This is a genomic window from Roseibium sp. (genome assembly GCF_048261595.1).
Lineage (GTDB): Bacteria > Pseudomonadota > Alphaproteobacteria > Rhizobiales > Stappiaceae > Roseibium.
Map to the genome: position 1 here is coordinate 1 of NZ_JBLXFW010000005.1, position 53,061 is coordinate 53,061.

The following is a 53,061-nucleotide window of genomic DNA, read 5'->3' on the forward strand; positions in this document are numbered from 1 at the left end:
TGGTGATGCCGGGCGACAACGTGTCGGTTGAAGTCGAACTGATCGTGCCGATCGCCATGGAAGAAGGCCTGCGCTTCGCTATCCGCGAAGGTGGCCGTACCGTCGGCGCCGGCGTCGTCGCTTCCATCATCGCATAATTGACGGCAAGGCCTGCCGTTTTCGAATAACTCGGCAGGCCAGCCTGTCTTATCGGGAACTCTGAAATGAACGGTCAGAATATCCGGATCCGCCTCAAGGCATTTGATCACCGTATTCTCGATGCTTCCACCAAGGAGATCGTGAACACGGCGAAGCGGACCGGTGCGCAGGTACGGGGTCCCGTACCGCTGCCGACGCGGATCGAGAAGTACACCGTGCTTCGCGGCCCGCACATCGACAAGAAAAGCCGCGATCAGTTCGAGATGCGCACGCACAAGCGTCTGCTCGACATCGTTGATCCGACGCCCCAGACGGTTGACGCTCTTATGAAGCTCGACCTTGCAGCTGGTGTCGACGTCGAGATCAAGCTCTGAGGCGGACCGAAGGGGACACATCCATGCGTTCTGGAGTGATCGCTCAGAAAGTGGGCATGACTCGTATCTACAACGATGCGGGCGAGCATGTTCCGGTCACGGTTCTGCGACTGGAAAACTGCCAGGTGGTTGCCCACCGTACTGAAGAAAAGAATGGCTACACCGCGCTGCAGGTCGGCGCAGGTCTCGCCAAAGTCAAGAACACGCCGAAGGCGCTCCGTGGTCACTTTGCAGTGGCCAAGGTTGAGCCGAAGCGGACCCTGGTGGAATTCCGGGTTTCGTCCGACAACCTGATCGACGTTGGCGCGGAAATCACCGCCGACCATTACGTCGAAGGTCAGTTCGTCGACGTTACCGGCACCTCCATCGGTAAGGGTTTTGCCGGTGTCATGAAGCGTCACAACTTCGGTGGTGGCCGCGCATCGCACGGTAACTCGATCTCGCACCGTTCGCACGGTTCGACCGGTCAGTGTCAGGACCCGGGCCGCGTGTTCAAGGGCAAGAAGATGGCCGGTCACATGGGCGATGTCCGCGTGACCACGCAGAACCTCAAGGTTGTGCGTACCGATGTTGAACGCGGCCTGATCATGGTCGAAGGCTCTGTTCCGGGCGCCAAGGGCGGCTGGATCCTGGTCCGCGACGCGATCAAGAAGGCGCTGCCGGAAGGTGTTCCGGTTCCGGGTGCATACCGTGCGCCTGCAGCTGCTGAAGCCGCCGGGAAGGAGAGCGAGTGATGGAACTCCAGGTCAAGACCCTCGAAGGCGGGGCGGCCGGTTCGATCACGGTGTCTGACGAGATCTTTGGTCTCGAGCCGCGCACCGATCTGATCCACCGCGTGGTGCGTTGGCAGCTTGCCAAGCGCCAGGCTGGCACGCACAAGTCCCTGGGACGCTCCGAAGTTTCTGGCACCACGAAGAAGTTCGTGCGCCAAAAAGGCTCCGGCGGCGCTCGTCACGGCAACCGCAAGGCTCCGCAGTTCCGCGGCGGTGGTAAGGCATTCGGCCCGGTCGTTCGCGACCATGCCCATGACCTGCCGAAGAAGGTTCGTGTTCTCGGTCTGAAGCACGTTCTGTCTGCCAAGGCAAAGGGCGATGCCATTGTCGTTGTTGAAGATGCCAAGGCAGCTGAAGCAAAGACCAAGGCTCTGAAGGCTCAGTTCGCAAAGCTCGGTCTGAGCAGCGCACTCATCATCGATGGTGCTGAGCTCGACAAGAACTTTTCCCTCGCGGCCCGGAACATCCCGAATGTGGACGTTCTGCCGGTTCAGGGGATCAACGTCTACGACATCATGCGCGCCAACACCCTGGTGTTGACGAAGGCAGCGGTGTCCGCACTTGAGGAGCGCTTCAAATGAGCAATCTTCCTCACTACGACAAGATCGTCGGCCCGGTAATCACCGAAAAGGCGACCATGGCTTCCGAAGAGAACAAGGTTGTCTTCAAGGTTGCCAACGACGCGACCAAGCCGGAAATCAAGGCTGCCATCGAAGCGCTGTTCGGCGTCAAGGTGACTGCAGTCAACACCCTGGTCCGCAAGGGCAAGGTGAAGCGTTTCCGCGGTCGTATCGGTCGCCAGTCCGACTTCAAGAAGGCCGTCATCACGCTCGCAGAAGGTCACGCCATTGACGTGACCACCGGGCTCTAAGGGCGGGGACAGGTAAATGGCACTCAAGACATTCAACCCGACTTCGCCCGGCCGGCGCCAGCTGGTTCAGGTGGATCGCTCCGACCTTTGGAAAGGCAAGCCGGTCAAGACCCTGACCGAAGGTCTTTCCAAGAGCGGTGGCCGTAACAACACCGGCCGTCTGACCTCGCCGAACCGCGGTGGCGGTCACAAGCGCTCCTACCGTCTTGTCGACTTCAAGCGTCGCAAGTGGGACGTGCCGGCAACGGTCGAGCGTCTGGAATACGATCCGAACCGGACCGCATTCATCGCGCTGATCCGTTATGAAGACGGTGAGCTGAGCTATATCCTTGCTCCGCAGCGTCTGGCTGTCGGCGACACCGTTGTTGCCGGTCAGAGCGTTGACGTGAAGCCGGGCAATGCCGCTCCGCTGGCCTCCATTCCGGTCGGCACGATCGTGCACAACATCGAACTCAAGCCGGGCAAGGGTGCGCAGGTCGCACGTTCCGCCGGTGCTTTTGTTCAGATCGTCGGTCGCGACCAGGGCTACACCACGCTTCGCCTGATGTCCGGCGAGCAGCGCCGCGTACTGGGAACCTGCATGGCTTCCATCGGTGCTGTTTCCAACCCGGACCACGGCAACGTGAACCTGGGCAAGGCTGGTCGTTCCCGCTGGCTCGGTATTCGCCCGCATACGCGCGGTGTTGCCATGAACCCGGTTGACCACCCGCACGGCGGTGGTGAAGGCCGGACCTCTGGCGGTCGTCATCCGGTTACCCCTTGGGGTAAGCCGACCAAGGGCAAGAAGACGCGCAGCAACAAGTCTACGGATAAGTACATTGTCCGCAGCCGCCACGCGCGTAAGAAGTAAGGGACAGGATCGTGGCACGTTCGATCTGGAAAGGTCCGTTTGTCGACGGGTATTTGCTGAAGAAAGCGGACAAGGTTCGTGAATCCGGCCGCAACGAGGTCATCAAGACCTGGAGCCGCCGTTCGACGATCCTCCCGCAGTTCGTCGGTCTTACCTTCGGCGTCTACAACGGACAGAAGCACGTTCCGGTGCAGGTATCTGAAGAGATGATTGGTCACAAGTTCGGCGAGTTCTCGCCGAGCCGGACCTACTACGGACACGGCGCCGACAAGAAGGCGAAGAGGAAGTAACGATGGGCAAGCCGAAGCGTGAGCGGACGCTCGCTGACAACGAGGCCCGGGCAATGACGCGGATGATCCGCGTCTCTCCCCGTAAGCTGAATCTCGTTGCGGCTGCTATCCGCGGCAAGAAGGTCGGTTCTGCACTCGCGGACCTGACGTTCTCTCGCAAGCGTATCGCACAGGACGTCAAGAAGACCTTGATGTCGGCGATTGCGAATGCGGAAAACAACCACGACCTGGATATCGACAACCTGGTGGTTGCCGAGGCACATGTTGGCAAGGCATTTGTCATCAAGCGTTTCCAGGCTCGTGCACGTGGCCGTGTTGGCCGGATCGAGAAGCCGTTCTCGAACCTGACCATCGTCGTGCGTGAAGTCGAGGAGAGTGCCTGATGGGTCACAAAGTAAACCCGATCGGCATGCGCCTCGGGATCAACCGCACCTGGGATTCCCGTTGGTTCGCCAACAAGGGTGACTACGGCAATCTTCTTCATGAAGATTTCCGCATCCGCGAATTCCTGATGAACGAACTGAAGCAGGCTGCTGTTTCCAAGATCGTCATCGAGCGCCCGCACAAGAAGTGCCGCGTGACCATTCACTCCGGTCGTCCGGGTGTTGTCATCGGCAAGAAGGGTGCGGACATCGAGCGTCTTCGCAAGAAGATCGCCGAGATCACGAACTCGGAAGTTCACATCAACATCGTTGAAGTGCGCAAGCCGGAAATCGATGCGACGCTCGTAGCCGCCTCGATTGCTCAGCAGCTGGAACGCCGTGTTGCATTCCGCCGCGCCATGAAGCGTGCCGTTCAGTCGGCCATGCGTCTGGGCGCACAGGGCATCAAGATCACCTGTGGTGGTCGTCTTGGCGGAGCGGAAATCGCTCGCGTCGAGTGGTACCGTGAAGGCCGCGTGCCGCTGCACACCCTGCGTGCCGACATCGACTACGGTGTCGCCTCCGCTCACACCGCTTACGGCGTGTGCGGCGTGAAGGTCTGGATCTTCAAGGGTGAAATCCTCGAGCATGACCCGATGGCGTCTGAGCGCCGTGCGACGTCCGGCTCGGATTCTAACCAGGGTGATCGCGGCGGACGCCGGGATCGGGGCCGTGAGCGCGCAGCCTAATTGGCTGCCTGCTGCTCGCGTAACACGAAGGACGAGAGAAAACGATGCTGCAACCGAAGCGAACTAAGTTCCGCAAGCAGCACAAGGGCCGCATTCACGGTCTGTCGAAGGGGGGGACCGACCTCAACTTCGGCGCCTACGGTCTGAAGGCTGTTGAGCCTGAGCGCGTGACCGCTCGCCAGATCGAAGCTGCCCGTCGTGCCATGACCCGCCACATGAAGCGTGCTGGTCGTGTATGGATCCGCATCTTCCCGGACCTCCCGGTTTCCTCCAAGCCGGCCGAAGTCCGCATGGGTAAGGGTAAGGGTTCTCCGGATTACTGGGCTTGCCGCGTCAAGCCGGGCCGGATCATGTTCGAAATCGACGGTGTGCCGGAAGACGTTGCGCGTGAAGCGATGCGTCTTGCTGCTGCCAAGCTGCCGATCAAATGCCGTTTCGTTCAGCGAATCGGCGAGTAAGGCGGTCGAGGAGAAAAAGCCATGAAGGCTAATGACGTAAGAGCTAAGACCCTCGACGAGCTCCGCACGGAGCTCGAAGGTCTCAAGAAGGAGCAGTTCAACCTGCGCTTCCAGAGAGCCACCGGTCAGCTTGAAAACACTGGGCGCGTCCGGCAGATCCGCCGCGACATCGCTCGCATTCAGACGATCATGCGCGAAAAGCGCGTGTCGGCAAGCGCTTAAGGAGAACACCATGCCGAAGCGCATTCTGCAGGGCACCGTTGTCAGTAACGCAAATGACAAGACGGTGACGGTGAAGGTGGAGCGTCGCTTCACGCACCCGCTGCTGAAGAAGACCGTGCGTCGTACGAAGAAGTATCGTGCGCATGACGCAGAGAACAAGTACCAGGTTGGCGACATCGTTCAGATCGAAGAGTGCTCGCCGATTTCGAAAAACAAACGTTGGACCGTGGTCAACTGACCACGCTCCTGGTTGAGCATCAGGCGCCCTTGGCAGGTGCGCCAGGCAGAGAATAAGGCAGCCAGTCATGATTCAGATGCAAACAAACCTCGACGTGGCGGATAATTCCGGCGCCCGTCGTGTCATGTGCATCAAAGTGCTCGGCGGCTCCAAGCGTAAATATGCCCAGGTTGGCGACATCATCGTCGTCTCCGTCAAAGAGGCTATTCCGCGGGGCCGCGTCAAGAAGGGCGACGTGATGAAGGCAGTCGTCGTGCGTACGGCGAAAGACATTCGTCGTCCCGACGGCAGCGTGATCCGGTTCGACCGCAACGCGGCCGTTCTGGTCAACAACAACAAGGAGCCTGTCGGTACCCGTATCTTTGGTCCGGTGCCGCGTGAACTCCGCGCAAAGAACCACATGAAGATCATTTCGCTCGCGCCGGAGGTGCTCTGATGGCTGCGAAAATTAAAAAAGGCGACACGGTCGTCGTGCTTACCGGTCGTGACAAGGGCAAGACCGGTGAAGTGCTCCAGATCCTGCCGTCCGACAACAAGGCGCTGGTCCGTGGCGTGAACATCGTTCGCCGCCACCAGAAGCAGACCCAGACGCAGGAAGCTGGCATCGTTGCTAAGGAAGCAGCGATCCACCTGTCGAACATTGCTCTGGCCGATCCGAAGGACGGCAAGGCAACGCGCGTCGGTTTCAAGGTGCAGGAAGACGGCACCAAGGTCCGCGTGGCCAAGCGTTCGGGAGACCTGATCGATGGCTGAGACCAACTACGTGCCGCGTCTTAAGACGCATTACGACGAAGTCGTGCGCAAGCAGCTTCAGGACAAGTTCGAGTACAAGAACCCGATGCAGGTTCCGGCGCTCGAGAAGATCGTTCTGAACATTGGCGTCGGCGAAGCGGTTGCCGACTCCAAGAAGGCCCGCATTGCTGCAGAAGACCTTGCTCTGATCGCCGGCCAGAAGCCGGTCATCACGAAGGCCAAGAAGTCCATCGCAACCTTCAAGGTTCGCGAAGAGATGCCGCTTGGTACCAAGGTGACACTGCGCCGCCAGCAGATGTTCGAATTCCTGGATCGCCTGATCACCATCGCGCTGCCGCGTGTTCGTGACTTCCGCGGTCTGAACCCGAAGTCCTTTGACGGTCGTGGCAACTATGCCATGGGCATCAAGGAACACATCGTGTTCCCGGAAATCGAGTACGACAAGGTCGACCAGATCTGGGGTATGGACGTGATCGTCTGCACCACGGCAAAGACCGATGACGAAGCGCGTGAACTGCTGCGCGCGTTCAACTTCCCGTTCAGCAAGTAAGCTGAGATACGGGAAAGGAACGAGGAACGACGATGGCTAAAAAGAGCGCAGTCGAAAAGAACGAGCGTCGCAAGAAGCTCGTCAAGAAGTACGCCGAGAAGCGCGCTGCCCTCAAGGCAATGGCTAAGGATGAAAGCCTGTCGCCTGAAGAGCAGTTCAATGCACGTCTCAAGCTGGCAAAGCTGCCGCGCAATTCCGCACCGAATCGTGTTCGCAACCGTTGCGAAGTGACCGGTCGTCCGCGCGCTTTCTACCGCAAGCTTAAGATGTCACGTATTGCTCTTCGTGAACTGGGTTCCCTGGGCAAGATCCCGGGCCTGGTCAAGTCGAGCTGGTAAGGAGAAACTCCGATGGCAATTTCTGATCCGTTGGGGGATTTGCTCACCCGTATCCGCAATGCGCAGATGCGTCGCAAGAGCAAAGTCAGTTCGCCGAATTCCAAATTGCGTGCACACGTACTTGATGTGTTGGCCAAAGAAGGGTACATCCGCGGCTACACCACGGTCGAATTCGAGGGCGGCAAGTCCGAGTTGGAGATCGAACTCAAGTATTTTGACGGCGAACCGGTTATCCGCACCATTGAGCGTGTGTCCAAGCCGGGCCGCCGCGTGTACTCGTCGGTGAAGAACATCCCGCATGTGTCCAATGGCCTGGGCGTGTCGATTCTGTCGACTCCGCGCGGCGTCATGAGCGATCATCAGGCGCGGGAAGAAAACGTAGGTGGTGAGGTTCTTTGCCGCGTCTTCTGATGCGGCTTGGACCTTGCTTTAACTAAGACAACAAGGTTGGTCAGATGTCTCGTATTGGCAAAAAGCCAGTCCCCGTGCCTAGCGGGGTAACGGCAACGATCAACGGTCAGACGGTTTCGGTCAAGGGCCCGAAGGGGGAACTCTCCTTCGTGCTCAACGACCTCGTTCTGGCCGAAATGACGGACGATGGGATCAAGGTTGATCCGCGCGGCACCTCCAAGTCGGCACGCTCCATGTGGGGTATGAGCCGTACGATGGTGCAGAATATCATCACCGGCGTGAGCGCCGGCTTCGAAAAGAAGCTGGAAATCACGGGTGTTGGTTACCGTGCACAGATGCAGGGCAGCAATCTTCAGCTCGCTCTGGGTTTCTCGCACGATGTGATTTACGAAGTACCGGCAGGCATTGAAATCAAGTGCCCGAAGCCGACCGAGATCATCATCACTGGCATCGACAAGCAGTCGGTTGGCCAGGTTGCGGCTGAAATCCGCGAGTTCCGTCCGCCGGAGCCCTACAAGGGCAAGGGCGTTCGGCATGCAGGCGAGTTTATCGTCCGCAAAGAAGGCAAGAAGAAGTAACGGACCTGCATCATGGCGAACAGCAAAATTGCTTTCGAACGCCGCCGCGATCGCGTGCGCCGTTCTCTCAAGAAGGTGGCGAACGGACGTCCGCGGCTTTCTGTGTTCCGCTCGTCGAAGCAGATCTATGCCCAGATCATCGACGACGCCAAGGGTCACACCATTGCATCGGCTTCTACCATTGAAGCCGACATCAAGGGTGGCCTGAAGACGGGCGCCGACACCGCTGCTGCAGCGGCTGTTGGCAAGCTTGTCGCCGAGCGCGCTCTTGCCGCCGGCGTCAAGCAGGTCGTGTTCGACCGTGGTGGGTACATGTATCATGGGCGCGTTAAGGCGCTTGCTGATGCAGCCCGCGACGGTGGACTTGAATTCTGACCAGCGCCCGTTGGCGCTCTTAAGAACGGAAGACGTATAAAATGGCGAGACAGGATAATCGCGAGCGCGAAGAGCGCGACAGCGAATTCGTCGACAAGCTCGTACACATCAACCGCGTCGCCAAGGTGGTCAAGGGTGGCCGTCGCTTCGGCTTCGCTGCACTTGTCGTGGTTGGTGACCAGAAGGGCCGCGTAGGCTTCGGACACGGCAAGGCACGTGAAGTGCCGGAAGCGATCCGCAAGGCTACGGAAGCTGCAAAGCGCACCATGATCCGCGTGCCGCTGCGCGAAGGCCGTACCCTGCACCACGACGTCGAAGGCCGTCACGGTGCCGGCAAGGTGATCCTGCGTGCAGCTCCGGCTGGTACGGGTATCATCGCTGGTGGTCCGATGCGTGCAGTGTTCGAGACGCTTGGCGTCCAGGACGTTGTCGCGAAGTCGCTCGGCTCCTCGAACCCGTACAACATGGTTCGTGCGACGTTTGATGCACTGACCAAGGAAGACAGCCCGCGTTCGGTCGCGGCACGCCGTGGCCTCAAGGTCTCTGTGCTGCAGTCGCGCCGTCGTGACAACAACGAAGATGCGGCTTCGGCTGCCGCTGAGGCTTGATCTCAGCGGCTACCGTGCCCAGTTGAATGAGGGTTAGTTCCATGGCGAACACCGAAAAGACCATCACGGTCGAACAGATCGGTAGCCCGCTGCGCCGTCCGCAGGACCAGCGCGCGACGCTTATCGGTCTCGGCCTGAACAAGATGCACCGTCGCTCGACGCTGAAGGACACTCCTGAAGTGCGCGGCATGATCAACAAGATCCAGCATCTCGTCCGCGTTGTCGAAGACGCCTAAAGAACGGGATCAGGAGTAGTACCATGAAGCTCAATGAACTTCGTGACAACGAAGGTGCCGTAAAGGACCGTACGCGCGTTGGCCGCGGTATCGGTTCGGGCAAGGGCAAGACCGGTGGTCGCGGCGTGAAGGGTCAGAAGTCCCGTTCCGGCGTTGCCATCAAGGGCTTTGAAGGCGGTCAGATGCCGTTGCATCGTCGTCTGCCGAAGCGCGGCTTCACGAACATCTTCGCGAAGGAATACAATGTTGTTTCCCTCGGCCGTGTTCAGGAAGCACTGGACGCCGGCAAGCTGGACGCAAAGGCAGCAGTGACTGTCGAAGCGCTCAAGGCTGCTGGTATCGTCAAGCGCGTCAAGGATGGCGTTCGCCTGCTTAGCGATGGCGAACTGAAGACCGCAGTCACCTTTGAAATCGCAGGCGCCTCCAAGGCTGCCGTTGATGCGGTTGAAAAGGCTGGCGGCAAGGTCGTCGTTCTGGGAGCTCAGGCTTAACAGCCTGGGCTTTTCCCATTTTTCGGTAATGAACTGACCGGAGTAGGGCATGGCATCCGCCGCCGAACAACTGGCGTCAAATCTCAATTTCTCAGCTTTCGCCAAAGCTGAAGAACTCAAAAAGCGCATCTGGTTCACACTGGGGGCGCTTTTGGTTTATCGTCTGGGGACTTACATTCCGCTGCCGGGTATCAACCCGGATGCGTTTGCCCAGGCCTTCAACCAGGCTCAGTCCGGCATTGTTGGCATGTTCAACATGTTCGCCGGCGGCGCCGTCGAGCGCATGGCCATCTTCGCGCTCGGCATCATGCCGTATATCTCCGCCTCGATCATCATGCAGCTCATGACGACGGTCGTACCGTCGCTGGAGCAGATGAAGAAGGAAGGCGAGCAGGGCCGGAAAGTCATCAACCAGTACACCCGTTATGGTACCGTCGTGCTTGCTGCGCTTCAGGCCTACGGCATTGCCGTTGGACTTGAAGGGGCGACAAACGTCGTTTCCGATCCGGGCTGGTTCTTCCGGGCATCCACTGTCCTGACGCTCGTCGGCGGCACCATGTTCCTGATGTGGCTCGGTGAACAGATCACGTCACGGGGTATTGGCAACGGTATTTCGCTGATCATCTTTGCCGGCATCGTCGCAGGTCTTCCTACCGCGATCGTGTCGACCCTAGAGCTCGGCCGTCAGGGTGCGCTTGCTACTTGGATCATCCTCCTTGTGATCGTGCTGGCCGTCGTGGTCATCGGCGTCATCGTGTTCATGGAGCGGGCGCAGCGTCGTCTGCTGATTCAGTATCCGAAGCGGCAGATGGGCAACCGCATGTTCGAGGGTAACACCTCGTTCCTGCCGCTCAAGCTGAACACCGCCGGTGTGATTCCGCCGATCTTTGCGTCGTCGCTTCTGCTGGTTCCGGCAACGATCGCCGGTTTTTCCTCCGAAGCGGGCACCAATGAGTGGGTGACGACGATCACAGCGCTTCTGGGCCACGGCCAGCCGCTGTACATGATCTTCTATGCAGCGATGATCGTGTTCTTCTGTTTCTTCTACACGGCAATCGTGTTCAATCCGTCGGAAACTGCGGATAATCTGAAGAAGCACGGCGGATTCATTCCGGGCATTCGCCCGGGCGAGCGGACCGCGCAATACATCGATTACGTTCTGACGCGTGTCACGGTGGTCGGTGCGATCTACATCACACTCGTATGTCTATTACCCGAATTCCTCATTTCGGCGACGGGCGTTCCGTTCTATTTCGGTGGGACCTCGCTGTTGATTGTTGTCAGTGTGACCATGGACACGGTTTCCCAGATCCAGGGCCATCTGCTCGCTCACCAGTATGAGGGTCTGGTGAAGAAGGCAAAGCTCAGGGGGAAACGTCGATGAGACTGATTTTGGTGGGGCCGCCGGGTGCAGGGAAGGGCACCCAGGCAGCTCGATTGGTTGCGAAGCACAACATTCCGCAGCTTTCGACCGGTGACATGCTGCGCGCTGCTGTCGCGGCTGAAACACCGATCGGTCTGCAGGCCAAGGCCGTGATGGATGCGGGCGGCCTCGTGTCTGATGAAATAGTTGTCGGTATCATCCGCGACCGGATCAAGGAAGCAGATGCCCAGAACGGTTTCATTCTGGACGGCTTTCCGCGGACCATTGCCCAGGCCGATGCGCTGGCAGAAATGCTTAAGGACAATGGTCTGGACCTGGATGCGGTCATTGAGCTGCGCGTCGATCAGAGCAAGCTGGTCAATCGGATCATCAACCGTGCGGAAGAAGCCAAGGCAGCGGGTCTGCCGGTTCGCAAGGATGACGATCCGGAGGTCTTCAAGGATCGTCTCAGTGCCTACAATCGGGACACTGCAGTGGTGATTCCGTACTACGAGAAGGCCGGTCTTTTGACGATCGTCGACGGCATGCAGTCGATCGACGAGGTTTCGGCCGCCATCTCGGATGTGCTTTCGAAGCTTGACGAAAAGGTTTAGAGCCGTTAAACGACGCAGCTCTAGCTGAAAAGTTATGTGCCGATTCCGCAAAATGACGGGGTCGGCACGTTCTGTGCTTGGGGGACCAAGTTCAGTCACACTCCGCAAGGGCCGGGCTCCACCGGACGCGGGAATAAAAACCAAAGCGGCCTGACGGCTGCATCACATGGAGAGAGAACGTGGCACGTATTGCTGGCGTTAACATTCCGACGAACAAGCGCGTTGTGATCGCGCTTCAGTACATTCACGGCATTGGCGCGAAGTTCGCCCAGGAAATCACCGAGAAGGTGAACATCGCTCCTGAGCGCCGCGTCAACGAACTGTCTGACGCCGAAGTTCTGGCGATCCGTGAAACCATCGACCGCGACTACATCGTGGAAGGTGACCTTCGTCGCGAAACCGCAATGAACATCAAGCGTCTGATGGACCTGGGTTGCTACCGCGGCCTACGTCACCGCCGTGGCCTTCCGGTTCGCGGTCAGCGCACGCACACGAACGCTCGTACCCGTAAGGGTCCGGCGAAGCCGATCGCCGGTAAGAAGAAGTAATTCCTGCCGATTGGCGGTGGAGCTGCCGGGACTACGGCAGTGCAGAGATCAAAGTAAGGAAAAAGAATGGCTAAGGACACGACGCGCGTGCGTCGCCGCGAGCGCAAGAACATTTCTTCTGGCGTTGCGCATGTGAACTCCACGTTCAACAACACCATGATCACGATCACGGACGCTCAGGGCAACACGATTTCCTGGTCTTCCGCTGGTGCGCTTGGCTTCAAGGGCTCTCGTAAGTCCACGCCGTATGCCGCTCAGGTTGCAGCAGAAGATGCTGCGAAGAAGGCTGCTGAACACGGCATGCGTACCCTGGAAGTTGAAGTCCGTGGTCCGGGTTCGGGTCGTGAATCCGCTCTGCGTGCGCTTCAGGCCGCTGGTTTCCTCATCACGTCGATCCGCGACGTGACGCCGATTCCGCACAACGGCTGCCGTCCGCGCAAGCGTCGCCGCGTCTAAGGTTCGCCTTAGGTATCTGTTTCTCCAATGGCAAAGAATAGCCCGCGGACGCGATGCGGACCGGGCGGGATAGCCGAAGGGGCAAAAACGTGACCATTCAAAAGAACTGGCAAGAACTGATCAAGCCGACCAAGCTCGAAGTGAAGCCGGGTGAAGATCCGCGTTTCATGGCGACGGTCGTCGCCGAGCCGCTGGAGCGCGGTTATGGTCTGACGCTTGGCAACGCACTGCGCCGCATCCTGCTGTCTTCGCTGCAAGGTGCTGCGGTGACTGCGATCCAGATCGACGGCGTACTGCACGAGTTCTCGTCCATCCCAGGCGTGCGTGAAGACGTCACAGACATCGTTCTGAACGTCAAGGAAATCGCCATCCGCATGGAAGGCGAAGGTCCCAAGCGCATGGTCGTTCGCAAGCAGGGCCCAGGTGTGGTGACTGCCGGCGACATCCAGACCGTGGGCGATGTCGAGGTTCTGAACCCCGAGCTGGTACTCTGCACCCTCGACGAAGGCGCAGAAATCCGCATGGAGTTCACCGTCAACACGGGCAAGGGCTATGTAGCCTCCGATCGTAACCGTCCGGAAGATGCTCCGATCGGTCTGATCCCGGTGGACAGCCTCTACTCGCCGGTCAAGAAAGTGTCCTACAAGGTGGAAAACACCCGTGAAGGTCAGGTTCTTGACTACGACAAGCTGACGCTGACCGTCGAAACCGACGGCTCGGTCAAGCCGGATGACGCAGTCGCATTCGCTGCGCGCATCCTCCAGGATCAGCTCTCCATCTTCGTCAACTTCGAAGAGCCGCAGCGTGAAGTCGCCGAGGACACCGTCCCGGAACTCGCGTTCAACCCGGCGCTTCTCAAGAAGGTCGACGAACTGGAACTGTCCGTCCGCTCTGCAAACTGCCTGAAGAACGACAATATCGTGTATATTGGCGATCTCATTCAGAAGACCGAAGCGGAAATGCTGCGCACGCCGAATTTCGGCCGCAAGTCGCTGAACGAAATCAAGGAAGTTCTCGCCCAGATGGGTCTCCATCTTGGCATGGAAGTCGCCAACTGGCCGCCCGAGAACATCGAAGATCTCGCCAAGCGCTACGAAGACCATCAGTATTAAGGGACGTCAGCGTCCCTTCTCGATCAACCGGGCTGCGTGAGACAGGACACAGCAGTCTGAACCGAAAAGGAGAGGGCCATGCGCCACGGAAATTCCGGCCGCAAGCTCAACCGGACCTCTAGCCACCGCAAGGCTATGTTCGCAAACATGGCAGCTTCGCTGATCAAGCACGAGCAGATCGTCACGACCCTGCCGAAGGCCAAGGAAATGAAGCCGATCATTGACAAGCTCATCACGCTTGGCAAGCGCGGCGACCTTCATGCGCGTCGTCAGGCTATTGCCCAGATCCGCGACGTCGCAATGGTCAAGAAGCTGTTCGACACCCTCGGTGAGCGCTACAAGGACCGTCAGGGCGGCTACAGCCGTGTTCTGAAGGCCGGCTTCCGTTATGGTGACAATGCTCCAATGGCCGTGATCGAACTCGTCGATCGCGACCCGGCAGCTCGCGGCGCAGAAGACCGCGCACGCGTCGAAGCCGAGCAGGTTGCGGAAAACGCAGCGTAATTTAGCGCTGCATGCTTATCGAAAAAGGCGGGCCATGCCCGCCTTTTTTATTCTCGGTTATGATAGGATAAGCATAAGTTATTGTATGCAATCGTAGATTCTAATCTGTTTCAAATGCAATTATCTGAATTTTAACGTCCGACCCGCACATTCGCCTTAGGTATTATTCACGGGCGTCACTGGGAGGGCGTTATGCAGGCAGCCGACAAGCCGGTTGAAACAAAACGGAATCGTTTTCTAAAGTTATCTGTGGTTGTTCCGGTCCTTATGGTCGGGGTGACATTTGCATCCTGCGTGGCGGTCGGTATCGGCGGCTACATGAATGCGCGCTCTGGTCTTGAAGAGGCTGCCAAGAGTGAACTCGCAATGGTCAGCGATGCGCGCAAGGCGCTGCTCGACATGCGTTTGACGAGCCTGGCGGGGGATCTTTCTACAACGGCCACAGGGGCTGCTGCCGGACTGGCGTTCACCGACATGAATTCGGCCCTTGCTAGCCTCAACAACGATCGTCCCAAGTTGACGGAATACTTCCAGCCGGAAGGATCTGACGCGGCAACCCGCGCGGAGCTTTCGGGCAAGGAAAACAAGACGATGTATGCATGGCGGCATACCGACGTGCACAACAGCTTCTACTCGTCGTGGAAGAACAATCACTACGGCGACATATACGCGATCAACAAGGAAGGCCTTGTGATCTACAGCGTGACGAAGTCTGGCGATTTCCTTGAGAACGTTACAGATGGACCGCTTCAGGAAACGGGTCTGGGCGAGGTATTCGCCAAGGCGGTCGAGGCCGAGAAGGGGAGCCAGTTCTTCTCCGAGTTCGTTAGCTATGACGCTGCCGGCGGCGTACCGTCCATGTTCATCGCAGAGCCTGCATACATCACCAGCTTCTCCGGTGAGGAACTCGGCGGTGTCATCGTCGTGCGTATCGGTAATGATTTTCTCGAAAGCGTTGCCAACAACCGTGACGGACTTGGCGAAACCGGCCAAGTTTACCTTGTCGACGACAAGGGTACCTTGATCACCAACCAGCCTCTTGCATCTGAACAGACCGCGCTGACTAAGACGGTCTCCGGTGACGTGATCTCCAGCGCACTTGCGGGAAATGTTGCAAAGGGGACGCTGGTCGGTGACGACGGCGTTGCAAAGCTCGCGGTTGCCGCGCCACTGACTTTCGGTTCCGACAACTGGGCGATCGTATCGGAACGCTCGGTCGATGAAGCGATGGCAAGCGTCGTTGAAATGCGCGACTCTATGGTCATCTCGACACTGATCACTGTCGCGATTGCTGCAGTTATCGCGCTGTTCTTCTCGCGTTCGATTACCCGCCCGCTTGCGGCGCTGGTGACGGCCCTCGAGCAGATTGCACAGGGTGACACGTCCACCGACATCAAGGCCGCCGAACGCGGCGACGAGATCGGCGACATCGGGCGTGCCGTCCTTCAGATCCGCCAGAACTCTGTGGAAGAGCACGAGCAGCGTGCAGCGGAAGATGCGCGGCAGGCGGAAACGCAGGCCGCACAGCGCAAGCAGATGCTGGCCAACCTTGCCGCTGAATTCGAGGCATCGGTCGGCAAGGTTGTCGACCATGTGGCTCAGTCTGCTGCAACACTTCGCGAATCCGCCGAGGGCATGCGCCAGATGACGGTTACCTCGGGCGAAACCTCGCAGCGTGCGGCCCAGGTTTCTGCAGAGGCGATGGACGAAGTGCAGTCGATCGCAACCGCGTCCGATCAGCTGTCCAGCTCCATCCAGGAGATCTCTTCGCTGATCGAACGGTCGTCCGCAGTCGCACAGACCGCAACGGTTCGCGCTGAATCTACCAACGGTACGGTGAAGTCGCTTGCCGAGGCTGCGAACCGCATCGGTGAAGTCATCACCCTGATCAGTGACATTGCCGATCAGACCAACCTGCTGGCCCTGAATGCCACGATCGAGGCGGCACGTGCCGGTGAAGCCGGCAAGGGCTTCGCGGTGGTCGCAGCCGAGGTCAAGGAGCTTGCTTCCCAGACAGGCAAGGCGACCGGTGAGATTCAGCAGCAGATCGACGCGATCCGCCTGGCAACCGACGATGCAGTCAGTGCAATCGGGGATATCCAGGATACGATCAACGAGATCACCCAGTCTGTAACGGATGTGTCCGCCGCGGTGACCGAACAGAGCTTCGCAACGCGTGGTATCGCCGAGAACACCCAGCGTGCGGCGGTTGGGACCTCGAAGGTGTCGGAAGACATTTCCAACGTTTCCGACATCTCCGAGAAAACGAGCGAGGCAGCGACCCACTTTGCGGCCTCCGTCGAAGAGCTCGCCCAGCAGGCAAACCATCTGGATACGGAAGTCCAGAGCTTCCTGTCACAGGTGCGCTCCGCATAAGATTGCAGCGTTCTGTAAAAAAGCGATGGCCGCCGGTTTCCGGCGGCCATTTGCATTTCAGGCGTGGATTCTTTGCATTGCCTCACTCCGTCCCTATCTGCCATGTATCGGGCAGGGCTGTTTCCGGATTCGGCAAAGGCATTGGACAGACGCATGAAGACGCTTGGATTGGTGAGACTGACGCGGATTTTTGTAACGATCGCGACCGGGTGGGCCGTGCTTTCTTCCGGTACTGCAGCAGGGCAGGACACCGCGGCGGAGCTTCGCGTAGTGCCGCAATCGGCCCAAGAGGTGAAGCTTTCGTTTGCGCCTATCGTCAAGGATGTCTCACCAGCCGTGGTCAACGTCTACGCCAGCCGGAAGGTCGTCCAGCAGCGTCGTACGTCGCCATTCTTCGATGACCCTTTCTTCCGTCGTTTCTTTGGCAATCCCGACGGTGGCCTGACCCGGCCGCAGGAGCGTGTACAGTCGTCGCTCGGCTCCGGCGTGATCATCTCCGCCGACGGTACCGTGATCACCAACCATCACGTCATCAAGGATGCGGACGAGGTACGTGTTGCCCTGGCAGACAGGCGGGAGTTCGATGCCGAAATCGTCCTGCTTGATGAGCGTACTGACCTGGCCGTGCTGAAAATCCAGGGAGATGGTCCATTCGATTTTGTCGATTTCGCCGACTCCGACAACCTTGAAGTTGGCGATATCGTCCTTGCCATCGGCAATCCCTTTGGTGTCGGTCAGACTGTCACACAAGGGATCGTTTCGGCGTTGGCGAGAACGCAGGTCGGTGTGACCGACTATCAGTTCTTTATCCAGACTGATGCCGCCATCAATCCGGGCAACTCCGGCGGTGCGCTCGTGGACATGAACGGTAAGCTCGTCGGTATCAACACCGCCATCTTTTCCCGCTCGGGCGGCTCCAATGGCATCGGCTTTGCCATCCCGGCGCATATGGCGCAGTTCGTGGCAAATGCGGCAGATCAGGGGGGCAAGGTACAGCGGCCATGGCTTGGCGCGACGGTCCAGCTTGTAAATGCTGAAATCGCCGAGGCTCTGGCGCTGGAGCGTCCGCGCGGTGTGATCATCACGAATATCTATGATGATTCTCCGGCCGAAGATGCAGGCCTGCGTGTCAGTGATCTTGTCGTTGCCATCGACGGCAAGGAGGTCGCCGATCCGGACAGCTTCGGTTATCGTTTTGCCACCAAGAGGCTCGGCGAGAGTGCCCGGTTCACTGTCCTGCGCGGTGGCAAGCAGTTGCTTATCGATGTCGCCTTGGAACCGGCACCGGAGACTGTCCCACGCGATACGCGCGTTCTGTCTGAATATTCGCCATTCGAGGGTTCGACGGTGATGAACCTGTCGCCGGCTGTGGCCGAAGAGCTGCGTCTGGACGGAACACTCGAAGGGGTCGTGATTGCATCTGTCGCACCGGGCAGCATGGCCGCGCGTGTCGGTCTCAGGAGCGGCGATATCGTCCGTTCCGTCAATGACGACGAGATCCGCTCGACTCGAATGCTTGAAGGCGTGACCAAGGCTCCACCGCGGGTGTGGCGGCTCGACATTGAGCGGGACGGCAAGATTTCCCGCATCGTCCTGCGCGGCTAGAGGCCCTGCGTGCCATGAGCGATTTGTTCGAAGCCTCTGGTCTGGCAGCTTCCGCGCCGCGTCCTCTTGCCGACAGGATGCGTCCCGAGAAACTTAAGGATGTTGTGGGACAGGAGCATCTGCTCGGCCCGGAGGGGACGCTTGCGCGCATGCTCAAGACGCGCACGCTTGGCTCCCTCATTTTCTGGGGACCTCCTGGCACCGGCAAGACGACCATAGCCCGGCTTCTGGCCCATGAGACGGATCTGGCCTTCGAACAGATTTCGGCAATCTTCTCCGGCGTTTCAGATCTCAAGAAGGTCTTCGAGGCCGCGCGGGCGAGGCGCATGTCGGGCAGGGCGACGCTTCTTTTCGTCGACGAGATCCACCGTTTCAATCGGGCTCAGCAGGACAGCTTTCTTCCGGTCATGGAAGACGGCACGATCACCCTGGTTGGGGCGACGACGGAAAACCCGTCATTCGAGTTGAATGCCGCTCTCCTGTCCCGGTCCCATGTCATGACCTTCCATTCCCTGCACATAGAAGCGCTTGGTCAATTGCTTCATCGTGCCGAAGAGGTGGAGGGCAAGCCGCTTCCCCTCGACGACGAAGCGCGCGCTGTCCTGGTCCGCATGGCGGATGGTGACGGCCGCTCCGCGCTTACGCTCGCGGAGGATGTCTGGCGTGCGGCTGACGAAGGCGAGGTGTTTGATGCAGAGCGCCTTCAGGAGATCGTTCAGCGCCGGGCTCCCATCTACGACAAGAGCGCGGACGGCCACTACAACCTGATTTCGGCCCTGCATAAATCGGTTCGCGGTTCGGATCCCGATGCGGCCCTCTACTGGTTCTGTCGTATGCTCGATGGCGGCGAGGACCCGCTTTATCTCGCGCGCAGGCTGATCCGAATGGCTGTCGAAGACATCGGCCTTGCAGATCCCAACGCCCTCGTTCAGGCCAATGCCTCGCGGGATGCCTACCAGATGCTCGGCTCGCCTGAAGGCGAACTGGCGCTTGCTCAGACGGTCGTCTATCTGGCTTCAGCCCCGAAATCCAACGGTGTCTATACCGCCTACAAGGCGGCAGTGCGAAGTGCCAAGGCAAATGGCTCGTTGCTGCCGCCCAAGCATATTCTCAATGCTCCGACAAAGCTGATGAAGGCCGAGGGCTACGGAGACGGCTACCAATACGATCACGACGCGCCTGACGGTTTCTCCGGGCAGGACTATTTCCCCGAAGCCATGGGGCGCCAGACGTTCTACGATCCGCCGGAGCGCGGCTTCGAACGGGAACTGAGAAAGCGCCTCGACTACTGGTCACGGCTGCGCAAGGAGCGCAACACGTAACGGACTTGTTGCCGAACGTGATTTGAGTTCCTTAAGACTTCCAGCGCTAACATGGCAAACGGAATGCCGTCGATAGGGAAGATTGCTTCATCATGAAGGAGATCGAGCTCAGGCTCGCCCTGGTTTTCTATGGCGGGGTCTCCCTTGCCATCTATATGCACGGTGTGAGCCGGGAAGTGCTCCACCTTGTTCGGGCCTCCGCATGTCGAAGCGAACGCATCGGACGAAACGGCGTCTATCCTTCCAAGGACCGGGAACCTTCAAAATCCGAAAGGGCCTATGAAGCGCTGCTCGACCGCTTGGGGCGAAACGTCGATATTCGCGTTGTTGCCGACGCGATCGCCGGGGCCTCTGCGGGCGGGGTCAATGGCATCATGTTGGCTCGGGCTATCGCCCACGACCTTCCGCTCGATGGACATCGTGACCTGTGGCTGAAGCATGCCGATGTCACCGAGCTTGCAAGGCCGCAGGACGGAATTCGCAGGTATCTGAAATCCTCTATCAGCCCGGTCGTCGACAGCCTGATTTCCCAACGACTCAAGAAGGATATTTCGGATCCAGAAACCCGGGAAAAGCTGAGAACACTGATGCAGTCGCGCTGGTTCTCACCACCTTTTTCGGGTGAGCGCTACATCGGCTGGATGCTGGACGCCTGCCAGGAAATGGAAAAGGGGCACCGACACGGGTCAACGTTGATCCCACGGGGCCAGAGCCTTGATCTCTTCGTCACGCTGACCGACTACCGGGGGCAGTTACGGTGCATTCGCATCGATGACCCGGCTTACGTGGAAGAATGGGACCATCGCAGGCTCCTGAAGTTTCAGGCGCGGCACCGGTCTCCGTCGTTGCTGCAAAGTGATTTCGATTCTGCGTCCGTGCCCGAGCTGGTCTTTGCTGCCCGTGCCACATCTTCGTTCCCAGGTGCGTTCCCGCCCGCAACGATCGGCGAAATGGACAGGGTTCTGAAATCGCGCGGGGAGAGCTGGTCAAATCGTGAAGCCTTCCTTGCAGGCCAGCTCGGCCTCGACAGCGAGGGCGCACAGCGACGAAGCTTTGTCGATGGCAGTGTCGTGATGAACAAGCCGTTTTCACCGGTCATAGAGACGATCCGGGGGCGGGCCGCCGCTCGCGAGGTCGAACGGCGCCTGATTTACGTGGATCCCGTTCCGTCCACCTATGCCGGAGACCTTCCCGGGGACAGTGCTCCCGGCTTCTTCAAGGTCGTTCTGGCCAGCCTTGCCCACATTCCGCGCAACGAGCCGATCGGCGACGACCTTCGGGAGATCGAGGCGCATAACAGGCGTGGCCGATGGCTCGCCCAGACGATCACAGCGGCCGACCCGGTGGTCGAGTTGGCAGTCAGCAAGATATTGCCGCGACGTGGAGTGCTGAAGGCAGGGAAACTGACCCAATATCGGCAGAGGGCCAACACTGCGGCACATCAGCAGGCCGGCTTTGCCTTCCTGAACTACCAGTCGCTGAAGCTTCACGCCGTCGGAGAGCAACTGGCGCGCTTGCTCGCCGGATTGTCGAAGCCAGATGTGAGCGAAACCCGGACCGACGCCTTGATGACCATGATCAGTGCATATTTGCACAATCTTGCAGGGCAACTTGAGAACGGGCCTCCGAAGGTCGATGACGGGATCGTCCGTTTCCTTCGCTCGCTGGACGTGGATTACCGTATCCGGCGGTTACGCTTCGCCATTCGCAAGCTGAATTCCCTTTATCCTCGGGCCGCTCTTGGCGAGGACAATGCCGATCCGGATGCTCTCGATCGGCTGAAGGGGCTCTTGTATGAGCAGATCGACCATCTTTCGCAGCGCTGGGAAACGGATTTCTACGGAGCGTACAGCCGCCAGATGGCACTGCATCTTGCCGCGCTTGAGGTTGGTATCGGGGGCGGGACAAATCGTGAGATCATCAACATTTGCGTGAGCCAGATCGGCGAAATGATGGGGCTCGGTGATCTCGACCGACTTCAGGACGAGATCTTTGCCGAAACGGCGGCGGAACTGCTTCCCCATTCCTTCTACAAGGAACTGATGCACTCCTACGTCGGCTTTGCCTTCTACGACCTTGTGATCTTTCCCGTCCTGCAGAGCAACGACTTCTCCGAGATCAGTGAAACCCTCATCGACCGCATCAGCCCCAAGGACACGGTCCTGTTGCGCGAGGAAGGCTTCACGCTAAAAGGCGCCGCGCTCAATAATTTCGGTGCGTTCTTCAACCGAAGCTGGCGTGAGCATGATTATCTGTGGGGACGGTTGAACGCAGCCGAACGGCTCGTTCGCATTCTCGTGTCTGCGGCAAAGGATCCGGCACTGCCTGAAAAGGAGCTGTTCGAGCTTCAGCAGGGGCTGTTCCGGGCCATTCTCGAAGAAGAACAGGACAAACTGCAAGCGGACCCGCAATTGGTGCCCGGTCTGATGAGGCGGGTGAAGGACCTGGTGCGCCCCGATGGCGTTGGGGGCAAGACCGTTCCGGCAGCTGAATCCCCTGGCGGCTCGAAGCAATCCACGGCGATGGCGGTTGAGCGCAAACAGCCCATGAATGAGGCGCTTGTGGCGGGAGAATAGGCTTTGCTCGGGCTCTATGCTTCGGTATTCATGGCGTCATGAAACATCTGCTTCTCGTCATGCTGGGCGGTGCGTTTGGTGCCGGGGGACGTCATCTGGTGTCCATGGCCACTTTGCGCCTTTTCGGGCCAGCGTTTCCGGTTGGCACAATCAGCGTCAATATCGTCGGTTCCCTGATCATGGGGCTGTTCATCGGCTGGCTGGCACGGCACGATGGAGCCTGGTTGCAGGATCTGCGTTATCTGGTTGCGACGGGGTTCCTCGGCGGCTTCACGACCTTCTCGGCCTTCTCGCTGGATACAGCTGTTCTTTGGCAGCGCGGTGATGTTACGACGGCCATGGTTTATGTGTCGGGCTCGGTCCTGTTGTCGATCGCTGGGGTATTTCTGGGACTGTTCCTGATGCGGCAGCTGGCCGTCTAGGGCTCAGAGCGCGGCGAGGGGCTTTCAAAATCTCCCGTTTCCGCCTATACGCGGTCCTCAAGTGATTGCCGGTGCGGTGCCGGCCTGTGAGATGAGCGCGATCAAGATACGCGCCAAGAGATCCAGATGTCCGGTATCGAACAGAAAAAAGTGACCGCCGACGAGGCGGGCATGCGCCTCGACCGTTGGTTCAAGGTCCATTATCCGGGGCTCGGCTTCGGCCGCCTGCAGAAGCTGCTGCGCACCGGCCAGGTCCGTCTTGATGGCAAGCGCGCGGAAAGCAACACGCGTATCGCAAATGGGCAGATTGTCCGCATTCCGCCGCTCGGCGTCGAGATCGTCGCGGAGGACAAGAAGAACGCCAAGCCGAAATCGACCAAGCTGATTGCCGATGACCGCAAGGCCATCGAGGACATGATGCTGTTCGAGGACGATCAGGTGATGGTCCTGAACAAGCCTGCAGGTCTTGCTGTGCAGGGTGGCTCAGGCCTGACGCGCCATCTCGACGGCATGCTTGAAGCCTTTACCGATCGCAAGGGCGACAAGCCGCGGCTTGTCCACCGTCTTGACCGTGAGACGTCGGGCATCATTCTCGTGGCCAAGACACGCCGGGCAGCCCAGGAACTGACCAAGGCGTTCCGCCATCGCAACACGCGCAAGATCTACTGGGCCATGCTAGCTGGTGTTCCCAAGCCGAAGCAGGGCCGGATCTCGACCTTCCTTGCTCGCTCCGAGGAAGAAGAGCGCATGGAAGTGGTGCGCCAGGGCAAGGCGGATGACGCACAGCACGCTGTCTCGCTCTATTCCGTGGTCGAGCAGTCGGCGCAGAAGCTGTCCTGGGTATCCATGCGCCCGGTGACCGGCCGTACCCACCAGCTGCGCGCGCATGCCGCCCATATCGGCCATCCGATCATCGGCGACGACAAGTATTTCAACATCGAGAACTGGGAACTGCCCGGCGGTATCCAAAACCGCCTGCATCTGCTGGCACGCCGGATCGTGATCCCGCATCCGTCCGGCCACGGAGTGATCGATGTTTCCGCGCCGCTGCCGCCGCATATGCAGCAGACCTGGAACCTGCTGGGCTTCGACGCATCGGACTACGATCCGGAGATCTCTGATCCCGAGGACGACGGTCCGCCGCGCAAGCGCTGAGCCCTCTACTCGAACAGCGCGATCAGGCCAATCGACAATGCGACGAAGATCAGGCCGCCGGCAGCCAGTTTCCAGGCATCCGAGCGTTTCTTCAGACCCGGCCAGCCCAGCGGCTTGATCACCTGGATCGCGGCGAGGGCGAGCAGGAACAGAAGGATGGCTTTGGTCAAGAGCGAGCTCCGGCAGGGTCGTGCTGAATCGATTGCTTCCTTCCATAGAGGCGCGGGCAGCATAAGTCGAGCGACGGCGGGTCAAAGCCGCTCTCGCCTTGACCTTGACGGCAAAAGCGGCCACATGCGGGTCCTGAAAACAACAAACAACGAGCCTTCATGTATCTCGTCATTTTCGATTGCGATGGAACGCTGGCCGACAGCCAGAATTCGATCCTGCACGGACTTCAGGAAGGCTATGCCGCTGTCGGCCTGCCAATGCCGGATCGTCGAACGGCGCTCAGCATTGTCGGATTGTCCCTGGACCGCGCTTTCCTGACCTTGGTGGGAGAGGCAAATGCCCATCTCGTGCCCCAGATGGAAGCAGCTTACCGCAAGTCAAAGATTGCCCGCCGCCAGTCCGGAGAGGATTTCGATCCGCTGTATCCGGGGACCCGGGAGGCTCTCGACAGATTGCGCCGGCACGATGAGGTTCTGCTTGGTATTGCGACCGGCAAGGCAAGACGCGGTGTCGATCACCTTCTTGCCGTTCATGATCTGGAAGGGCGCTTCGTGACCATCCAGACGGCCGACACGTCGCCATCCAAGCCGCATCCCGACATGATCTTGCGCGCGATGGACGAAACCGGCGTGGAGCCAGAAAAGACGGTCATGATCGGCGACACCAGCTTTGACATGGAAATGGCCCGCTCGGCAGGAGCCTTTGCACTTGGCGTCAGTTGGGGATATCACGATCGCGAGCGGCTGCAGAGTGGCGGCGCACATGCGGTCATCGACCATTTCAACGATCTCGACGGAGCGCTCGAGGCGCTTCTTGCCTTCGACAGGGAACTGATTTGATGCGCGACTATCTGGAAAGCCTGGAACAGGACGCTGCCAAGGATCCGGAACAGAGGGCCCGCGAACTCTCCAGACGCGAACTGCCCAAGCGCTTCTACAAGCAGGCTGTTGCTGCGCCCATCGAAGGTGGCTTCGCGATCCACCTGGACGGCCGCGCTGTCAAGACGCCGGGCAAGTCGACCTTGTTGCTGCCCAACGAGACCATCGCCAAAGCCGTTGCTGCGGAGTGGGAAGCCCAGGAAAAGGTCATCAATCCGGGCGCAATGCCTTTGACGCGGATTGCCAATACCGCTCAGGACGCGGTCACCGCCCGTTTTGCCGAAGTCGCAGACGAAATCACGCGCTTTTGCGGCTCCGATGCGCTCTGTTACCGGGCGGACGATCCGGCGGTGCTGGTGGCGCGTCAGACCGAAGTTTGGGATCCGGTTCTGCGCTGGGCGGAAGATAAGCTCGAATCGCGTTTCGAGCTGATCGCCGGACTTATTCACCGGGAACAGCCTGCGACGCTTTTGAAGGCCTATCGTGCCCGACTCGATGCGTTCTCGCCGCTGCAGCTCGCCGCCCTTCACACGGCGACGTCGCTTGCCGGTTCCGCCGTTCTGGCCTTGGCATTGGCTGAAGGGCACTTATCGACCGACGATGCCTGGACCGCGGCGCATATAGAGGAAGATTTCAACATCGAGCGCTGGGGCGAGGATGCCGAGGCCTCGATGATCCGCGCCTACAAGCGTACCGAATTCGATGCGGCTGCATTGATCCTGCGGGCGTGATGCTTTGCGCTTAATTCGCGTTGCGGTGTTTCGGGGTGAGATCGGTGTGTCTCATCCCAGATAGAACGCTGTTGCCATCAGGAAGAAGACCAGAACACCGAGAACGTCGTTCGATGAGGTGATGAAGACACCGGTCGCCATTGCCGGGTCGATGCCGAGCTTGTCGAGCAGAATAGGTATCGTGGCCCCGACCATGGCCGCGATTGTCGTGACGGACACCAGCGACAACGAGGTCGCGATGGCAAGTTCGGCCGGGTTCTGGATCGGTACAAGGTAGGCCGCGGCAAAGGTCAGTCCGGCAAGAATGGTTGCGGCAACAGCACCATTGCAGATCGCAGCGACGAATTCCCGGGCGAGGCGATAGCCGATATCGCCCGACCAGAGCCTTCCTGTAGCAAGCCCCTGAACGGCCACCGCAGACGCCTGAAGACCCGCATTGCCGGCCATCGACATGGTCACCGGAATGAAGGCGGCGAGAATGGCGGCCTGAGCCAACTGATCCTCGAACGATCCGACAACCGTTGCGGCGATTGACGCACCGACCAGTCCTGCGAGAAGCCATGGCAGGCGGCCCTTGACGATCCTCACGACGGTGTCGTCGGGCTTGGCCTCTGACGAGACACCGCTCATGAGCAGCATGTCCTCTGCCGCTTCCTCTGCTGCAATGCGTGTCAGCTGCTTTGGTGTGACACGGCCGATGAGACGTCCAGCACCGTCCAGAACCGGAACCGATCGCATGTCCTTCTTGCGGGCAAGGCGAAGCACCTCCTCCTGGTCGGTATCGGCGGAAACGGCGAGGAAGTCGTGATTCATCACCTCTGACAGCTGTGTGGAGCCAGGGCTGAGCAACAGTTTTCCGACCTCGATGAAGCCGACCAGCCGTTGGTTTTCGTCAAGCGCATAGATCGTGAAAACCTTGCGGATTCGCTCTGCTTGCGCGCGAATCTGGGAAACAGCCTCATCTACGGTGCATGTCTGGGGCAGGGCGACAAATTTGCGTGCCATGATCCGCCCTGCGCTATCGTCGGCATAGGTCTTGCGGGCCGAAATCTCCTCGAGCTCGGGCAGGCTGGCGGCCAGTTCTTCCGCGACGTCGTCGGGAAAGTCGAGCAGCATGTCCAGCGCATCCTCGGGGTCCATGCTGGCGAGAATGTCCCGAAACTGGCCGAGCGTTGCTTCCTGCATCAGCAGGGAGCGGAATTCGGGCCGCAGTTCGGCGACAACCTTGATCGAGGGATTGGACGGCAGCCACTTGAACAGCTTCCGGGCCTGCGTCAGCCGCAAGCGCACAAGCAGCTGCATGACGTCGACGGGGTCCCAGCGCTGGAGAAGGGCGACAAGCTGATCGCGTTCGCCGGCCTTGATCATCTGGCGGATCCGGCCAAGAACGTTCTCGTTGACGTCGAGAGCTTCGTTTTCCGGCTCGCGATGCCAGCCGTGGCGCATGGCGTTGGTCTCGACCGCGTTCCCCTCGATATTGCTTGCCATTGATCTCATCCGAGGCCGTCCGGGAGATCCCGGAGCTCAAATCGGTTGGACTTGGCCTCCGCGTCGTTAGCAGGGCCAACAGGTTACCCGGTCAGATTTCTTCCAGCTCATCCATCTCGGCAAAGGCGTCGCGTAATGCGTCAGACCAGTCCTGGGAGAGCTTTTGGAAATAGGGGTCGTCCTTCTCGATCCGCAATTGCCGCTCTGTGCTGAAACTGTCGGCATTATAGAGCAGAAGATCTATGGGCATACCGACAGACAGGTTTGAACGCAGTGTGCTGTCGAAAGACAGAAGTACCATCTTGGCCGCCTCGCCAAGGCGCATGTCCGAACGGGTGACCCGGTCAAGAATCGGCTTGCCGTATTTGTGTTCGCCGATCTGGACGAAAGGCGTGTCATCGGAAACTTCGATGAAGTTGCCGGCGGAATAAACCTGAAACAGCCGCGGTTCCTCACCCTTGATCTGGCCACCCAGGATGAAGGTGACGAAAAAGTTGTCCGCATTTGCTGCCAGCGCCTCTCCGTCTATGGCGCGCACTTCGCGCACGGCACTGCCAACGAGCCGGGCTGCCTGGAACATGGTGTCCACTGTCATCAGTGTCGGGCGGCCTTCGGCGGCCACCTTGATGTGCTCGGTGAGAAGGGAGATGACGGCCTGGGTGATCGCCAGATTGCCCGCAGACAGGAGTGTGATGACGCGTTCGCCCGGTTGCTCCCAGACATGCAGCTTCTTGAAAGTCGCGATGTTGTCCAGACCGGCATTCGTCCGGGTGTCGGAGGCAAATACCAGTCCCCGATCGAGCTTCAATCCAACGCAGTAGGTCATCTTTGCTTCCCTGATTGGCGGGCAATCAGCCTCGGGACGCCGAACCCCGTCTGGCCGGCGCAGATCAGATTGGTATGATCCGAAGAGGTTGCAAGAGCGTTATTGCTGTTGCTGACTCGCCACCTGCTCGACCTCGACCTCGACATTCATGTTCTCGTCGGTTCCGCCAACCCGAATTCCACGGATAGGGGCAGCGGAACGCGAATCCAGACCGGTGGTCAAGCGAATGTAGTGGTCGGTCGGGCAGATAGCGTTGGATATGTCGAAACCGAGCCATCCAAGGCCTTCGATATGGGCCTCGGCCCAGGCGTGATGAGCTTCGGAAGTCTGTTCGTCCTCCAGCAGGAGATATCCGGAGACGTAGCGGGCAGGCATGCCCATGGACCGCGCCGCGGAGATGAAGATGTGGGCGTGGTCCTGACAAACGCCTTCGCCGGCCGTCAATGCAGAGACCGCAGTTGCATGCGTATCGGTCACGCCGACCCGGTAGCCGACCTTGTCGCGGATCGCGTGCATGAGAGCATGGCAGCCGGCAATCCGGTCGTCGTGATCACTGATGATGGCGCCAAGGCGGCGGATTGCCTGGTTCGGTTGCGTCAGCGGCGTGATACGGGTGTAGACGAGGGGCGGGGGCATGTCGCCGCGCTCTTCGCCGACAACGCCTGCCTTGTCCTCTGTCTCGACGATGCCGGACGCGGTTATTTCAACTTCCTCGACGACCTCATGGGCCGAGACCATGTGAACGATGTTGCCGAAGGCGTCGTGGTAGGTCGTTGCTCGTGCCATGCCCGGGGCATCGATTGCCCACTCGATCACGGTCTGGCCACTGCAGTTGCGCGGGGTCAGCCGGAGCTGCTGCATCGCGTTTGCCAGGGGCGTGTCATAGCGGTATCTGGTCTTGTGGCGCACGGTCAGACGCATATCGTGTACCCACTTGCGTATTGGGAAAGGGAGCGAACCTCAGGCAAAATTGTAGTCCTGGGACAGCTGTGACGTGAAAGCGTTGTTCTTGCCGATAAAATCGGTCAGGAAGTCGTGCAGGCCGTTCTGGTAGATGTCCTGCATCTGCGCGTTGCGCAGCTCCTGCCAGATTGCCGAGGCCATATCGAGGCTCGGTTCACGAGTGCCGTAAAAGGTGGCGAGATCATCGACGGTATCGTCGATCCAGTCATAGCAATGCGCCAGTGAGCGAGGCATTTCTTTCCGCAGAATGAGAAATTCGGCGATGTTGAAGGCCTTCAGATTGGCGTTGGGATAGGCGAAGCGGTAGCTGCGCAGCCCGGACAGCGCACGCAGCATGCCGCTCCACTGGCTGCGTTCCATGGTACCGTCACCGATCACGTCGTTGTCCGGCAGCAATACCCAATACTGGGTGTTGAGGATCCGAGCGGTATGGTCGGCCCTCTCGACGAAATGCCCCAACTGGCTGAAGAAGTAGCCGTCATCGCGCAAGAGCGTGTTGAGCAGGGCGCCGCGGAACAAGTGCGAACGCTGATTGATCCAGGCGAGGAAGTCCGGAAGCTTTTCCTGGGTGATCGAGAGCGGGTTGACGTCCTTGAACTCGATATAGGTGGTGTTGATCGCTTCCCAGAGTTCTGCCGTGATGCCGGTTCGCACCGCGCGCGCATTGTTGCGGGCGTTCTCCAGGCAAACCATCACACTGGAGGTGTTGTCCTTGTCGAAGATCATGAAGTTGATGACGCCGCGCGGCGTGATGTCTCCGACCTTTTGGGCATAGCCCTGGTCGCAGCCGGCCGTTGCCAGCGCAAAGCGCCAGTCATCGACATCGTCCTGCCCCGAACTCGGGACCATCGCCGTGCGATAGGCGACTTCGAGGAGTTTCGAAGTGTTCAGGGCGCGCTCCTGATAGCGCGACATCCAGAACAAAGAGGAGGCGGTTCTTCCGAGCATGAGCGGTTCAGTCCTCCAGGACCCAGGTATCTTTGGTGCCGCCACCCTGGCTGGAATTCACGACCAGGGAGCCTTTTTTCAGTGCAACGCGCGTCAGCCCTCCAGGCGTGATGCGTACCTGGTCACCGATCAGAACGAAGGGGCGCAGGTCCACGTGCCGGGGTGCGACGCCGGAGGCGACATGGGTCGGGCAGGCGGAAAGTGCCAGCGTGGGCTGGGCGATATAGTTGGACGGATTGGAGGTCAGGATCTTGCGGAAATCCGCGATCTGGCGCTTCGAAGCGGTGGGTCCGATGAGCATGCCGTAGCCGCCGGAACCGTGAACTTCCTTGACGACGATGTCCTCCAGGTTGTCGAGCACATAGGCCAGATCGTCGGGCCGTGAACAGTTCCAGGTCGGCACATTGTTCAGGATCGGTTTCTGGCCGGTGTAGAACTCGATGATGTCCGGCACATAGGCGTAGATCGCCTTGTCGTCGGCGATGCCGGTGCCCGGCGCATTACAGATGGTGACATTGCCCGCGCGATAGGCGTCAAAGAGGCCGGGAACGCCGAGCATCGAACTCGGGTTGAAGGTCAGCGGGTCGAGGAAGGCGTCATCAATGCGCCGGTAGATCACATCGACCTGTTTCGGCTCCCGGGTCGTGCGCATGAACACCTTGCCGTCATCGACGAACAGATCGCGTCCCTCGACCAGCTCGACACCCATGGAATCGGCGAGGAAGGCATGCTCGAAATAGGCCGAGTTGTAGATGCCCGGCGTCAGTACGACGATTGTCTGATCCGACTTGCTCTGGTCCGGTCCCACGCTCTCCAGCGTCTGGCACAGCATGTCCGGATACTGTTCGACAGGCGCGACCCTGTACATCTGGAACAGGTCCGGGAACAGCCGCATCATGGTCTCGCGGTTTTCCAGCATGTAGGAGACGCCTGAGGGCGTGCGTGTGTTGTCTTCCAGAACGTAAAACTCGTTCTCCGATACGCGAACCAAGTCGGTGCCGATGATATGCGAGTAGACCTTCCGCGCAGGTGTGAAACCGGCCATCTCGGGAAGGTAGGCTTCGTTCTGGATAATCAGTTCGGCCGGGATCCTGCCTGCGCGAATGATCTCCTGACGATGGTAGATGTCATGCAGGAAGGCGTTGAGGGCGCGCACGCGCTGGTCGATGCCCGCGGAAAGCCGGCGCCACTCGGAATTTGAAATGATGCGCGGGATTGGATCGAAGGGGATAAGGCGTTCTGTCGAGGCCTCCGAGCCGTAGACGGCAAAGGTGATCCCGAGCCGCCTGAAGATCGTTTCTGCCTCACGGCCCTTGCGTTTCAGGAAGGTTGGCGCTTGCTGTTCGAGCCAGTGAGCCAATTTTTCGTATGCCGGCCGCGGAGTGCCGCTGCCGTTCAGCATCTCATTGAAAAATTCGCGTTCCAGGATCCTTCCTCCCATTCTTTTTCTTGTCCCCTTCTGCCAGCTTTGCAAAAATTCCGGGCAACTCCAAGCTGTTTATGGATGCGTTGATGCCTGCAAAGGCAGCAGCGGTTTTGGCTGACTGCCTGATCAGGAGCGATCTTCGTCCTTCTGCTGACTTTGAATTGTGCAATGCACATGCTAGGACCAAACCGATTTTTTCGTTTCGGAGAACACCATGAAGGAAATCCTTGCCGAATTGGAAAGCCGCCGGGAAACGGCGCGCCTGGGGGGCGGCGAGCGCCGGATCGAGTCGCAGCACAAAAAGGGCAAGCTGACCGCTCGCGAACGCATTGAACTGCTTCTCGATGAAGGTTCCTTCGAAGAATTCGACATGTTCAAGCAGCATCGCTGCACCGATTTCGGCATGGACGAACAGCACATCCCGGGCGATGGCGTCGTTACCGGCTGGGGCACGGTCAACGGCCGTACCGTCTATGTGTTCTCCAAGGATTTCACCGTGTTCGGCGGTTCTCTTTCGGAAACCCATGCTCAGAAGATCATCAAGATCCAGGACATGGCCCTGCAAAACCGGGCTCCGATCATCGGACTGTTTGATGCCGGTGGCGCGCGTATCCAGGAAGGCGTTGCGGCGCTGGGCGGCTATGGCGAAGTGTTCCAGCGCAACGTGCTTGCCTCCGGTGTCATTCCGCAGATCTCCCTGATCATGGGACCTTGCGCAGGCGGGGACGTCTATTCACCTGCCATGACCGACTTCATCTTCATGGTGCGCGACACATCCTACATGTTCGTCACCGGCCCTGACGTCGTGAAGACGGTGACAAACGAGACCGTTACCGCTGAACAGCTCGGCGGTGCCTCGGTCCACACGACGAAGTCGTCCATTGCCGACGGTGCCTTCGACAATGATGTCGAGGCCCTGCTCGAAATGCGCCGCCTGATCGACTTCCTGCCGGTCAACAACACCGCGGATGTTCCGGAGATCGCGTGCCACGACGATCCGAGCCGCCTCGATGACAGCCTCGACACGCTCATCCCGGCAAACCCGAACAAGCCCTATGACATGAAGGAGCTGATCCTGAAGACGGTCGACGAGGGCGACTTCTTTGAGATCCAGGCTTCGTTTGCGGGCAACATCATCACCGGTCTTGGACGCATCGAGGGTCGGACCGTCGGCTTCGTCGCCAACCAGCCGATGGTTCTGGCAGGCGTTCTCGACAGCGATGCCAGCCGCAAGGCAGCCCGGTTCGTGCGCTTCTGCGACTGCTTCAACATTCCGATCGTCACCCTTGTCGACGTCCCTGGGTTCCTGCCGGGCACGGCGCAGGAATACGGCGGTCTCATCAAGCACGGCGCCAAGCTGCTGTTTGCCTATGCCGAGGCGACGGTGCCGAAAGTGACCGTCATCACGCGCAAGGCATATGGCGGTGCCTATGACGTGATGAGCTCCAAGCACATTCGCGGCGACATCAACTATGCCTGGCCGACCGCTGAGATCGCAGTCATGGGCGCAAAGGGCGCCGTCGAGATCCTCTATCGTTCGGAACTGGGTGATGCTGAAAAGATCGCGAAGCGCACCAAGGACTACGAGGACCGTTTTGCCAATCCTTTCGTTGCCGCAGAGCGTGGCTACATCGATGAAGTGATCATGCCGCACTCCACGCGGCGCCGCGTGTCGCGTGCGTTGGCTCTGCTTCGTTCCAAGGACCAGAAAAATCCCTGGAAGAAGCACGACAACATTCCGCTATGATGGTGGATCGTCCTTGAACTGAAAACGGCCCCTGATGGGGCCGTTTTTCTTACCAGCGGTCGAAGCGGTTCAATCCGAACAGCGGCTCCCGGCACTCGTAGGCGACGGGGCATTGCGGGTTGTCCTTCGTCGGGCCGTACTGGGTGTAAAGCAATTCGCCCGGGTCGCAGTATCGCATGTTCGAGACGAACAGCGAGTAAGTGTACCGTCCGGTCGTGAACACCACGCTGCCGTTGCGCCTCACCATTTCCTGGGCCTGTGCGCAGGTCATCTTCCGAAGGTCGGGCCGCGCCTCAGCGGGCGTGGAGCCCCAGGAAACGGATGCCAGTGTCAGTGCGGCAAGCGATGCTGCCGCCAATCGAGAGCGCATTTCAAGACCTCCTCGGTGGCTTGCTAATCAAAGACTACACCGCAAATTACGGCGCAACCGTGATCTGGATCAGACCGCAACAATCACGATCGTCTGATCTCGATAGCAATGCTCGAGAAGGGGCGTACGGAGCCTAGCTGATTTCGGGTCGGTCCCGGGTGATCTCAACGCTGACGCGGCCTGTGGCAATTGGCAAGGGCGCGCCGGGCTTGTGAATGCGCACGCGCACTCTGGCTATGCGTTGATCCTGTGCAAACAGGGCCTCCGAGACAGCTGACGCCAGCCGCTCGATCAGCTTGAACCGGGTTGTCGTAACGGCATCTTCGACGGCCCTTGCCAGTGAGGCATAGCAAACCGTCTCGGCATATTCGTCGCTCCTGCACGCGGCCGTAAGGTCCAGCCAGCAGGTCAGGTCGACATGAAACCGCTGGCCAAGCCTTGCCTCTTCGTCGTAGACGCCGTGATAGGCGAAGAAGGAAAGATCCTCGAGATGGATGGCGTCCATTTGGCTTCTCGTCCCAGCTGTTGCTCTTGCAGCCCGAACGGGTGCAAGGAAAGGCAAGGCGACGGTTTAGTGGCTATGGAGCGCGAAATCCAGAGGGTGCCGTAAAGTCGACGCTCGGACCGGCACGAACCTGCAATCTTACTTGTAGAAATCGGCAGGACAGACGCTGTCCGAGAGAATCTCACGGGCTCCCTTGAGGGAGAACGCGGCGTAGCGCTCGTCGTCGAACTTGACCGCAAGCGTGACACCACTGCGTAAACGGTTCCAAAGTACCGTGTAGCCGTCGGCACAGGCCGCACAGTCGGTCTGGACGTAGCCCTTTGCATCAGCTGCCATCGTGATCATGTGCCGGTCGATCACCACGCGGATGTTCTTTCGCGCGGGGGCGTTGCGGCCGTTGATGTCGATGTCGATTACTGTTCCGGAAAGATTACGCTTTCGGTTGCACCAAATCGTGAAACGCGAACCGTCTTGAGTTTCTGTCCAGTATTTCTCAAAGCCCTGGACGGTTTCGTTTTGCCAGTTGCCATTCTGAATCGCGGCGGCGGGTGCGGCGAAGCCAGTTACAACAATTGCACTCAGTATAATTTTTCTCAACATTGGAAATCCCCCTAATCCCCGAGGGGGAGTTAGTCAGAAAATTGTTAAAATTCGCTATATTCACCCGTTAAACAACTGATGTAATGGCGCTCTGGACGTCTTTGACGATATTTCAGGGCGAAATTCGTCCGGGATCGCGGGTGCAGCGTCATCCTTTCGATATATTGCGCTGCGGCGAAGGTGGGCCTACAACTTCATTCAAACAAAATGAGTGGGGCGGAGCCTGCATGTTTTCCAAGATTCTGATTGCCAACCGGGGCGAGATCGCTTGCCGTGTCATCAAGACCGCACGGCGCATGGGTATCAAGACAGTGGCGGTTTATTCCGATGCCGATCGCGACGCCCTTCATGTCGAGATGGCCGATGAGGCTGTTCACATCGGGCCGGCTGCAGCAGCAGAATCCTATCTCATTCCGGAAAAGATCATAGCGGCCTGCAAGGAGACCGGCGCCGAAGCCGTTCATCCAGGCTATGGGTTCTTGTCCGAGCGGGCGAGCTTTCCGGAAATGCTCGCCAAGGAAGGAATTGTCTTCATCGGCCCGAACCCGCGCGCCATCGAGGCGATGGGCGACAAGATCGAATCGAAGAAATTCGCCAACGATGCCAAGGTCAGCACGGTTCCAGGCTACCTCGGCGTGATCGAGAGCGCCGACCAGGCGGTGGAGATCGCCGAGGAGATCGCCTATCCCGTCATGATCAAGGCCTCTGCCGGTGGCGGCGGCAAGGGCATGCGCATCGCCTGGAACGCAGAGGAAGCGCGCGACGGTTACGTCCGCTCGAAGTCCGAGGCGGCATCGTCTTTCGGCGATGACCGCGTCTTCATCGAGAAGTTCATCGAGAACCCGCGTCACATCGAGATTCAGGTGCTCGGCGACAAGCATGGCAATGCCATTTATCTCGGCGAGCGCGAGTGCTCCATCCAGCGCCGTAACCAGAAGGTCATCGAGGAAGCGCCGTCGCCGCTTCTCGACGAGGAAACCCGCCGCAAGATGGGTGAACAGGCCGTCGCTCTCGCCAAGGCCGTGGATTACGACAGCGCGGGAACCGTGGAATTCGTCGCCGGTCAGGACAAGAGCTTCTACTTCCTGGAGATGAACACCCGTCTGCAGGTTGAGCATCCGGTTACCGAGCTGATCACTGGCGTCGACCTCGTGGAGCAGATGATCCGGGTGGCAGCAGGTGAAAAGCTTACCCTGACGCAGGAGGACGTGAAGCTGAACGGCTGGTCGGTTGAAAGCCGCATCTATGCCGAAGATCCGTATCGCAACTTCCTGCCTTCCATCGGTCGCCTGGTTCGTTACGCTCCTCCGGAGGAAAAATGCGATAACGGTATCACCGTTCGCAACGACACGGGCGTGGTCGAAGGCTCTGAAATCTCGATGTTCTACGACCCGATGATCGCTAAGCTGGTCACTCACGCGCCCACGCGCGCGGAGGCAATCGAGGCGATGGGCGAAGCTCTGGATGCGTTCTACGTCGACGGTATCCAGCACAACGTTCCATTCCTCACGGCTCTGATGAACCATCCGCGCTGGCGCTCCGGCGAACTGGCGACGAGCTTCATCGCCGACGAATATCCTGACGGTTTTGCTCCGGCCCAGCCGGATGAAGAGGCCCTCGGTCTCCTCAGTGCTGTTGCTCTTTCCATGGGCGCGCTTCAGCGTGAGCGGCTTGATCATCTTCCCGGCCGTCTGCGCCCTCATTCAGGCGCCATTCGTGAAGACTGGGTCGTCAAGCTGGACAAGACCTATGTTCCGATCCGCCTGGCGGCCGGCTATCCGGGGACACCGATCGAGATCGACGTAGCCGTTGGCGATGGCCCGCTGATGACCGTCACCTCCGATTGGGCACCGGGCGACAGCCTGTGGACCGGTCATGTCGGTAATCGCAGCATGACGGTGCAGATCCGCCCGGTTCTGGGGGGGTATCGTCTGGACTGGCAGGGCTATTCGGTCATTTCCAAGGTGATGACGCCGCGGACGGCTGAGCTCGATGAGCTGATGCCGGAAAAACTGCCGCCGGATACGTCCAAGATGCTGCTCTGCCCGATGCCCGGACTGGTGGTCTCCATTGCGGTGGAAGAAGGCCAGGAGGTCAAGGCTGGCGAACAGCTCGCGATCGTCGAGGCGATGAAGATGGAGAACGTTCTTCGCGCCGAGCGGGATTGCGTTGTAACGTCAATCAAGGCACAAGCAGGGGACAGCCTGGCGGTCGATGCCGTCATCATGGAGTTCTCCTGATCCTGCCTGCAGGTCTTGATGCCATACAATACAGTTCTGTTTGATCTGGATGGGACGCTGACCGACCCTTTCGAGGGCATCACGCGCTCCATTCAGCATGCCCTCGAAAAGATGGGCAGCGAGGTTCCGGATGCTAATGCACTGCGCTGGTGCATCGGGCCGCCGCTGTGGGAAAGTTTCGCGGTGCTGCTGGGTACGGAAGAGCGTAGCGAGCTCGACCGGGCCGTTGCCTTCTATCGTGAGCGCTACACAGTTACCGGCCTGTTCGAGAACACGCTGATTTCCGGTATCGACACCCTTCTGGAGGGGCTGGCTGCCGATGGCCGTCAGTTGTTTGTGGCAACATCCAAACCCCATGCCTATGCCGGCAAGATCGTCGATCATTTCGGTCTTGGGGGCTATTTCAAGAAGGTCTACGGCTCCGAACTGGACGGCACCCGTTCGGCGAAGGCGGAGCTGATCGCATACCTCATGCGCGAAGAGGGCATCGGCGCCGAAACTTGCGCCATGATCGGAGACCGCAAGCACGACCTGATCGGAGCGAGGGCCAACCGGGTCGACAGTGTCGGCGTACTGTGGGGCTATGGCAGCCGCGAGGAGCTGGAAGGCGAGGGGCCTGTTGCCATTGTTGCCGATGCGCCCGAACTTGGCCGCGTGCTGGGTGTTTGAACCTGTTGACCGTCGCTTCTGACGCCAGACTGCTACAGGATTTGGCCACTGGGACCATTGGGTCCGTGGGGGATCGGGTATGATGCAGTCCACACCGCTGGTCAGTGCCTATGTCACCGTCATTGGCCGCGTGCAGGGCGTGGGCTACCGTGCCTGGTGCGCGCGGGAGGCTGAACGCCTGGGGCTGCACGGCTGGATCCGCAACCGGCTCGACGGTAGCGTAGAGGCCATCTACCACGGCCGGGCAGAGCGGGTGGAGGAGATGGTCCGCCTGAGTGCGAAAGGTCCGCGCTGGGCCAAGGTCGAGCAGATCCTCTCCACGCCTTGTGACGCACCAGACGTTGCCGGTTTCATTCGCCGCCCCTCGTACTGATGCCGGAACAAAAACGGCGGCACAGGGCCGCCGTTCGAAGTTTGGGAAGACGATGGTCAGGCAGCGCGAATGCCTGAAAGGAAGCCCTCGACACGTTTCCTCAGTTGAACCGATTGGCCTGCCAGGTTCTCGGCAGTTGCCAGGACATCGGCGGCGTTACGTCCCGTCGACTGTGCCCCTCCGGACACGAGGCGCATTGTTTCGGAAATCGAGTCAGTTCCGTTGGATACCTCGTTGACGTTACGTGAGATTTCCGTTGTTGCCTGTGTTTGCTGAGCGACGGCGGAGGTGATCTCCTTCGAGATCCCGGACATTTCGGTGATCACTTCGGCGATTTCGTTGATCGCACTTGCCGCCTCGTTGGACACCAGCTGCATGGCCTGGATCTGCGTCGCGATTTCCTCGGTCGCCTGTGCGGTTTGCGTTGCCAGGGACTTGACCTCGCTGGCGACGACCGCAAAGCCCTTGCCAGCCTCACCGGCACGTGCTGCCTCGATGGTGGCGTTCAGGGCCAGGAGGTTGGTCTGAGCCGCAATGTCGTTGATGAGGCTCACGATCTGGCTGATACGCTCAGTCGTGGAAACGAGGCTTTTCACGGTTGTATCGGTCTGGGCAGCGCGTTCTGACGCCTTGTCCGCAATACTCGATGATACTTCCACGCGGCGGGAGATTTCGGCGATGGAAGATGTCAGTTCTTCGGCAGCTGCGGCCACCGAGCGCACGTTTGCGGCCGTATCGCTGGTCGTCTGGGCTGCCTCGGCGGAATCGGTCGAACTCTTTTCGGAGGTTTCCGACAATTCTCGCGCCGTGGCCTCCAGCTGCGAGGTAGCCCCGGAGATGGCCACGATCACGTCGCGGATCTGGACGTCGAAGGCGCTGACCATCGAATCCATTGCTTCCGCTCGCCGCTGCTTGGTCTCGTGGTCCTCGGCCTGCTGGCGTTCGAGTGCGCGCTGCGCCTTGCCGCGAGTCTTGAAGAACTCGACAGCGGATGCAATTGCGCCGATTTCGTCTGTTCGCTCGATGCCCTCGACCGGGGTCTCCAGGTCGCCCTCAGCGATCTGCTTCATCGACGCTGTGACCGATGCGAGTGGGCGTCCGAGCAGGGTCCTGAAAAGGTAGCCCAGGGTTCCAAGCATGACGACGGTCGCGAACATGACCGCAATAATGGCTGAGGTCCGGAAGCTTGCCAGCGACGCGTAGGCGGCGGTCCGATCGATGGACAAGCCGATATGCCAGTCGACTGGGAGGCCGGAAATCTGAACGAAGCGGACGACGCGATCCCCATTGGAATTGCTGGCGTGCTGTGTCTCGGGTGTCAGCGTGATGTCGCCGCCCGGAAACAGATCGCTTATGGGCTTTGAAATCAGAGCGCTGTCCGGATGGACAAGAATGGATCCCGAGGCATCGGTGATGAAGACATAGCCATTACCGCCGAGGTTTGAACTCTTGAGCATGTCGATCAAGGCAGTGATCGCAAAGTCTCCGCCGACGACACCCACAAGCTTGCCGTCGTTCTTGACGGGCGCGGCAGCCGTCACGATCAGCTCGCCGCTGCTGGCATCCGTATATGGCTGGGTCAGGGTCGGCGCACCGGCGTTCACTGCGTCCTGATACCAGGGCCGCACACGCGGATCGTAACCATCAGGCAGCTCCGCCATCGGCCACATGAACATTCCGCCTTCCGCACTGCCGAGGTAGGTGGCGGCGAAGTTGTCTGTCAGGGCTGGCTTGTTGAAGAACTCGGGGTCAAAGCCGGACTGTTCAGAGAGGCGCTGCCCAGTGAGCTCTACAAGCATCAATCTGCCGGTAAACCAGTTCTGCACCGTATGTGCAACAGACTGGCCGACGCCTGCTAGATAGTCGTCAACATCATCGGACTTGGCAGTTCGTTGCAGGGTGTCGTTGAAAAAGGCGAACCCTGCGAAGATCGATATGATCACAAATGCAGCAGCGACCAGGATCTTGGTCATGACGCTGGACGGTTTCGATGAGGAAGCTGAGCTTGACACTTTTCAATCCCAAAAAGCGAGTTGTTTCAGCTCTTTGTTCTTGATCTGGATGAAGGAAGTCTAAATACACCAAGTGATTGTAATTTATGCTTATTTTCTTGTTCGAATAAGTGCTTCTTGAACTCGGAAATAATGACAGGGAGCCGATTTCAAGGCTTTATCCAGGGAGGGTGGGTCCGAAGATCTTCTCGAATTCGGCTCTGAGGACGCTGTCGTTTTCCGGCATGGTCACCGGTATGCCGAGGTCGACCAGACTTGTGACCCCATGCTCCTGGATGCCGCAGGGAATTATGCCGGAAAAATGCTCCAGTTCCGGCTCCACGTTGAAGCTGATGCCGTGAAAGGTCACCCATTTGCGCAGGCGAATGCCGATGGCTGCAATCTTGTCCTCGACGCCCGCACCCTTTTCCGGGCGGCGCACCCAGACGCCGACGCGGTCCTCGCGGCGCTCGCCGCGGATGTGATAGTGCCACAGGCTGTTGATGATCCAGGCCTCAAGGGCGGCGACGAAGGCGCGTACGTCCTGTTTGCGCCGCTTCAAGTCCAGCATGACATAGGCAACACGTTGCCCCGGCCCGTGATAGGTATGCTGGCCGCCGCGTCCGGTCTTGTAGACAGGGAACCGGTCAGGTGAAATCAGGTCAGCGTCGTTTGCGCTCGTGCCGGCGGTGTAAAGGGGCGGATGTTCCAGAAGCCAGACGCGCTCATTGCCGGTGCCCTCGGCGATTCGTGCGACGTGGCTCTCCATTTCCGCTAGCGCCGCTTCATAATCCACCAAGGCATCGGTCACGACCCATTCGACCGGAGCGCTGGCCGTTGAGGGGCGAAAGTCGGCATTCAGGGTGTCTCTTTGTGGAGTTGCCATGGCCTTGAGGCTTTTGCTGATTTTTTAGTTGGTTAATGCGTGTTAGCATCCGAGCACGCGCGTGTCGCGCACCACACATATAGGCGGAACGTTTCGATGGCCACCTTTGACGAGATCAATGTCGACATTTCGGTTGTCCTCGGAGCTTCGGAGATGCCGGTTCACCAGCTTCTGCGCATGGGACGTGGAGCGGTGATCGATCTGGACGTTGCCGAGGATGACGATGTGATGATCTACGCAAACAACACGCTTGTCGCAAAGGGCCAGGTGGTGCTGTTGGGTGAACGCATCGGTATCTCGATTACGGAGGTGCTGATGCGTGGACCGGAGGTGCGTCCGATGCGGACCGACGGACCTCTTTAGTCCAAGGGTTTGAAGCGCAATTCAAATTGTCCACACCCCAGGAAAATCAAGGATTTCACAAGGGTTTCTGTAGGCCGGCAGTGGTTTTCCACCAGGCCGCTCAAATAATCGAGAAAGGGCTCTTGCGCAGCCGAATCCGTTTTGCTACATGGGGCTCCTCGCAGCCGAGAGGCGGCGGGAAAACAGAATATGCGGTCGTGGCGGAATTGGTAGACGCGCAGCGTTGAGGTCGCTGTGGGGTAAAACCCGTGGAAGTTCGAGTCTTCTCGACCGCACCATCGATCACACTACCAAGTGATTGATATTTAAAGAGAACCGGCCTTTGGCCGGTTTTTTTGTTTTCTCAATCGCACTTTTGCCCCAATAATTACCCCAACTTTTACCCCACATGCGTGTGAGGCCAGGGTTTTGCGTAACGAGAACCGGTTTTTGAAACGCCACAAGTCGGGCGTTTGGTATTACCGGCGGCGGGTGCCTTTTTTGTTTCCGCTATCTGCGTTTCTTTTCAATACAGAATTGTCTTGAGTTAAGTGGGCGCTTCCACGGGGCGCACACACTCGCGCAGTTTCGAAAATCAAGGCTTTTGGGATGGCCTCGGTAGTCTTCGGCTATAGTTGGGACGTTGTCGAGTAGAGCTGCTGTCTGTGCGGCAAGGACCAGGGGAGCCTGGCGTAATCTCCAGGCTCCCCGGGCGTTCCTCGATGGGGCAGTGCGGTTTTATTTCAACTCGTTCTAGCCTGATGCCGTTGCATTGCGCTTGCGGCTTTGTCACAGGTCAGAGCGGTCGGTCCCGCATTCTAGCTTGTCGAGACACGACCAAGCTGGCTATCGGATCATTTCCAGCCGACCGCTTCGTCTTGCGCGATGCTTGTCGGTCATGATCTGCCGGGTTGTTTCAGCTTGGCAGCGTCTTTATCGTGAACTTTAGCAAGGGATCCGAGTGAAGGTAACGAGTCACACGGTCACGCAACGGGAGCACACTGCTGGGTCATGCCAAAAGCGCCGGAATTCTGGCGAAATTTCCTGTTCAATCCAAAGCTGCTGTAACATGATGTAACGTGTGTAACAGGTGGGGGTGAGAGGGAATCAGTATTGCTATCAACTGTCTCGGCGACCGGAGGACCTAAAGCCAGATGACGCGGGGTAATCCTGTATCAGGTGCGGAGATCCGCGATGCGCTCAAGCGTGTTCTTGAAAGTGAGGAGTTCCGTTCCTCGCCAAGGATCAAGGATGTCTTGCGCTATATAGTCGAGAAGTTTCTCGACGGCCGCCCCGGCGACATCAATGAAACAATTATTGCCTATGAAGTTTTCAACCGCCGGGGGGATGACCCGGACAGCTCGGGATCCGTTGTCCGGGTCACGATGGCGCGGCTGCGGCGCAAGCTGAGCTACTATTACCAGTCAGCCGGGACCGATGATCCCATTCGGATCGAGATCACTCCCGGTTCCTACGCGCCGGTGTTCGTCCGTGTCGGACAAGACCAGACGGATGCCGGTGGCGAAGCCGAGTTACCCGGGACCCCCATGCCCGGGCCGGCGAATAACGGTCCTGTTCGGCGTTATCGCTATTTGATCGCAGTTCTGGTGCTGCTCGTTGTTGCAAGCGGGTTCTGGATTGCTGAGTCCTTCCTGCATGAAAAGCACAGGCGGCAATACGCCGCCGAACCTGAGCCCATGCCCTTCGTCGCCGTGATCGGGGTGGATCACGAGCAGAACGTTGGTGCGTTTGGTCGAAGGTTTCAGATGACCCTGACGTCCGATCTCGCGAAACTCTCGGCATTGCGGGTGATGGCATCCGGGCCGGGAGGGAGCGAGCAGCTGCTGCGGATGCCCCTGTCGGAAATGGCAAGCCGCTTTGGTTTGAGTCACTTTGTCACGGGCGTTCACGTGTTGGATGAGGGAGGCTTCGAGCTCGATGTCCAGCTGCAGGAAACGACCACAAGCGAAATCGTCTGGGCGGAGCGCTACACCGGGCAAATGGATGATCTCGACGGGCTTCTGGAGAAAGTCGTGGACGAGATCGCCTCCGCACTCTCCGTTGTCGTGGAGCCGGATGAAATCAAGCGCATTGCTCTTGGCCATTCGGACAACCGGACCGCTGTCACCTTGTTTTCCAATGCAATGCGTTCCCTCTATCCACCTGACCAGGTCGGGCGCACACGCGCAGCGATCGACATGCTCCTGGAGGTGACAAGACTCGATCCTGAGTTCGCCGGCGGCTACGCGGGACTTTCGCTCGCCCATGCGCAACTGGTTCTCTATCGACATTCCGACGACCCGGATACGGATTTGAAAAAAGCGGTCGACTACGCCCGAAGTGCGGTCGAGGTCGATGCCAACTACGGATTTGGGCATTCCGCCCTCGGATACGCCTACGCGGTGGGAGGGGATCGACAGAAAGCAGTGGTCGAATCCTACCGTGCGGTGACCCTGGAGCCCAGTGATCCGATCACGCAGATGCGGTTTGCGGCCGTTTTGTGCTTGGCGGGGCGGCACCAGGAAGCCCTTCGGGCGATCAACGAGACGCTTCGGCTTGACCCGCTCAAGCCCCGTACGCCCTATCGAAACCTGCGAGGTGTGATCCTTTACAATCTCGGGCGCTATCAGGAGGCGGCAAAATCGTTTGATGAGAACGTTGCCTTGGACGGGCCCCGGGCGACCTGGATTCAGCTGATCCATGCCATGAGCCACATTCAAATTGGGGACGAGAGAGAGGCCCTGAATTTACTCAATCAAGTCGTAGGGAAATTCGGCAATGCGACACCGGATTATTGGCTCGATATCTGGCTGACTGCGCCCGGTAGCGCGGAAGACGCGAAGCGGAAGCTTTCAGCAATCGGATGGAATGACGTGAGTGGTGATGGGTGAGACGCTGGCGGCGGGGCATTCCGATAAGGCGGCGGACCGCCTGATGTTTCGATCGGGGTGGGTGCCTAAAAGCCTGAAAGGCATACTTGCCGGGGCTGCGCTTCTGGCCGGTTTGGCCCCGTCCATGGCGCCGGCAGCAACGCTCTCCTTCGAGCAGCTCAGGGCCATGGAGACGCCGCCATCCTCCTTTGGCCTAAAGACGTGCCAGCAGCTTTGGTATCTCGAGCAGAAAGTTCTGGCCGCGGGCCGGATTTGTCTTGGCAGCGAGCGGGGGCGGCGTGCCTTTTCGGCGAGCCTGCCGTGCATCTCCGACGATGAGAAGATTCTCGAAGAGGAGGTGCGCCTTTATCTGGATGAGGTGCGCATGGCCCGGCGGGAAAAGCGCTGTCCCGCAGGCTGAGTGGGAGAGGGTGAGATGCGGTTCACATCGTCTTCAGACGATTGAATTTCCAAACGTTGTGGAGCATTTGCGCTTTCCATGTAGCGTTTTAGCGCCCCGGACGTTAAGCCTCAAAGGGAGTGAAGGATCGAGCCGATCCGTTGGAGTGGCACTCTGGAGGCGAAAGGCGCAGGATGAGCGATACCGCACAGCTTGATGACCAGATCACTCCGGATTCCACCATCCCGGTCCGTGATGAAGAGGGGCACCTCAATCCGGCTTTCATCGCAGCGGTCGAAGAAGCGATCGAGGCGAGCGATTCCTTTCGCGTGCGTCAACTCGCGGGCTCTCTGCATGAGGCGGATTCCGGCGACCTGATCGAAAGCCTCAGCGAGGCAGAACGGCCGGCCTATGTCCGGCTCTTGGGTGACGACTTCGATTTCACGGCGCTGACGGAAACGGACGACGCAATCCGTCTGAAGCTGCTCGAAGAACTCACCAACGAGGATATCGCCGAGGGCCTTGGCGATCTCGATTCCGATGACGCTGTCTATATTCTCGAGGATCTGGATGCCGAAGACAGGGCAGAGATCCTTGGCGAGCTGCCTTATGCAGAGCGTGTTCAGCTTCAGAAGTCTCTCGACTATCCGGAAGAGAGTGCCGGCCGGCGCATGCAGACGGAATTTATCGCCGTCGCACCGTTCTGGACCATTGGCCAGACCATCGACTACATGCGTGAAGCCCGCGATCTGCCGGACAGTTTCTACGAAATCTATGTCGTCGATCCCTCGTTTCACCTGCTCGGTGCGGTCGCTCTCGACAAGGTCCTGAGGACCAAGCGGGACGAGAAGGTCACCTCGATCATGACGGAAACCCGTCATGCGGTTCTGGCAACGGAAGACCAGGAAGAGGTCGCACGCCGGTTCGAGCGCTACAACCTCGTCTCCTCGGCCGTCGTTGACGAGAACGACCGGCTGGTCGGCATCATTACCGTCGATGACATCGTCGACGTGATCCAGGAAGAAGCTGAAGAGGATCTGCGCGCCCTTGCAGGGGTGGGCGATGAAGAGATTTCCGACAGCGTGGTCACGATTGCCCGCTCGCGTCTGACCTGGCTTGTGGTGAACCTCGGCACCGCCGTTCTTGCCTCGGTTGTCATTGCGCTTTTCGAGGACACGATCGAGGCGATGGTCGCGCTTGCGGTGCTAATGCCGATCGTGGCGTCCATGGGCGGTAATGCGGGTACCCAGACCATGACCGTCGCCGTGCGAGGTATCGCAACCCAGGAGCTGGGTGCCCGGAACATGTTCCGCGTTTTGAGGCGTGAGGTGCTGGTCGGCTTCGTGAACGGAATTGCGCTGGCGATCCTGATCGGCCTGACGGCCTGGGCCTGGTTTCAAAGTCCCGGGCTTGGTTTCGTCATTGGTGGCGCGATCGTCATCAACATGCTCTTTGCAGGCCTGTCGGGTCTCTTGATCCCGATTGCGCTGGACAAGCTGGATATCGATCCGGCGATTGCTTCGAGCGTCTTCGTGACAACGGTCACGGACGTGGTGGGCTTCTTCGCCTTCCTGGGAATTGCCGCGCTCTGGTTCGGCCTGCCGTTCTGATTTTTCTTAAATCTGCTCTTCGTCGCCCGTTGCCGACTGCAAAAGGTTGTCGCGCAGCCTGCTGATCTTGCCTTGAAGCTCGACAACCTCATCGAGGGGCATTCCGGTTGCCGCGAGGATGCATGAGGCGAGTGTCGCTGTCTTCTTCTTCAAGGCGCGGCCCTGGCGGGTCAGGGCGATGCGCACCTGGCGCTCGTCCTTCTTGTCACGCGTGCGTGTCAGCAGACCCAGAACTTCCAGCCGCTTCAGGAGAGGCGTCATGGTGTTGCTTTCAAGATGCAGGCGCTCGCCCAGCTCGCCGACAAGTATCCTGTCCTTCTGCCACAGAACGCTCATTGCCAGGTACTGCGGGTATGTAAGTCCCAGCTCGGTCAGGAACGGCTTATAGACCCGGTTCATGGCATGGGTCGCGGAATAGAGCGAGAAGCAGAGAAACTGTTCCAATACCAGGTCACCACGTTCGGCGATTTCCGGGTCGACTGGTTCGGCGTCCCCATTCGAAGTTCTTTTCGCCGGTGATCCGGCCTTCGTTGCCTTCGCAGCTGATGCCTTCTGCTTCTTTGTGTCTGTCTTCCTGGCGGGTGCCTCCGCTGCCCCGGTATCCTCAGCCACTGGTGCCGTCTTTTTCGGCTCGACTTGCTTGTCGAGCTTCTGTTTCGCGATCGGTTCCAGATCGAAGAGGCTGGTCTGCGTCATGACAGGGGCGGGCTTTCCGTTGTGGCGTTGTTTTTCCGCAAACTAGTTCGCGCGCGAATTAATCTCAAGGGCTTGCAATCAAATCGCGCGCGATATAAATATCCTCTGCAAAATAAATCGTGCGCGATTTAAATTTATTTCATCGAGAACAGCGGATTGACGCTGTCTTTCGTGTCTTCGGCATGTGGAATGGAGAACTCTATGGGTGTGAATGTTGTGTATTCGACCAGGGCAAGGGCTACCGGTGGAAGAGATGGAACGGCGCAAACTCTGGATGGAGCGTTCAAGGTAAGTCTGGCAACGCCAAGGGAACTGGGCGGTGCAGGCGGGGAGGGGAACAACCCCGAACAGCTTTTTGCGGCAGGCTACGCGGCCTGCTTCATCGGTGCGTTGAAGTTCGTTGCGGCCCAGGACAAGAAGACCCTGCCGGCCGACACATCCATCACCTCCGAGGTCGGGATCGGTCCGCGTTCGGAGAGCGGGTTTGGCCTTGAGGTGTCGCTCGAGATTTCCATCCCGGGGCTGGACAAGGCAGAGGCCGAAGCACTTGTTTCAAGGGCTCACGAGGTGTGTCCATATTCCAACGCGACGCGGAACAACATCGACGTCCAGCTAAGCGTCGCCTAACCGGCATCCGAGCGCGACGGGTCGTGCCTCCGCTTAGGCATTGGCCGGGTGGGGGTGCGACCCTGCGACCTCCGAGGGACTATTTCGATTGACGGGAGAGGGACATGGACACTCGACTTTTCATCATCGACCTGCAGTACAAGGTGCCGTTGAGCCTGATCGAACTGCATGCGCCGGCACATATGGCCTTTCTCGAAGAGCACTATGCGGCCGGACGCTTTCTGGCATCCGGGCCAAAGGTCCCTCGTGACGGCGGTGTCATCCTCGCGCGGTCCGTCGAACGCGCCGAGTTGGAAAATCTGATCGTGGACGACCCGTTCCATCAGCATGATCTGGCAGACTACAGGATCACAGAGTTCGTGGCGCGCCGGACCGGTCCGGGCCTCGATCTTTCCTGAAACACCGGGGTGTGCCGCCAAGGGGTTGCAAGGCCGGAACGAGCGAATAAGCTCGGGCGGCCCCGCAACTGATTGCAAGTCTCTGATGTCTCCACCACACATCGATGGAATTCTGGAAACCGCCGTCTATGTCGATGACATGGAGGCAGCACATGGCTTTTACGGCGGTATTCTCGGTTTGAAGGCCATGGTCTCGGGCGAGCGGCTGACCGCATACGATGCGGGGCCTGCGCAGACGCTGCTCGTGTTTCGGCGCGGTCTGACTTCCGAGGACAGTGTTGCCGAGGGTGGCGTTGTTCCCGGGCATCACAGCGATGGACCGGCGCATTTCGCGTTTCACATCAAGGCGGAGCAAGTCGGTGCCTGGCGGTCGCACCTGGCCCAGAATGGTGTCACCATCACGAGTGAGGTCACCTGGCCGGCGGGTGGGAAGAGCCTCTACTTCAACGACCCTGCCGGGAACGTTCTGGAGCTTGCATGTGCGCCACTGTGGCCGAATTTCCACGAATAGCTGCCAACGACTGATCTGCGCGCATTCTCGAGGTTTGCCATTCAAGGCAGTTCAATGGGTTGCATGTCTTTGCCGTAACGGTATGTGTTGAGACCGCTGGCCGTTCTGGCCTGAGTCGGAATTTCAGACCATTCATTTCGGGAACCGGGGGCACATGTATTTCTTGCAGCTTGTCTTGAAGATCGCGTTTTATGTAACCATCGGAACTGTTCTCTCGATTGCCGGAGTTGCGATCTTTTTCATGAGCTGGGAGCCGGATCGTTCGATTTATCCTGTCCGTGGGATTGATGTCTCTCATCACCAGGGGCCCATCAATTGGGCGAATGTTGCTACAGATGACGTTGCCTTCGTCTACATGAAGGCAAGCGAGGGCGGCGATTTTCAGGATCGGTCGTTCTCAGCCAACTGGAGCGGTGCAGGCGAGGCCGGTCTTGCCCGCGGTGCCTATCACTTCTTCTCCCTTTGCAGGCCCGGCGAGCTGCAGGCCGACAATTTCCTGGGCGTCCTGCCGCGCGGCGAAGCCATGTTGCCACCTGTTCTCGACATCGAATTCGAGGGCAACTGCGCCTCGCGCCCTGCGATTTCCGACGTGCACAAGGAAGTTTCGGCCTTCGTCGCGAAGGTCGAAACGGCAACCGGGCACCGGGTGATGCTTTATGCGCCCGGCGATGCCTACGAGACCTATCTTGCCAACCAGGGGCTGACCCGGCCATTGTGGGTGCGGTCCATGTGGCGGTCGCCGGACTATGCTGGCGACTGGACCGTCTGGCAGTTTCATCAGCGAGGCAGTGTTGCCGGGATCACCGGCGATGTGGACCTCAACGTGCTGGCGGCGGGCATGACACTGGATCAGTTGATGCGGTAACTTTCAAAACATTGCATTTATTGATTAAATTCGATCTTGTTGACTTTAACGTAAAAAGAATGAAGGGTTCTCCCCAGGGGGAACCATGCAACGACTCTACACCATCACCCAGCTCACGCAGGAATTCGGCATAACCACCCGGACCCTTCGATTCTACGAGGCGCAGGGTCTGCTTTCGCCGCAACGCCGGGGCAGGCAAAGGCTCTACACGCCGACGGACCGGACGCGCCTGAAACTGATCCTGCGTGGCAAGCGGCTCGGGTTTTCGCTCGCCGAGATCAGCGAGATCATCGAGATGTACGGCAAGGCTCCCGGCGAACCAGGGCAGCTGCGACTGCTGATGCAGAAGATCGCCGACCGGCGCGCCGAATTGCTGGAGAAGCGGCGTGATCTGGAGGCGTCCCTCAAGGATCTGGATGACGTTGAGGCCGGGTGCCGGTCCCGAATGGCCGAACTCGGGATGGATCCGGACGAATTCTTCGCGAATGCCTTTCCCGTTGCGGAGGACGCGTGATGTTGCTGACGCCGAAAGACCCAGACTGGGAGGCGCGGGTGCGGTCGAGTTTTGCCCGCCAGCCATTCATGGCAACACTCGGCGCGCGCATGACACATCTCGCGCCCGGTGCCGTTGATCTGGAGATAGAACTGCGGGACGACCTGACCCAGCAGCATGGCTATTTTCACGCCGGAGCCACTTCATCGATCGCCGATTCCGCAGCTGGCTATGCTGCCCTGTCCCTGTTCCCCGCCGGTTCGGGCGTGTTGACCAGCGAATACAAGATCAATCTTCTCAACCCGGCGAAGGCTCCAACTCTGGTCGCCAGAGGCCGGGTCATCAAGCCGGGAAGGACGCTGACCATTGCCCGGGGCGATGTCTACGGCCTTGAGGAAAACGGACAGGTGCATGTCGCGACCGGCCTCTTCACTCTCATGTGCCTGGAAGGGCTGAACGACTGATGACGAGCGAAATCGAGATCCGCCCGCTGCGCCGCGACGACCGTGCCCAATGGGAAGCGCTATGGCAGGGCTATCTGACCTTCTACGAGCAGACGCTTGCGCAGGAGATCACAGATACATTGTTCGAACGGCTGTTGGGCGAGGGGTATCACGACGCCCTGGTTGCCGAGAGGGAAGGCAAGCTGGTCGGCTTTGTTCATTATCTCGCCCATGCGAGCACCTGGGCGATCGCGCCGACCTGCTACCTGGAAGACCTTTACGTTGATGCGTCCATTCGAGGCGGCGGTATCGGCGGCAAGCTGATCGAAGGTGTCTACGCCGCGGCCGAGGCCAAAGGCTGCACCAACGTCTATTGGCACACGCACCACGACAATCACACGGCCCGCAGGCTCTATGACCATGTGGGCACGTTGAGCAAATTCGTGCGCTACGACAAGCGCCGCTGGGAGGAACCAAGATGATCCGGAACGACTTTCCGTCCTTCAACTTCAACCTGGGCGAGACCGCCGACATGCTGCGTGACAGCGTGCGGTCCTATTCTCAGGACCGCATCGCGCCACTGGCCGACAAGATCGACCGGGAAGACTGGTTCCCCCGCGAGTTGTGGCCCGAAATGGGCGACCTCGGCCTCCACGGCATCACCGTTGAAGAGGAATGGGGCGGCTCGGGTCTCGGCTATCTCGAGCACTGCATCGCCATGGAAGAAGTCAGCAGGGCCTCGGCCTCCATCGGCCTGTCCTACGGCGCGCACTCCAATCTGTGCGTGAACCAGTTGCGCCGCTGGGGCAGTGACGAGCAGAAGAAGCGCTATCTCGGCAAGCTGGTCAGCGGCGAACATGTGGGCGCCCTGGCCATGTCCGAGCCGGGTGCCGGATCCGATGTCGTCTCGATGAAGCTGCGCGCGGAAAAGAAGGGCGACACATACGTCCTCAACGGCTCGAAGATGTGGATCACCAACGGACCTTGCGCCGACACGATGATCATCTACGCCAAGACCGATCCGGAAGCGGGCCCGAAGGGCATCACGGCTTTCCTGGTCGAGAAGGACTTCAAGGGCTTCTCCGTTGCCCAGAAGCTCGACAAGCTCGGCATGCGCGGGTCGGAGACCGGCGAACTGGTATTCCAGGATTGCGAGGTGCCGGAAGAAAACGTCCTCGGCGAGGTCGGCAAGGGCGTCAACGTTCTGATGTCCGGTCTCGACTACGAGCGTGCCGTTCTGTCGGCAGGCTGTATCGGCATCATGCAGGCCGCCATGGATATCGTGATCCCCTATGTTCACGAGCGCGAGCAGTTCGGCCAGCCGATCGGTACCTTCCAGCTGGTGCAGGGCAAGGTCGCGGACATGTATGTCTCGATGAATGCCACCAAGGCCTACGTTTATGCCGTGGCCCAGGCCTGCGACCGCGGCGAAACCACGCGCGAGGATGCAGCTGGAGCGATCCTCTATGCCGCGGAGAATGCCACCAAGGTGGCTCTGGACGCGATCCAGCTTCTCGGAGGTAACGGTTACATCAACGAGTACCCGACGGGCCGTCTCCTGCGCGATGCCAAGCTCTACGAAATCGGGGCTGGCACGTCCGAGATCCGGCGCATGCTGATCGGGCGCGAGCTGTTCAACAAGACCAAGTAACCGGTTCTTGCTCAACTTGCGGGGGCGGGCGTTGCCAGATCGGCAGCGCCCGCCCTTTTGCATGATCCTGATGGCCTCCTGCTGCGTAGCTTGATGAAACGACAGTCGGAGGCATCATGGACACGGCAACGGCCATCGTGATCGGAGCGAATGGCGGCATCGGGTCCGCGCTCGTTCGGGCACTCGAGGCGAGCGCGGCCTATGGACGGGTTCTGGGCCTCAGCCGGTCGAGCGAGCCGCCACTGGATCTTCTGGATGAGGCAACGATCGAACAGGCTGCGCGCTGGACGGGCGAACAGGCGGGCATCCATGGTCCCATTCGTCTCGTCTTTGATGCCACCGGCGGCCTGACGCTGGAGGGCAGGGGCCCGGAAAAGTCCTGGCGCGAGATCGATCCGGAGGCCCTTGCGCGCTCCTACGCCATCAACGCCGTCGGCCCGGCTCTGGTGATGAAGCATTTTCTGCCGCTGCTGCCCAAGGAGGGCAGGAGCGTGTTTGCGACCCTGTCGGCCAGGGTCGGGTCGATCGGCGACAATCATCTCGGCGGCTGGTACGGATACAGGGCGGCCAAGGCTGCGCTCAATCAGATGGTGCGCACCGCCTCGGTCGAGCTTGGCCGCAAAAGGCCCGACGCGATTTGCGTCGCGCTTCATCCGGGAACGGTCGCAACGCCATTGACCGAGGGGTTTGCCAAGAACGGTCTCGACGTCCAGTCCCCGGACGAGGCCGCCTCGCGTCTTGCGAATGTCGTCCAGTCCCTGACGGCGAAGGACACAGGCCGCTTCTTCGATCATATGGGCCAGCCGATCCCCTGGTAAGCTGGCAAGTCGAGCCGAGCGTGCTAGGCTCGGGAGATGTTCACCAGGTTCGCACTTTTCCTCAGCGGTAGCCTCGCCTTTCTCGTTCTTCCCGACAGCGCAAGGGCAGAGAGCGGTTCGTGTTATGGGGCCGAGGAGCCGCGCGACAGCTATGTCTCCGCTATGCTGGATGACCTCATGAGGCAGGGCCGGGCCTTGAAGTTGCCCGATGGGCGCATCTACGCGGCGTTCGAGAACCTTCCCGGAGCGAGCATCTGCAACCTTGTCGGCGTCGATCTCACCGGTCTCGACCTTTCCGGGCTGTTCATAGATAAAGATCAGCTCGAAGGAGCACGCCTTTGCGGGACGATCCTCCCAAGCGGGATTCCGTCCTCGTCCGGATGCGACTAGACAGGGGCTCAGCTCCCGATGCTGCAGACGGGGTGTCACGCAGCCTGCACCAGAGAGGAACTGCCGATGGCCGGCGAAGCGGATCTTCAAAAACTGATCGCTGGAATGCGGCCTGAACTGGATCCGGAAGTCTACGTTTTCTGCACGTTTGCCGATACCACGCTCGACGAGTTGGCGAGGCATCGCCCGCTGGCGATGATATCGGAAGCTGAGGGCATCACGGCCATCGTGTCTCGGGAGACCGCCCGGCAGCTCGGTGTGGCCGAAGCCGACGCTTTCCGCAGGATTACGCTGACCGTTCATTCCGCGCTGGAGGCCGTCGGTCTGACGGCTGCCGTTTCGGCGGCGCTCGCTTCGGCCGGTATCCCGGCCAATGTCGTCGCAGCCTATTTTCACGATCATGTCTTTGTGCCCGAT

66 protein-coding genes, 1 tRNA gene and 1 pseudogene (1 of these 68 only partly in view) are annotated in these 53,061 nt (G+C 59.4%); 56 read left to right on the forward strand and 12 right to left on the reverse strand.

From position 1 onward, the window contains the following. The 34 genes and pseudogenes from tuf to ACN0SY_RS15850 form a co-directional block, all read left to right on the forward strand. Positions 1–137: pseudogene (gene tuf, locus ACN0SY_RS15685) on the forward strand (elongation factor Tu); the annotation flags it as partial. Between the two features lie 66 nt (positions 138–203). Beyond that, positions 204–512, forward strand: coding sequence for a 30S ribosomal protein S10 (gene rpsJ, locus ACN0SY_RS15690; RefSeq protein WP_006936455.1), 309 nt, complete (start codon positions 204–206; stop codon positions 510–512). 23 nt (positions 513–535) lie between these two features. Then, positions 536–1,246 carry a 50S ribosomal protein L3 gene (rplC, locus tag ACN0SY_RS15695; RefSeq protein WP_417682827.1) on the forward strand — a complete coding sequence of 237 codons (711 nt, stop codon included), beginning with the start codon at positions 536–538 and terminating at the stop codon, positions 1,244–1,246. Then, positions 1,246–1,866, forward strand: a complete 621-nt coding sequence (gene rplD, locus ACN0SY_RS15700) for a 50S ribosomal protein L4 (protein ID WP_417688750.1) — start codon at positions 1,246–1,248, stop codon at positions 1,864–1,866. Before rplC ends, rplD begins: the two co-directional genes overlap by 1 nt. After that, positions 1,863–2,156, forward strand: a complete 294-nt coding sequence (locus ACN0SY_RS15705) for a 50S ribosomal protein L23 (RefSeq protein WP_417688752.1) — start codon at positions 1,863–1,865, stop codon at positions 2,154–2,156. The genes rplD and ACN0SY_RS15705 overlap by 4 nt, the downstream gene beginning before the upstream one ends. A gap of 16 nt (positions 2,157–2,172) precedes the next feature. Next, positions 2,173–3,006 (forward strand): 50S ribosomal protein L2, encoded by an 834-nt coding sequence (rplB, locus tag ACN0SY_RS15710; protein WP_417688754.1) that lies wholly within the window; start codon positions 2,173–2,175, stop codon positions 3,004–3,006. Positions 3,007–3,017: 11 nt separating this feature from the next. Next, positions 3,018–3,296, forward strand: coding sequence for a 30S ribosomal protein S19 (gene rpsS, locus ACN0SY_RS15715; RefSeq protein ID WP_417682822.1), 279 nt, complete (start codon positions 3,018–3,020; stop codon positions 3,294–3,296). A gap of 2 nt (positions 3,297–3,298) precedes the next feature. Beyond that, a complete protein-coding gene (gene rplV, locus ACN0SY_RS15720) occupies positions 3,299–3,679 on the forward strand; it encodes a 50S ribosomal protein L22 (protein ID WP_417682821.1) in 381 nt (126 codons plus the stop codon). Next, positions 3,679–4,407: a 30S ribosomal protein S3 gene (gene rpsC, locus ACN0SY_RS15725; RefSeq protein ID WP_417682820.1), complete on the forward strand. Its 729-nt coding sequence runs from the start codon at positions 3,679–3,681 to the stop codon at positions 4,405–4,407. The genes rplV and rpsC overlap by 1 nt, the downstream gene beginning before the upstream one ends. A gap of 44 nt (positions 4,408–4,451) precedes the next feature. Further along, positions 4,452–4,865, forward strand: coding sequence for a 50S ribosomal protein L16 (gene rplP, locus ACN0SY_RS15730; protein WP_417688756.1), 414 nt, complete (start codon positions 4,452–4,454; stop codon positions 4,863–4,865). Positions 4,866–4,886: 21 nt separating this feature from the next. Beyond that, positions 4,887–5,087, forward strand: coding sequence for a 50S ribosomal protein L29 (gene rpmC / locus ACN0SY_RS15735; RefSeq protein WP_417688758.1), 201 nt, complete (start codon positions 4,887–4,889; stop codon positions 5,085–5,087). Positions 5,088–5,097: 10 nt separating this feature from the next. Further along, positions 5,098–5,325, forward strand: coding sequence for a 30S ribosomal protein S17 (gene rpsQ / locus ACN0SY_RS15740; protein WP_417682815.1), 228 nt, complete (start codon positions 5,098–5,100; stop codon positions 5,323–5,325). 67 nt (positions 5,326–5,392) lie between these two features. Beyond that, the gene (gene rplN / locus ACN0SY_RS15745; RefSeq protein WP_008191626.1) at positions 5,393–5,761 is read left to right on the forward strand and encodes a 50S ribosomal protein L14; all 369 of its coding nucleotides are present in this window, start codon (positions 5,393–5,395) and stop codon (positions 5,759–5,761) included. Further along, a complete protein-coding gene (gene rplX, locus ACN0SY_RS15750) occupies positions 5,761–6,078 on the forward strand; it encodes a 50S ribosomal protein L24 (RefSeq protein ID WP_417688760.1) in 318 nt (105 codons plus the stop codon). The genes rplN and rplX overlap by 1 nt, the downstream gene beginning before the upstream one ends. Then, a complete protein-coding gene (rplE, locus tag ACN0SY_RS15755) occupies positions 6,071–6,628 on the forward strand; it encodes a 50S ribosomal protein L5 (protein WP_417688762.1) in 558 nt (185 codons plus the stop codon). Before rplX ends, rplE begins: the two co-directional genes overlap by 8 nt. A 32-nt stretch (positions 6,629–6,660) precedes the next feature. Then, the gene (rpsN, locus tag ACN0SY_RS15760) at positions 6,661–6,966 is read left to right on the forward strand and encodes a 30S ribosomal protein S14 (protein WP_417682813.1); all 306 of its coding nucleotides are present in this window, start codon (positions 6,661–6,663) and stop codon (positions 6,964–6,966) included. A 12-nt stretch (positions 6,967–6,978) separates the two neighbouring features. After that, positions 6,979–7,377, forward strand: coding sequence for a 30S ribosomal protein S8 (gene rpsH, locus ACN0SY_RS15765; protein ID WP_417682812.1), 399 nt, complete (start codon positions 6,979–6,981; stop codon positions 7,375–7,377). A gap of 44 nt (positions 7,378–7,421) precedes the next feature. Beyond that, the gene (rplF, locus tag ACN0SY_RS15770; RefSeq protein WP_417688764.1) at positions 7,422–7,955 is read left to right on the forward strand and encodes a 50S ribosomal protein L6; all 534 of its coding nucleotides are present in this window, start codon (positions 7,422–7,424) and stop codon (positions 7,953–7,955) included. A 12-nt stretch (positions 7,956–7,967) separates the two neighbouring features. Further along, positions 7,968–8,330, forward strand: coding sequence for a 50S ribosomal protein L18 (rplR, locus tag ACN0SY_RS15775; protein WP_417688766.1), 363 nt, complete (start codon positions 7,968–7,970; stop codon positions 8,328–8,330). Between the two features lie 41 nt (positions 8,331–8,371). Then, on the forward strand, positions 8,372–8,938 hold the full coding sequence (gene rpsE, locus ACN0SY_RS15780; protein ID WP_417688768.1) for a 30S ribosomal protein S5: 567 nt from the start codon (positions 8,372–8,374) through the stop codon (positions 8,936–8,938). A gap of 41 nt (positions 8,939–8,979) precedes the next feature. Further along, positions 8,980–9,174, forward strand: a complete 195-nt coding sequence (gene rpmD / locus ACN0SY_RS15785; RefSeq protein ID WP_417688770.1) for a 50S ribosomal protein L30 — start codon at positions 8,980–8,982, stop codon at positions 9,172–9,174. 23 nt (positions 9,175–9,197) lie between these two features. Further along, positions 9,198–9,665: a 50S ribosomal protein L15 gene (gene rplO, locus ACN0SY_RS15790; protein ID WP_417688772.1), complete on the forward strand. Its 468-nt coding sequence runs from the start codon at positions 9,198–9,200 to the stop codon at positions 9,663–9,665. Between the two features lie 49 nt (positions 9,666–9,714). Beyond that, complete coding sequence (gene secY / locus ACN0SY_RS15795; RefSeq protein WP_417688774.1) at positions 9,715–11,049, forward strand: preprotein translocase subunit SecY; 1,335 nt, start codon at positions 9,715–9,717, stop codon at positions 11,047–11,049. Beyond that, the gene (locus ACN0SY_RS15800) at positions 11,046–11,642 is read left to right on the forward strand and encodes an adenylate kinase (protein ID WP_417688776.1); all 597 of its coding nucleotides are present in this window, start codon (positions 11,046–11,048) and stop codon (positions 11,640–11,642) included. Before secY ends, ACN0SY_RS15800 begins: the two co-directional genes overlap by 4 nt. Before the next feature lie 179 nt (positions 11,643–11,821). Continuing rightward, positions 11,822–12,190, forward strand: coding sequence for a 30S ribosomal protein S13 (gene rpsM, locus ACN0SY_RS15805; RefSeq protein ID WP_417688778.1), 369 nt, complete (start codon positions 11,822–11,824; stop codon positions 12,188–12,190). A gap of 66 nt (positions 12,191–12,256) precedes the next feature. Then, on the forward strand, positions 12,257–12,646 hold the full coding sequence (gene rpsK, locus ACN0SY_RS15810; RefSeq protein ID WP_008191596.1) for a 30S ribosomal protein S11: 390 nt from the start codon (positions 12,257–12,259) through the stop codon (positions 12,644–12,646). 53 nt (positions 12,647–12,699) lie between these two features. Then, complete coding sequence (locus ACN0SY_RS15815) at positions 12,700–13,758, forward strand: DNA-directed RNA polymerase subunit alpha (RefSeq protein ID WP_417688780.1); 1,059 nt, start codon at positions 12,700–12,702, stop codon at positions 13,756–13,758. A gap of 78 nt (positions 13,759–13,836) precedes the next feature. Beyond that, the gene (gene rplQ, locus ACN0SY_RS15820) at positions 13,837–14,262 is read left to right on the forward strand and encodes a 50S ribosomal protein L17 (RefSeq protein WP_417688782.1); all 426 of its coding nucleotides are present in this window, start codon (positions 13,837–13,839) and stop codon (positions 14,260–14,262) included. Positions 14,263–14,454: 192 nt separating this feature from the next. Beyond that, entirely contained in the window at positions 14,455–16,638 is a 2,184-nt protein-coding gene (locus ACN0SY_RS15825) for a methyl-accepting chemotaxis protein (protein WP_417688784.1), read from the forward strand. 153 nt (positions 16,639–16,791) lie between these two features. Beyond that, positions 16,792–18,243, forward strand: coding sequence for a DegQ family serine endoprotease (locus tag ACN0SY_RS15830; RefSeq protein ID WP_417688786.1), 1,452 nt, complete (start codon positions 16,792–16,794; stop codon positions 18,241–18,243). 14 nt (positions 18,244–18,257) lie between these two features. Next, the gene (locus ACN0SY_RS15835; RefSeq protein WP_417688788.1) at positions 18,258–19,565 is read left to right on the forward strand and encodes a replication-associated recombination protein A; all 1,308 of its coding nucleotides are present in this window, start codon (positions 18,258–18,260) and stop codon (positions 19,563–19,565) included. Between the two features lie 92 nt (positions 19,566–19,657). Then, positions 19,658–22,141 carry a patatin-like protein gene (locus ACN0SY_RS15840; protein WP_417688790.1) on the forward strand — a complete coding sequence of 828 codons (2,484 nt, stop codon included), beginning with the start codon at positions 19,658–19,660 and terminating at the stop codon, positions 22,139–22,141. Positions 22,142–22,179: 38 nt separating this feature from the next. Further along, a complete protein-coding gene (gene crcB / locus ACN0SY_RS15845; protein WP_417688792.1) occupies positions 22,180–22,563 on the forward strand; it encodes a fluoride efflux transporter CrcB in 384 nt (127 codons plus the stop codon). A 126-nt stretch (positions 22,564–22,689) separates the two neighbouring features. Next, positions 22,690–23,718 (forward strand): RluA family pseudouridine synthase, encoded by a 1,029-nt coding sequence (locus tag ACN0SY_RS15850; RefSeq protein ID WP_417688794.1) that lies wholly within the window; start codon positions 22,690–22,692, stop codon positions 23,716–23,718. A gap of 5 nt (positions 23,719–23,723) precedes the next feature. Here the strand turns inward: ACN0SY_RS15850 and ACN0SY_RS15855 are convergent, their stop codons facing one another. Then, a complete protein-coding gene (locus ACN0SY_RS15855) occupies positions 23,724–23,888 on the reverse strand; it encodes a hypothetical protein (protein ID WP_417688796.1) in 165 nt (54 codons plus the stop codon). Between the two features lie 159 nt (positions 23,889–24,047). Here ACN0SY_RS15855 and ACN0SY_RS15860 point away from each other — a divergent pair, with 159 nt between their 5' ends. Together ACN0SY_RS15860 and ACN0SY_RS15865 are read left to right on the forward strand one after the other, a co-directional pair. After that, entirely contained in the window at positions 24,048–24,728 is a 681-nt protein-coding gene (locus ACN0SY_RS15860; RefSeq protein WP_417688798.1) for an HAD-IA family hydrolase, read from the forward strand. Then, positions 24,728–25,498, forward strand: coding sequence for an ATP12 family chaperone protein (locus ACN0SY_RS15865; protein WP_417688800.1), 771 nt, complete (start codon positions 24,728–24,730; stop codon positions 25,496–25,498). The genes ACN0SY_RS15860 and ACN0SY_RS15865 overlap by 1 nt, the downstream gene beginning before the upstream one ends. A 51-nt stretch (positions 25,499–25,549) precedes the next feature. Here the strand turns inward: ACN0SY_RS15865 and mgtE (ACN0SY_RS15870) are convergent, their stop codons facing one another. The 5 genes from mgtE (ACN0SY_RS15870) to ACN0SY_RS15890 form a co-directional block, all read right to left on the reverse strand. Then, positions 25,550–26,986, reverse strand: coding sequence for a magnesium transporter (gene mgtE, locus ACN0SY_RS15870; protein WP_417688802.1), 1,437 nt, complete (start codon positions 26,984–26,986; stop codon positions 25,550–25,552). Positions 26,987–27,077: 91 nt separating this feature from the next. After that, positions 27,078–27,812 (reverse strand): peptidase, encoded by a 735-nt coding sequence (locus ACN0SY_RS15875; protein WP_417688804.1) that lies wholly within the window; start codon positions 27,810–27,812, stop codon positions 27,078–27,080. A 99-nt stretch (positions 27,813–27,911) separates the two neighbouring features. Then, complete coding sequence (locus tag ACN0SY_RS15880) at positions 27,912–28,733, reverse strand: transglutaminase family protein (protein WP_417688806.1); 822 nt, start codon at positions 28,731–28,733, stop codon at positions 27,912–27,914. A 39-nt stretch (positions 28,734–28,772) separates the two neighbouring features. Beyond that, positions 28,773–29,723, reverse strand: coding sequence for an alpha-E domain-containing protein (locus ACN0SY_RS15885; protein WP_417688808.1), 951 nt, complete (start codon positions 29,721–29,723; stop codon positions 28,773–28,775). 7 nt (positions 29,724–29,730) lie between these two features. Next, positions 29,731–31,164 (reverse strand): circularly permuted type 2 ATP-grasp protein, encoded by a 1,434-nt coding sequence (locus ACN0SY_RS15890; protein ID WP_417688810.1) that lies wholly within the window; start codon positions 31,162–31,164, stop codon positions 29,731–29,733. A gap of 199 nt (positions 31,165–31,363) precedes the next feature. Here ACN0SY_RS15890 and ACN0SY_RS15895 point away from each other — a divergent pair, with 199 nt between their 5' ends. Beyond that, complete coding sequence (locus ACN0SY_RS15895; protein ID WP_417688812.1) at positions 31,364–32,896, forward strand: acyl-CoA carboxylase subunit beta; 1,533 nt, start codon at positions 31,364–31,366, stop codon at positions 32,894–32,896. 49 nt (positions 32,897–32,945) lie between these two features. On the opposite strand, the gene ACN0SY_RS15900 is transcribed toward ACN0SY_RS15895, so the two are convergent. The 3 genes from ACN0SY_RS15900 to ACN0SY_RS15910 form a co-directional block, all read right to left on the reverse strand. Further along, positions 32,946–33,266, reverse strand: a complete 321-nt coding sequence (locus tag ACN0SY_RS15900; protein ID WP_417688814.1) for a hypothetical protein — start codon at positions 33,264–33,266, stop codon at positions 32,946–32,948. Positions 33,267–33,399: 133 nt separating this feature from the next. Beyond that, positions 33,400–33,771 carry a dihydroneopterin aldolase gene (gene folB / locus ACN0SY_RS15905; RefSeq protein WP_417688816.1) on the reverse strand — a complete coding sequence of 124 codons (372 nt, stop codon included), beginning with the start codon at positions 33,769–33,771 and terminating at the stop codon, positions 33,400–33,402. Between the two features lie 138 nt (positions 33,772–33,909). Beyond that, the gene (locus tag ACN0SY_RS15910) at positions 33,910–34,371 is read right to left on the reverse strand and encodes a hypothetical protein (RefSeq protein ID WP_417688818.1); all 462 of its coding nucleotides are present in this window, start codon (positions 34,369–34,371) and stop codon (positions 33,910–33,912) included. Positions 34,372–34,598: 227 nt separating this feature from the next. On the opposite strand from ACN0SY_RS15910, the gene ACN0SY_RS15915 reads away from it, so the two are divergent. From ACN0SY_RS15915 to ACN0SY_RS15925, 3 genes are all read left to right on the forward strand, one after another. Next, positions 34,599–36,611 (forward strand): acetyl-CoA carboxylase biotin carboxylase subunit, encoded by a 2,013-nt coding sequence (locus ACN0SY_RS15915; protein WP_417688820.1) that lies wholly within the window; start codon positions 34,599–34,601, stop codon positions 36,609–36,611. 18 nt (positions 36,612–36,629) lie between these two features. Next, positions 36,630–37,280, forward strand: coding sequence for an HAD family hydrolase (locus ACN0SY_RS15920; RefSeq protein ID WP_417688822.1), 651 nt, complete (start codon positions 36,630–36,632; stop codon positions 37,278–37,280). Positions 37,281–37,359: 79 nt separating this feature from the next. Further along, a complete protein-coding gene (locus tag ACN0SY_RS15925) occupies positions 37,360–37,653 on the forward strand; it encodes an acylphosphatase (RefSeq protein WP_417688824.1) in 294 nt (97 codons plus the stop codon). Positions 37,654–37,709: 56 nt separating this feature from the next. Here ACN0SY_RS15925 and ACN0SY_RS15930 read toward each other — a convergent pair whose 3' ends face one another. Both ACN0SY_RS15930 and lipB read right to left on the reverse strand, forming a co-directional pair. After that, entirely contained in the window at positions 37,710–39,626 is a 1,917-nt protein-coding gene (locus ACN0SY_RS15930) for a methyl-accepting chemotaxis protein (protein WP_417688826.1), read from the reverse strand. A gap of 196 nt (positions 39,627–39,822) precedes the next feature. After that, complete coding sequence (gene lipB, locus ACN0SY_RS15935) at positions 39,823–40,530, reverse strand: lipoyl(octanoyl) transferase LipB (RefSeq protein WP_417688828.1); 708 nt, start codon at positions 40,528–40,530, stop codon at positions 39,823–39,825. 96 nt (positions 40,531–40,626) lie between these two features. On the opposite strand from lipB, the gene ACN0SY_RS15940 reads away from it, so the two are divergent. From ACN0SY_RS15940 to mgtE (ACN0SY_RS15960), 5 genes are all read left to right on the forward strand, one after another. Then, on the forward strand, positions 40,627–40,893 hold the full coding sequence (locus ACN0SY_RS15940; RefSeq protein WP_417688830.1) for a FliM/FliN family flagellar motor switch protein: 267 nt from the start codon (positions 40,627–40,629) through the stop codon (positions 40,891–40,893). Between the two features lie 191 nt (positions 40,894–41,084). Further along, positions 41,085–41,171: transfer RNA gene (locus ACN0SY_RS15945), tRNA-Leu, on the forward strand. An 855-nt stretch (positions 41,172–42,026) separates the two neighbouring features. Further along, complete coding sequence (locus tag ACN0SY_RS15950; RefSeq protein ID WP_417688832.1) at positions 42,027–43,763, forward strand: tetratricopeptide repeat protein; 1,737 nt, start codon at positions 42,027–42,029, stop codon at positions 43,761–43,763. Next, the gene (locus ACN0SY_RS15955) at positions 43,756–44,163 is read left to right on the forward strand and encodes a hypothetical protein (RefSeq protein ID WP_417688834.1); all 408 of its coding nucleotides are present in this window, start codon (positions 43,756–43,758) and stop codon (positions 44,161–44,163) included. The genes ACN0SY_RS15950 and ACN0SY_RS15955 overlap by 8 nt, the downstream gene beginning before the upstream one ends. A gap of 173 nt (positions 44,164–44,336) precedes the next feature. Beyond that, entirely contained in the window at positions 44,337–45,752 is a 1,416-nt protein-coding gene (gene mgtE, locus ACN0SY_RS15960; RefSeq protein WP_417688836.1) for a magnesium transporter, read from the forward strand. 6 nt (positions 45,753–45,758) lie between these two features. Here mgtE (ACN0SY_RS15960) and ACN0SY_RS15965 read toward each other — a convergent pair whose 3' ends face one another. Further along, complete coding sequence (locus tag ACN0SY_RS15965; RefSeq protein WP_417688838.1) at positions 45,759–46,448, reverse strand: MarR family winged helix-turn-helix transcriptional regulator; 690 nt, start codon at positions 46,446–46,448, stop codon at positions 45,759–45,761. A 201-nt stretch (positions 46,449–46,649) separates the two neighbouring features. Here ACN0SY_RS15965 and ACN0SY_RS15970 point away from each other — a divergent pair, with 201 nt between their 5' ends. From ACN0SY_RS15970 to ACN0SY_RS16020, 11 genes are all read left to right on the forward strand, one after another. After that, complete coding sequence (locus tag ACN0SY_RS15970) at positions 46,650–47,075, forward strand: organic hydroperoxide resistance protein (protein WP_417688840.1); 426 nt, start codon at positions 46,650–46,652, stop codon at positions 47,073–47,075. A 104-nt stretch (positions 47,076–47,179) separates the two neighbouring features. Next, positions 47,180–47,473 (forward strand): YciI family protein, encoded by a 294-nt coding sequence (locus tag ACN0SY_RS15975; RefSeq protein WP_417688842.1) that lies wholly within the window; start codon positions 47,180–47,182, stop codon positions 47,471–47,473. 85 nt (positions 47,474–47,558) lie between these two features. Beyond that, positions 47,559–47,984, forward strand: a complete 426-nt coding sequence (locus ACN0SY_RS15980; protein WP_417688844.1) for a VOC family protein — start codon at positions 47,559–47,561, stop codon at positions 47,982–47,984. Between the two features lie 154 nt (positions 47,985–48,138). Next, complete coding sequence (locus ACN0SY_RS15985) at positions 48,139–48,849, forward strand: GH25 family lysozyme (RefSeq protein WP_417688846.1); 711 nt, start codon at positions 48,139–48,141, stop codon at positions 48,847–48,849. Between the two features lie 85 nt (positions 48,850–48,934). Continuing rightward, a complete protein-coding gene (locus tag ACN0SY_RS15990) occupies positions 48,935–49,363 on the forward strand; it encodes a MerR family transcriptional regulator (RefSeq protein WP_417688848.1) in 429 nt (142 codons plus the stop codon). Continuing rightward, positions 49,363–49,806 carry a PaaI family thioesterase gene (locus ACN0SY_RS15995; RefSeq protein WP_417688850.1) on the forward strand — a complete coding sequence of 148 codons (444 nt, stop codon included), beginning with the start codon at positions 49,363–49,365 and terminating at the stop codon, positions 49,804–49,806. Before ACN0SY_RS15990 ends, ACN0SY_RS15995 begins: the two co-directional genes overlap by 1 nt. Further along, positions 49,806–50,267, forward strand: a complete 462-nt coding sequence (locus ACN0SY_RS16000; RefSeq protein WP_417688852.1) for a GNAT family N-acetyltransferase — start codon at positions 49,806–49,808, stop codon at positions 50,265–50,267. Before ACN0SY_RS15995 ends, ACN0SY_RS16000 begins: the two co-directional genes overlap by 1 nt. Continuing rightward, positions 50,264–51,436, forward strand: coding sequence for an isovaleryl-CoA dehydrogenase (locus tag ACN0SY_RS16005; RefSeq protein WP_417688854.1), 1,173 nt, complete (start codon positions 50,264–50,266; stop codon positions 51,434–51,436). Before ACN0SY_RS16000 ends, ACN0SY_RS16005 begins: the two co-directional genes overlap by 4 nt. 116 nt (positions 51,437–51,552) lie before the next feature. Next, positions 51,553–52,254, forward strand: a complete 702-nt coding sequence (locus ACN0SY_RS16010; protein WP_417688856.1) for an SDR family oxidoreductase — start codon at positions 51,553–51,555, stop codon at positions 52,252–52,254. Positions 52,255–52,290: 36 nt separating this feature from the next. After that, positions 52,291–52,644, forward strand: a complete 354-nt coding sequence (locus ACN0SY_RS16015) for a hypothetical protein (protein ID WP_417688858.1) — start codon at positions 52,291–52,293, stop codon at positions 52,642–52,644. Positions 52,645–52,710: 66 nt separating this feature from the next. After that, positions 52,711–53,061: the 5' portion of an ACT domain-containing protein gene (locus tag ACN0SY_RS16020; RefSeq protein ID WP_417688860.1), read on the forward strand. Its footprint extends 57 nt past the window's final position; the window shows 351 of its 408 coding nt (coding positions 1–351); the start codon lies at positions 52,711–52,713; its stop codon lies beyond the right edge, outside the window.

Excerpts from the sequence above, each read along its gene's own strand:
- rpsJ (WP_006936455.1), top strand. The coding sequence starts at position 204 with ATGAACGGTCAGAATATCCGGATCCGCCTCAAGGCATTTGATCACCGT.
- rplC (WP_417682827.1), top strand. The coding sequence starts at position 536 with ATGCGTTCTGGAGTGATCGCTCAGAAAGTGGGCATGACTCGTATCTAC.
- rplD (WP_417688750.1), top strand. The coding sequence starts at position 1,246 with ATGGAACTCCAGGTCAAGACCCTCGAAGGCGGGGCGGCCGGTTCGATC.
- ACN0SY_RS15705 (WP_417688752.1), top strand. The coding sequence starts at position 1,863 with ATGAGCAATCTTCCTCACTACGACAAGATCGTCGGCCCGGTAATCACC.
- rplB (WP_417688754.1), top strand. The coding sequence starts at position 2,173 with ATGGCACTCAAGACATTCAACCCGACTTCGCCCGGCCGGCGCCAGCTG.
- rplV (WP_417682821.1), top strand. The coding sequence starts at position 3,299 with ATGGGCAAGCCGAAGCGTGAGCGGACGCTCGCTGACAACGAGGCCCGG.
- rpsC (WP_417682820.1), top strand. The coding sequence starts at position 3,679 with ATGGGTCACAAAGTAAACCCGATCGGCATGCGCCTCGGGATCAACCGC.
- rplP (WP_417688756.1), top strand. The coding sequence starts at position 4,452 with ATGCTGCAACCGAAGCGAACTAAGTTCCGCAAGCAGCACAAGGGCCGC.
- rpmC (WP_417688758.1), top strand. The coding sequence starts at position 4,887 with ATGAAGGCTAATGACGTAAGAGCTAAGACCCTCGACGAGCTCCGCACG.
- rpsQ (WP_417682815.1), top strand. The coding sequence starts at position 5,098 with ATGCCGAAGCGCATTCTGCAGGGCACCGTTGTCAGTAACGCAAATGAC.
- rplN (WP_008191626.1), top strand. The coding sequence starts at position 5,393 with ATGATTCAGATGCAAACAAACCTCGACGTGGCGGATAATTCCGGCGCC.
- rplX (WP_417688760.1), top strand. The coding sequence starts at position 5,761 with ATGGCTGCGAAAATTAAAAAAGGCGACACGGTCGTCGTGCTTACCGGT.
- rplE (WP_417688762.1), top strand. The coding sequence starts at position 6,071 with ATGGCTGAGACCAACTACGTGCCGCGTCTTAAGACGCATTACGACGAA.
- rpsN (WP_417682813.1), top strand. The coding sequence starts at position 6,661 with ATGGCTAAAAAGAGCGCAGTCGAAAAGAACGAGCGTCGCAAGAAGCTC.
- rpsH (WP_417682812.1), top strand. The coding sequence starts at position 6,979 with ATGGCAATTTCTGATCCGTTGGGGGATTTGCTCACCCGTATCCGCAAT.
- rplF (WP_417688764.1), top strand. The coding sequence starts at position 7,422 with ATGTCTCGTATTGGCAAAAAGCCAGTCCCCGTGCCTAGCGGGGTAACG.
- rplR (WP_417688766.1), top strand. The coding sequence starts at position 7,968 with ATGGCGAACAGCAAAATTGCTTTCGAACGCCGCCGCGATCGCGTGCGC.
- rpsE (WP_417688768.1), top strand. The coding sequence starts at position 8,372 with ATGGCGAGACAGGATAATCGCGAGCGCGAAGAGCGCGACAGCGAATTC.
- rpmD (WP_417688770.1), top strand. The coding sequence starts at position 8,980 with ATGGCGAACACCGAAAAGACCATCACGGTCGAACAGATCGGTAGCCCG.
- rplO (WP_417688772.1), top strand. The coding sequence starts at position 9,198 with ATGAAGCTCAATGAACTTCGTGACAACGAAGGTGCCGTAAAGGACCGT.
- secY (WP_417688774.1), top strand. The coding sequence starts at position 9,715 with ATGGCATCCGCCGCCGAACAACTGGCGTCAAATCTCAATTTCTCAGCT.
- ACN0SY_RS15800 (WP_417688776.1), top strand. The coding sequence starts at position 11,046 with ATGAGACTGATTTTGGTGGGGCCGCCGGGTGCAGGGAAGGGCACCCAG.
- rpsK (WP_008191596.1), top strand. The coding sequence starts at position 12,257 with ATGGCTAAGGACACGACGCGCGTGCGTCGCCGCGAGCGCAAGAACATT.
- ACN0SY_RS15815 (WP_417688780.1), top strand. The coding sequence starts at position 12,700 with ATGCGGACCGGGCGGGATAGCCGAAGGGGCAAAAACGTGACCATTCAA.
- rplQ (WP_417688782.1), top strand. The coding sequence starts at position 13,837 with ATGCGCCACGGAAATTCCGGCCGCAAGCTCAACCGGACCTCTAGCCAC.
- ACN0SY_RS15825 (WP_417688784.1), top strand. The coding sequence starts at position 14,455 with ATGCAGGCAGCCGACAAGCCGGTTGAAACAAAACGGAATCGTTTTCTA.
- ACN0SY_RS15830 (WP_417688786.1), top strand. The coding sequence starts at position 16,792 with ATGAAGACGCTTGGATTGGTGAGACTGACGCGGATTTTTGTAACGATC.
- ACN0SY_RS15835 (WP_417688788.1), top strand. The coding sequence starts at position 18,258 with ATGAGCGATTTGTTCGAAGCCTCTGGTCTGGCAGCTTCCGCGCCGCGT.
- ACN0SY_RS15840 (WP_417688790.1), top strand. The coding sequence starts at position 19,658 with ATGAAGGAGATCGAGCTCAGGCTCGCCCTGGTTTTCTATGGCGGGGTC.
- crcB (WP_417688792.1), top strand. The coding sequence starts at position 22,180 with ATGAAACATCTGCTTCTCGTCATGCTGGGCGGTGCGTTTGGTGCCGGG.
- ACN0SY_RS15850 (WP_417688794.1), top strand. The coding sequence starts at position 22,690 with ATGTCCGGTATCGAACAGAAAAAAGTGACCGCCGACGAGGCGGGCATG.
- ACN0SY_RS15860 (WP_417688798.1), top strand. The coding sequence starts at position 24,048 with ATGTATCTCGTCATTTTCGATTGCGATGGAACGCTGGCCGACAGCCAG.
- ACN0SY_RS15865 (WP_417688800.1), top strand. The coding sequence starts at position 24,728 with ATGCGCGACTATCTGGAAAGCCTGGAACAGGACGCTGCCAAGGATCCG.
- mgtE (WP_417688802.1), bottom strand. The coding sequence starts at position 26,986 with ATGGCAAGCAATATCGAGGGGAACGCGGTCGAGACCAACGCCATGCGC.
- ACN0SY_RS15875 (WP_417688804.1), bottom strand. The coding sequence starts at position 27,812 with ATGACCTACTGCGTTGGATTGAAGCTCGATCGGGGACTGGTATTTGCC.
- ACN0SY_RS15880 (WP_417688806.1), bottom strand. The coding sequence starts at position 28,733 with ATGCGTCTGACCGTGCGCCACAAGACCAGATACCGCTATGACACGCCC.
- ACN0SY_RS15885 (WP_417688808.1), bottom strand. The coding sequence starts at position 29,723 with ATGCTCGGAAGAACCGCCTCCTCTTTGTTCTGGATGTCGCGCTATCAG.
- ACN0SY_RS15890 (WP_417688810.1), bottom strand. The coding sequence starts at position 31,164 with ATGGGAGGAAGGATCCTGGAACGCGAATTTTTCAATGAGATGCTGAAC.
- ACN0SY_RS15895 (WP_417688812.1), top strand. The coding sequence starts at position 31,364 with ATGAAGGAAATCCTTGCCGAATTGGAAAGCCGCCGGGAAACGGCGCGC.
- ACN0SY_RS15900 (WP_417688814.1), bottom strand. The coding sequence starts at position 33,266 with ATGCGCTCTCGATTGGCGGCAGCATCGCTTGCCGCACTGACACTGGCA.
- folB (WP_417688816.1), bottom strand. The coding sequence starts at position 33,771 with ATGGACGCCATCCATCTCGAGGATCTTTCCTTCTTCGCCTATCACGGC.
- ACN0SY_RS15910 (WP_417688818.1), bottom strand. The coding sequence starts at position 34,371 with ATGTTGAGAAAAATTATACTGAGTGCAATTGTTGTAACTGGCTTCGCC.
- ACN0SY_RS15915 (WP_417688820.1), top strand. The coding sequence starts at position 34,599 with ATGTTTTCCAAGATTCTGATTGCCAACCGGGGCGAGATCGCTTGCCGT.
- ACN0SY_RS15920 (WP_417688822.1), top strand. The coding sequence starts at position 36,630 with ATGCCATACAATACAGTTCTGTTTGATCTGGATGGGACGCTGACCGAC.
- ACN0SY_RS15925 (WP_417688824.1), top strand. The coding sequence starts at position 37,360 with ATGATGCAGTCCACACCGCTGGTCAGTGCCTATGTCACCGTCATTGGC.
- ACN0SY_RS15930 (WP_417688826.1), bottom strand. The coding sequence starts at position 39,626 with ATGACCAAGATCCTGGTCGCTGCTGCATTTGTGATCATATCGATCTTC.
- lipB (WP_417688828.1), bottom strand. The coding sequence starts at position 40,530 with ATGGCAACTCCACAAAGAGACACCCTGAATGCCGACTTTCGCCCCTCA.
- ACN0SY_RS15940 (WP_417688830.1), top strand. The coding sequence starts at position 40,627 with ATGGCCACCTTTGACGAGATCAATGTCGACATTTCGGTTGTCCTCGGA.
- ACN0SY_RS15950 (WP_417688832.1), top strand. The coding sequence starts at position 42,027 with ATGACGCGGGGTAATCCTGTATCAGGTGCGGAGATCCGCGATGCGCTC.
- ACN0SY_RS15955 (WP_417688834.1), top strand. The coding sequence starts at position 43,756 with ATGGGTGAGACGCTGGCGGCGGGGCATTCCGATAAGGCGGCGGACCGC.
- mgtE (WP_417688836.1), top strand. The coding sequence starts at position 44,337 with ATGAGCGATACCGCACAGCTTGATGACCAGATCACTCCGGATTCCACC.
- ACN0SY_RS15965 (WP_417688838.1), bottom strand. The coding sequence starts at position 46,448 with ATGACGCAGACCAGCCTCTTCGATCTGGAACCGATCGCGAAACAGAAG.
- ACN0SY_RS15970 (WP_417688840.1), top strand. The coding sequence starts at position 46,650 with ATGGGTGTGAATGTTGTGTATTCGACCAGGGCAAGGGCTACCGGTGGA.
- ACN0SY_RS15975 (WP_417688842.1), top strand. The coding sequence starts at position 47,180 with ATGGACACTCGACTTTTCATCATCGACCTGCAGTACAAGGTGCCGTTG.
- ACN0SY_RS15980 (WP_417688844.1), top strand. The coding sequence starts at position 47,559 with ATGTCTCCACCACACATCGATGGAATTCTGGAAACCGCCGTCTATGTC.
- ACN0SY_RS15985 (WP_417688846.1), top strand. The coding sequence starts at position 48,139 with ATGTATTTCTTGCAGCTTGTCTTGAAGATCGCGTTTTATGTAACCATC.
- ACN0SY_RS15990 (WP_417688848.1), top strand. The coding sequence starts at position 48,935 with ATGCAACGACTCTACACCATCACCCAGCTCACGCAGGAATTCGGCATA.
- ACN0SY_RS15995 (WP_417688850.1), top strand. The coding sequence starts at position 49,363 with ATGTTGCTGACGCCGAAAGACCCAGACTGGGAGGCGCGGGTGCGGTCG.
- ACN0SY_RS16000 (WP_417688852.1), top strand. The coding sequence starts at position 49,806 with ATGACGAGCGAAATCGAGATCCGCCCGCTGCGCCGCGACGACCGTGCC.
- ACN0SY_RS16005 (WP_417688854.1), top strand. The coding sequence starts at position 50,264 with ATGATCCGGAACGACTTTCCGTCCTTCAACTTCAACCTGGGCGAGACC.
- ACN0SY_RS16010 (WP_417688856.1), top strand. The coding sequence starts at position 51,553 with ATGGACACGGCAACGGCCATCGTGATCGGAGCGAATGGCGGCATCGGG.
- ACN0SY_RS16015 (WP_417688858.1), top strand. The coding sequence starts at position 52,291 with ATGTTCACCAGGTTCGCACTTTTCCTCAGCGGTAGCCTCGCCTTTCTC.